Genomic DNA, 51,684 nt, shown 5'->3' on the forward strand with positions numbered 1-51,684 from the left:
TCGACGGCCTGGTGCAGGCCCTCGGACCAGCGCCGCCCGGCGAGCGTGCGGCCGGTGAACTCGTCGACGATGATCACGTCGTCACCCTTGACGATGTAGTCGACGTTGCGCTTGTAGATCGCGTGCGCCCGCAGCGCCGAGGTCAGGTGCGAGAGCAGCATGATGTTGTGCGAATCGTAGAGCGACTCGCCTTCCTCGAGCAGCCCGGCCTGGATCAGCAGTTCCTCGGCCTTGTCGAAGCCCTGCTCGGTGAGGAAGACCTGCTTGTTCTTCTCGTCGACGGTGAAGTCGCCGCGCTCCTCGTCGGTCAGCGGCGGCTCGTCGTCCTTGGGCTCCTCGCGCGCCTGGCGCTTGAGCTCGGGGATCAGGCCGTTGATGGTGTGGTAGGTCGCCGAGGAATCGGCCGCGGGACCGGAGATGATCAGCGGGGTGCGCGCCTCGTCGATCAGGATCGAGTCGACCTCGTCGACGATCGCGTAGACCGGATCGCGCTGCATGATCTGCTCGGACGAGAACGCCATGTTGTCGCGCAGGTAATCGAAGCCGAGCTCGTTGTTGGTGGCGTAGGTGACGTCGCACTGGTAGGCATCGCGTTTGGCGCGCGCGTCCATCCCCGGCACCACCGTGCCCACGGTCAGGCCCAGCGCGGTGTAGACGCGCCCCATCCACTCGGCGTCACGCTTGGCGAGGTAGTCGTTGACGGTGACGACGTGCACGCCCTTCTTGGTGATCGCGTTGAGATAGACGGCGAGCGTCGCGACCAGGGTTTTGCCCTCGCCGGTCTTCATCTCGGCCACCTTGCCCTCGTGCAGGACCATGCCGCCGATCAGCTGGACGTCGAAGTGCCGCATGCCCATCACGCGGCGGCTCATCTCCCGGCAGACCGCGAAGGCCTCGGGCAGCAGCGAATCGAGGCTTTCACCGTCGGACCAGCGCTGGTGGAATTCCTCGGTGCGTCCCTTCAGCTCCTCGTCGGACAGGGCCTGCGTCGCCTCCTCGAGGGCGTTGATCTCCGTGACGCGTTTCCTGAGCTTCTTGACCTGGCGGTCATTGCGCGTACCGAAAACCTTGGCTGCAAACGATGCAATCATGTCCTATCCCGTGTTTCGACAAACCGCGCCGAGCCGGCGCGCGAAAAGTGAGGAACCGCCGGGGTCGGCAGGGCCGGATGGCCGGCCGTAAACGTGGCCGGTGGGCGGTCGGTCCGACGAGAAAAATCACCGGACCGAGACCGCGCGCAGAACCCGAACGATTCCTTGGCAAATGCGCTGAATCTTACGGCAGATGCGTGGATAATGATAGGCGGCGGGCCGTTGCTGGCGCCCGTCACAACCCCGTCACGAAGGCCGCGCGATGAATCTCGAACGCTACCGCCTGAACAACCCCGCCCTGGCCGGCATTCTCGACCGCGTCGTGCTGATCCGGGCCTACCAGGCCATCATCGACGGCCTGGTCTCCGGGCGCTCGGGTCAGGCGGTGCAGGTCATCAACGTCGATGAACACACCCTGACGCTGGGCGTGGGCAGTGCCGCGATGGCAAGCCGGATGCGTTTCGAGGCCCCCGACCTGTTGGCCCGCCTGCATCGCGCGCTCGACGCGCATCCCGGCGCCCCCCGGCCGGCCTCGATCCGGGTGCGCGTGACCCCGGCCAACGCCCCGACGCGACGTGAACGCCCCCGGGTCGAGCGCGAGCCGTCACGCACCGGCAGCCAGGCCCTGGACGTGCTTGCCTCGGTGCACGAAGGCGAGGAGCTCGCCCGCGCGCTGCAGCGTCTGTCCCGCGCCATCAACCCCGACGACGCGAACCACTGACCCGCCGAACGACGGGGCCGAAAAGCCGGAGCCTGGCGACCCCGTCGAAACGACTCAATCGCGTCGACAGTCGGCGCTCAGCAGGATCACCCCGCCGCACGGCAACCACGCCGGCCAGCGTCGCTCCAGCCAGCGGGCGAAGCGACCACCGCCCGGCAGGACGATCGCGGTTTGCACGCGTATGCGCGCAACCGGCAAGCCCTCGAACAGTCGCCGGGCGTCGGCCGGTGTGTACCAGCGTGCCCCGGCGTAACCGCCACGACCGCCATCCCGGCCCTTCTGCCACCAGAGCAGGCTGTTGCGGTTGAGCACCCCGATGACCACCCGGCGGCGCGCGACACGGACCATCTCGGCCACCGCCGCGGCGTCCTCGTCGATGAAGTCGAGCACCGTAATCGCCGTAACCAGGTCGACGGCCTTGTCGGCATGCGGCAGGGCCCGGGCATCGGCGCGCTCGTAGCAGGCACCCGTTCGATCCTGGTCACGGGCATACGCCAACCAGTCGGCATCGATGTCCGCGCCGACCACCAACCCGTCGATCGACGCGCCCAGCGCCCGGGTGAAGAAACCGGTGCCGCAACCGACGTCGAGCAACGACTCCCCCGACCGGGGCGAGAGACAACCCCGGATCAGGGCCGTCTCGCGCTCACCGATCCACTGCCCGTGACCGGATCGATACCACTGGTCGTAGTCGGCGGCATTCACGGCACACCCCCTCCGGTCGCGACGGCAGCCAGTCGATCAGATGGCCTGGCGATCGAATGCCGAGGGATTGAGTCGTTGCGGCAATCGCCCGTTGCGTACCAGCCCCTCGATCCGGGTGAATACCTCGGCGCGCCCGAAGGGCTTTTTCATGAAGTCGTCCGACCCGAGCCGGTCGAGCACCATGCGGGCCATCGACTGCTCGTCGCCACTGATCATGATCACGGGCACGTCCGCGGTCGCCGGGTCCTGGCGCAGTCGGCGCAGGGCGGCAAAGCCGTTCATGCCGGGCAATAGGATGTCGAGGAAGATCAGGTCGGGCGGGTACTGGCGGGCGAGTTTCAGGCCGGTCTCGGCATCGCCGGCGGCGATCGGCTCGAACTCGTTCTGGCTGAGCATCCGGCTGAGTATCTTGACCACGGTCTTGGAGTCATCGATGACCAGGATGCGCAGACCGCGCGAGGCCTCGTAACGACGACCGCGACGACGGTCCGCAGACTTGGTACGCAGCCCCAGCAGGCTGCCCAGGCGAGGCATGTAGCCCATGGCACTTCTCCTTGTGGTTGGTTGCTACCGCCGGTCTTCCCGACCGGCGAGCGTTCGACGATCCTGTCGATACAAATCGCGAGGTAGTTTTACCCAAGCGGCCGCCCCTGTCCACCGGGCGACTGCCTCCGGTCGGGGCAAAAAAGAAGACCCGGCATCAGCCGGGTCTCGTCGGTCGCGCTTCACGCCCTGATTTGCGTGGCCCTGGTTTGCGTCGCGCTGGTTTCGGCTATCGGGGCCTCACTCGGCGATCTGTGCCGCCGGGCGGGAGAACGACACCGGGGGCGGCTCCTCGTTCTCGAAGGTGACCACCTCGTAGGCCGACTCCCGGGCTAGCAGCGCGCGCAGCAGCTGGTTGTTCAGCGCATGGCCCGACTTGTGGCCGGTGAAGCTGCCGATCACGCTGCAGCCGAGCAGGTAGAGGTCGCCGATGGCGTCGAGGATCTTGTGCTTGACGAACTCGTCGCCGTAACGCAGGCCGTCCTCGTTGAGGATGTGCTCCTCGCCGACCACGATGGCGTTGTCGACCGAGCCGCCCAGCGCCAGGTTGCGCGAGCGCATCATCTCGAGATCGCTCATGAAACCGAAGGTCCGCGCCCGGGCGACTTCCTTGACGAAGCTGGTCGAGGAGAAGTCGATTTCCGCCAGGCGGGCGGACTTGTCCAGCACCGGGTGATTGAAGTCGATCGACATGGCCACGCGGAACCCCTCGTGCGGGTCGAAGCGCACCCAGCGATCACCGTCGACCACCTCCACCGGCTCGAGGATGCGGATGAAGCGCTTATGGGCATCCTGCTCCTCGATGCCCGCCGATTGGATCAGGAAGACGAACGGGCTGGCGCTGCCGTCCATGATCGGCATTTCCGGGCCGTCGATCTCGACCACGCAGTTGTCGATCCCCAGACCGGCCAGCGCCGACATCAGGTGCTCGACGGTGGAAATCTTGACGCCATCCTTGACCAGCGTCGTCGACAGCTGGGTTTCACCGACATTGAAGGCGTGACCCGGGATCGTCGCATCGTTGCCGAGATCGACCCGGTGAAAGACGATGCCGCTGTCCACGGGCGCCGGGCGCAGCGTCAGGCGAACCTGCTCGCCGGTGTGCAGACCGATCCCCGTGGCGCGGATGGTGTTTCGAAGTGTGCGTTGCTGAACCAAGATCGTGAGAACCCAAGCCGGTAAATCGGATAATTATCGCACGCTTGTGATGGGATAAAAACCGTGCGGGTCATGGCGTGACCAGCGATCCGACGAGGGCGCAAAAAAGAACCCCGGCATGGCCGGGGTCTCGGTTACGTCACGCACCCGTCGACGGGTCTGACTGTCAAGCGAGCAACCGGTTCAATCGACTGACGAAGTCGGCCGAATCGGCCAGCTTGCCGCCCTCGGCGAGCATCGCCTGCCCGTAAAGCACGTGCGCGATGTCGGCGAAGCGCGCCTCGTCGGACTCACCCTCGGCCTGCTGGAGCAGCCGGTGGTCGGGGTTGATCTCGAGGATCGGCTTGGTCTCGGGCATCGCTTGCCCGGCCTGCTCGAGGATGCGCTGCAGGTGCAGGCTGACGTCGCCCTCGTCGGTGACCAGGCACGCCGGGGAGTCGACCAGGCGACGCGAGCGGCGCACGTCCTTCACTTCCTCGCCCAGGGTGTCCTTGAGTCGCTTGATCAGGGCCTCGTGCTCCTGCTTCTCCTCCTCGGACTCGTCCTCGTCTTCCTCGTCGACGTCGATCTTCGCCTTGGTGACCGACTTGAGGCTCTTGCCGTCGAACTCGGTCAGGTGCGCCATCACCCACTCGTCGACCCGGTCGGAGAGCAGCAACACCTCGATGCCCTTCTTGCGGAAGATCTCCAGGTGCGGCGAGGCCAGCGCGGCCTGGTAGGAGTCGGCGATGATGTAGTAGATCTCGTCCTGGTCCTCGGGCATGCGCTCGATGTAGTCGGCCAGCGAGACCGTCTCCGCGTCACTCGCACCCTCGTCCTGCCCCTTGGTGGAGGCAAAGCGCAGCAGGCCGGCGATCTTCTCCTTGTTGGCAACGTCCTCGCCGACGCCTTCCTTGAGCACGCGGCCGAAGGTCTGCCAGAAGTCGGCGTACTTCTCGGGCTCATTCTTGGCCATCTTCTCGAGCAGCGAGAGCACGCGCTTGACCGAACCGGAACGGATGGTGTCGAGCACGCGGTTGGACTGCAGGATCTCGCGCGAGACGTTCAGCGGCAGGTCGGCCGAGTCGATCACACCGCGCACGAAACGCAGGTAGCGCGGCATCAGCTTGTCGGCGTCGTCCATGATGAACACGCGCTTGACGTACAGCTTGACGCCATGGCTCTGCTCGGGCTCGAACAGGTCGAACGGCGCGCGCTTGGGGACGTAAAGCAAGGAGGTGTATTCGACCTTGCCCTCGACCTGGTTGTGCGCCCAGGCGAGCGGCGGCTCCCAGTCGTGGGAGACGTGCTTGTAGAACTCGGTGTACTCCTCGTCCGTGATCTCGCTCTTCGGCCGGGTCCAGAGCGCATTGGCGTCGTTGACCGTCTCCCAGCGCCCCGGGATCTCGGTCTCGTTGCCGTCCTCGTCCGTGTCGGTCTTGGGTGGCACCCACATCTGCACCGGGAAGTTGATGTGATCCGAGTACTTGCGGATCACCGAGCGCAGGCGGAAGTCGTCGGCGAATTCCTGCTGGTCCTCGCGCAGGTGCAGCACGATGCGGGTGCCCCGCTCGGGCTTGTCGACCGTCTCGATGGTGTATTCGCCCTCGCCGGTGGAGGTCCAGCGCACGCCGTGCTCGGCACCGACGCCGGCGCGGCGGGTGATCAGCTCGACGTGGTCGGCGACGATGAAGGCCGAGTAGAAGCCCACGCCGAACTGGCCGATCTGGTTTGCATCCTTCTGCTTGTCCGCCTCGAGCTGCTCGAGGAAGGCCTTGGTGCCCGAGTGGGCGATGGTGCCGATGTGCTCGACCACTTCCTCGTGGTTCATGCCGATGCCGTTGTCATCGATGGTGACGGTCTTCTTCTCGGCATCGAAGGAGACCCGCACGCGCAGGTCCTTGTCGTCCTCGTAGAGGCCGTCATCGGCCAACGCCTCGAAACGCAGCTTGTCGCAGGCATCCGAGGCATTCGAGATCAGCTCGCGGAGAAAGACCTCGGGATTGGAGTACAGCGAGTGGATCATCAGACGAAGCAGCTGCTTCACCTCGGTCTGGAAGGCATGCGTCTGGGCTTGACTCATGGAAGCGGTTCTCCGTGTTGTCGCTCGGTTTCGAATACGGCGGACGGTCGCACCAGGCGGTCGCCGTCAACGCGGTGGAGATAGGGACGTCGGGCGGGATTTCAAGGCCATCGCGGTGACCCACTCGGACGAACGCAGCTCAGTAGACGATCCGCATGGGCAGACCGCAGGCATCGCGCGGCGGGTCGCTCGGCAGGCAGGCGCCCGCACCGGCCGCGTGTCGACGCGCACTCCAGAGCACGGCAAAGGCATCGAGCATGTCGTCCTCCTTCACCCGGGTGCCGGCCAGCTGGGTCACGGCCGAGTCGATCGCCGGCGAGCCGAAGGCCTCGGCGATCAATGCCCGACGGCGATAGATGCCTTCGATACGGTGCTTGGAAGCCGGCAGCGGTTCGCCCCGGTTCATGGCGAGGAAGGAAAGCTCGGGGTGCACCTCGACCACACGCTCGCGCCAGGCGAGGTCACGGCTCAACAGCTCGTCGAGTTCGCGAACCTTCGCGAAGAGGTTCCAGGCCTGCGCGGACACGCCCTTTCCACCCGATTGCCGGGAGAGCGAAGAGGCCTCGGCGTGCGTGGTGGCCGCCAGGGCCGGGCGCAACGGGGCGGGAAAGACCGATGAGCCCCTCGCGCCGAGCAATCCCCTCGCCTCTCGGTCGCATGCGCGCGGCTCGTCGTCCGACAAGCCGATCGGCATGTCGATGCCCACCCGGCGCAAGTCGGCAAACTTGCCCAGCAGGTCATCGAGGCGCGGGGCGACCAGCGCACGCACCGTTGACGTGGAGCCCCTTTCATCGACCTGCTCCTCTACCTGGGCGATTGCCACCCACCCGCCGGGGCAACCGTCGATCCCGACGATCCACTGCTCACTCATGGCTTCTCCGGTCGACGCAGGCCGCTTTTACCACGCCTGAAAAAGCGAAACCCCCGTCACCGATGGTGCGGGGGTTTCTGGTCAGCCCTGGGGCTGGGTCGGCCGAAACGGTCAGCCCAGACGCTCGCGGATACGAGCGGCCTTGCCGGTACGACCACGCAGGTAGTACAGCTTGGCGCGACGGACGTCGCCGCGACGCTTGACCGTGATCGAGGCGATCTGCGGGCTGTAGGTCTGGAAGACACGCTCCAGGCCCTCGCCGTAGGAGATCTTGCGCAGGGTGAACGAGGAGTTCAGGCCGCGGTTGCGCTTGGCAATCACGACACCCTCGAACGCCTGCAGACGCTCACGGTCACCCTCGGTTACCCGAACGTCGACGGAAACCGTGTCGCCGGGGCCGAACTCCGGCACCTCGCGGGTCATTTGATCGGCTTCGATTTTCTTGATGATCTCGCTCATTTTCCGCCACCTGTTATCAATCGCGTGTCTGTTGGCCGGGGTCGTCATCGCTGCCCGCGAGCCAGTGTCTTTCCAGTGCCGCCCGCTCGTTGTCGGTCGGCCCGTGTTGCAAAAATAGGTCCGGTCGTCGCCGGGCCGTGGTCATCAGGGCCTGCTCGGTCCGCCACTCGGCGATCCGCCGGTGATCGCCACTCGAGAGCACCGCCGGCACCCCGCGGCCCTCCCATTCCGGCGGCCGCGTGTAGTGCGGGTGATCCAGCCGGTCGGCCTCGAACGAGTCCTCGACCACCGACTGCGCGTCCCCGACCACGTCGGGCAGGCGCCGGGCGATCGCATCGACCACCACCATTGCCGCCAGCTCGCCCCCGGAGAGCACCAGGTCGCCGAGGGAATACTCGACGTCCACCCGGGAATCAAGTATCCGCTGGTCGAAGCCCTCGTAGCGGCCACAGACCAGCACCAATGGCTGCTCCCTCTCGGCCCAGTCGGCGATCACGTGCCGATCGAGCCGCTGCCCCTGAGGCGAGAGCGCCACGACCAGCGGCCGCGCCGCGTCGGTCTCGGCCACCGCCGCGTCGATCGCCCCACTGATCGGGCCGGGCTGCAACAGCATGCCCGGCCCGCCGCCGAACGGGCGATCGTCGACCCGACGGTTGCGATCGGTCGACCAATCGCGCGGGTTGTAACCCGCCACGGTCAGCCTTTCCTTCTCGATCGCGGAGCGGACCATGCCGCAGCGGTTCCCCGCGTCCACCAGTTCGGGGAACAGGGTCACCACCGAAATCCGCATCAGAAGTCGGGGTCCCAGTCGACCTCGATCCGACGCTCGTCGAGGTCAACCGCGCGGATGACCTCGTCGGGGAGGAAGGGAATCAATCGTTCCCGATCCCCCTGGACGACCAGCACGTCGTTCGCGCCGGTCTCCATCATGTCCTTCACCTCACCCAGCACCTGGCCGGAGAGGTGCACCACCTCGCAACCGATCAGGTCGCGCCAGTAGTACTCGTTCGGGCCGGCCGGCGGCAGCGCCTCCCGGTCGACCACCACCTCGGCCCGCCCGAGCGACTCGACCGCCGTGCGGTCGTCGAACCCGGCGATCTTGACGGTCACGCCCTTGGGGTGGACCGTCAGCTTCTCGAACTGCGCCGGGCGTGTCTCGCCGCGCTCGGTGCGCAGGGTGACGTCACGGTACCGCTTGATGTTCTCGATCGGTCGAGTGAACACCTGCAGCCATACCCAGCCCTTGATCCCGTAGGGACGACCGAGCTGAGCGATGACGACCGGATCGACCGGTTCCGTCGACGCCGTCACCGCTTACTCGGCGGCAGCAGTCGCCTGCTTCTTGCTCTGGCGGACCAGGGAGGCAACGCGCTCGCTGGTCTGCGCACCGCGCTCCTGCCAGAAGGCCAGGCGGTCGAGGTCCAGGCGCAGACGCTCTTCCTGACCACGGGCGACCGGGTTGAAGAACCCGAGACGCTCGACGTACGAGCCGCTGTCACGCGCGTTGCGCTTGTCGGTGACGACGACGTGGTAGAAGGGCTTCTTTTTGGCACCAGTACGAGCCAGACGAATCTTGACCATAACGCTTAACGATTCCTGTTGGAGTAGTGACTGCCAGACTGCGTCGACGACGACGCCGGCCAGCCATCTGACCGATCTCGCAGCCTCGGCAATTCACCGAGGGAAATTCAAGTGGCGCGATTTTACGGATTTTTGCGCAGAAATAAAGACCTGCGACCCACCGATTTTTCGGCGGGCGGGTCGAAACGAGGCCGGGACCGACGCTCAGGCGTCGTACGGGTCCCGCAACACGATGGTTTCCTCGCGGTCCGGCCCGGTCGAGATCAGGTCGACCGGCACCCCGGTCAGCTCCTCGATGCGGCGGATGTAGGCGCGCGCCTCGGCCGGCAGACCGTCGAGGTCCTTCACGCCGACGGTGGTCTGCGACCAGCCGGGCATCGACTCGTAGATCGGCACGCAGCGGGAGTAGGTGTCGGCGGAGAACGGCGCGCTCTCGATGCGCTGCCCCTCGATCTCATAGCCGATGCAGATCCGCACCTCTTCCATGCCGTCGAGCACGTCGAGCTTGGTCAGGCACAGGCCCGACAGGCTGTTGATCTGCACCGCCCGGCGCAGCGCCACGGCATCGAACCAGCCGCAGCGACGCGCCCGACCGGTGGTCGAGCCGAACTCGTGGCCACGCTTGGCCAGCCGCTCGCCGATCTCGTCCTCGAGCTCGGTCGGGAACGGCCCGCCGCCCACGCGCGTGGTGTAGGCCTTGGTGATGCCGAGCACGTAGTCGAGCTCCAGCGGCCCGACCCCGCTGCCGGTGGAAGCGCCGCCGGCGGTGGTGTTCGAGGAGGTGACGTACGGGTAGGTGCCGTGATCGATGTCCAGCAAGGTGCCCTGGGCGCCCTCGAACATCAGGTTGCGGCCCTCGCTCCGCATCTGCGCAAGCGTACCCGGCACGTCGCCGACCATCGGCGCGAGGATCTCGGCCTGGGCCAGCAGGCGATCGAGCGTCTGCTGGAAGTCGATCGCCTCGGCGCCGAAGTACTGGCGCAGCACGAAGTTGTGGTAATCGAGCACCTCGCCCAGCTTCGCGGCCAGGCGCTCGCGGTGGAAGATGTCCTCGAGGCGGATGCCGCGCCGCGCCACCTTGTCCTCGTAGGCCGGACCGATGCCGCGGCCGGTGGTGCCGATCTTCTGCTCGCCGCGGGCGTGTTCGCGCGCCTTATCGAGCGCGACGTGATGCGGCAGGATCAGCGGGCAGGCCTCGGAAAGCATCAGGCGGTCGGATGCCGGCACGCCGCGCGACTCGAGCTGCTCGATCTCCTCGATCAGCGCGTCGGGAGCCAGCACCACGCCATTACCGATCAGGCACTTGACGCCTTCGCGCAGGATGCCCGAGGGAATCAGGTGCAGGACGGTCTTCTCGCCGTCGATCACCAGGGTGTGACCGGCGTTGTGCCCGCCCTGAAAGCGCACGACCGCACCGACGTTCTCCGTCAGCAGGTCGACGACCTTGCCCTTGCCCTCGTCGCCCCACTGGGACCCGAGGACGACCACACTCTTACCCATGGTCCTATTCACCCGTTAGCTGCCAAGTTTGTGTTTGTCCGTCATCGACGGCGACCAGCTGCGCGGCGCCGTCGGGAATCGATTTCGTCGTGATCACGCGGTAGCCCTTGCCGCGCAGGTCGGCCACCGCCCGGTCGAGGGCCGCGTCGTTGAGGCGCGCCGGTGCGTAGACCGTCGGGCCCGCCGGCGCCTCGTCGTCGTCCTCGCCCAAGAGGTCACGCAGGTCGAGCGAGAAGCCCAGCGCCGGACGCGAACGGCCGAACACCTGGCCGATGTCGTCGTAGCGACCGCCGCGGGCGATCTCGCGCCCCATGCGCGGCGAGTAGGCGGCGTAGACCAGCCCGGTCTGGTAGTGATAGCCGTGCAGTTCGGACAGGTCGACCAACACCTCGCCGTCGACACGGGTATCGATCGCCTCGGCCACGGTGGCCAGGCGATCCAACGCGGCCCGCCCCTCGGCATCCAGCAGCCCGTTCAGGCGCTGTCCGGCCGACGCGAGCGTGGCCTGCCAGGGGCCGTGCAGGTCGCAGAGTGCCTCGATCGCCTCGACGAGCGATGCCTCCAGCGACCAGCCGGCGAGCGTCTGGCGAATCTCGGGGACGGCCTTGCGGGTCAGCGCGTCACGCAGCTGATCCTCGCGCGCCTCGTCGAGGCCCGCGGCGCGCACCAGCGCTCGGAAGACGCCCACGTGCCCGAGATCCAGCGTCATCTGCCGGCAGCCGCCGACCGCCAGCGCCTCGGTCATCAGCGAGATGACCTCGACGTCCGCCTCCGGGCCGTCGCTGCCGAACAGCTCGGCACCCACCTGCATCGGCGCGCGCGAGCCGCCCAGCCCGTCGGTCTTGGCGCGGATCACCGTGCCGATGTAGCACAGCCGCCGCTCGTCGACCGACGGCAGGCTGTGGGCATCCATCCGCGCGACCTGCGGGGTCATGTCGGCACGCACGCCGAGCTGGCGACCGGACAGGCCGTCGGTGACCTTGAGCGTCTCGAGGTCGAGGTCCTCGCCGGTGCCGACCAACAGGGTGTCGATGAACTCCACCATCGGCGGAACGACCAGCTCGTACCCCCAGCGATCGAAGGTTTCGAGCATCCGGGTGCGAACGCGCTCAATGCGGCGTGCCTGCGCGGGCAGGACCTCGTCGATGCCGGCCGGCAGAATCCAGGGGGACTGATTGCTCATTGCTGTTGCAGGGTGTCGAGTGTGTCGTGGACGAAGGGCCGAGGCGGGACACGGCACGGGGCAAAACCCGCGTATTGTAAACGCGGCACACAAAAAACCCCAGCCCGGGCTGGGGTTCTTCTATCGGGACGGGGTGCGGACTACCCCCAGACCCAGAGCGCAAGCCCGAGCAGGAGGATCACCAAGGCGATGATCCGCATGCGCGAATCCGGGGTCAGGGCGATCTGCGCGACCGCCTGCCGGTAGGTCCGCGGGCTGATGAACGGCAGCAGCGCCTCGATGATCAGCACCAGGCCGAGCACCCGCAGCAGGTCGTCCATCATGGCCGCTTACCGCGCCGGCAGCGCGGCGTCGCCCGACTCGCCCGTGCCGTTCGGCGACTCGAAGTAGCGGAAGAACGGGCTGTCCGGGCTGAGCACGAAGGTGTCGCTGCCGTTGGCAAAGACCTTCTGGTAGGCCTGGATGCTGCGGTAGAAGGCGAAGAATTCCTCGTCCTGGCCGAACGACTCGGCGTAGATGCGCGCCGCCTCGGCATCGCCCTCGCCTCGGATCTCGTCGGCCTCGCGCTCGGCCTCCGAGATGATCACCACGCGCTGGCGATCGGCATCGGAGGTGATGCGCTTGGCCTGCTCCTCACCGCGCGAGCGGATCGCCTTGGCCACCGTCGAGCGCTCCTTCTCCATCCGCGAGTAGACCGACTCGCGCACTTCCTGCGGCAGCTCGATGCGCATGATCCGCACGTCGACGATCTCCAGACCCAGCCCGGAGATGTCCTCGTTGGTGGTCTCGATCACGTTGCGCATGAACAGGTCGCGATCCCCGGACACCACCTCGGCGATGGTCCGGCTGGAGATCTGGCTCTTCATGCTGTCCTTGACGATCTGGTTCAGACGGCTCTCGGCCACCGACTCCTGACCGCGGGTCGCCCGGTAGAAGTCGGCCGGGTTCGTGATGCGCCACTTGATGTAGTAGTCGACGATCAGGTTCTTCTTCTCGCTGGTCAAGAACCGCTCCGGCGGCGTGGACAGCGACAGGATGCGCGTGTCGAACAGGCGCACCGAGTTCACGAACGGCAGCTTGAAGTGCAGGCCGGGCTCGAAGTCGGTCTCGACGATTTCACCCAGGCGGAACTTCACGCCCTCCTGGTATTCGGCCACCTGGAAGGTCGCGGTCGCGTAGAGGAACACGATCACGACGATGATCGGCAGCAGCAGGCGCGTCACCCAGTTCATTCGGACCCCCTGGTACGCAGACCGGAACGGTTGTTGTTGGAACTGCCCGAATTACCTTCGAACGAGGTGCTCGTCGAGAGCGACGGCACCGCCAGCGGCGCGCCACCGCGCAGGTCGGAATCCTGCATGACGTTGCCCTTGGTACCGGACGGCAGGTTCAGGATGTTGTTGGCGTTGTCCGGGTCGACCACGATCTTGTTGCCCTTGGCGTAGATCTCGCCGAGCGTGTCGATGTAGATCCGCTCGCGGATGATCGACGGGGCGATCCGGTAGGACGCCAGCAGCGCATCGAATCGCGCGGCCTCACCCTGGGCCTGGTTGATGACGCGGGACTGGTAGCCCTTTGCCTGCTCGAGGATCTGGGCGGCGTCACCACGGGCGCGCGGCACCACCTGGTTGGCGTAGGCCAGCGCCTCGTTGATGTAACGCTGCTCGTCTTCGCGGGCGCGGATGGCGTCCTCGAAGGCCGGCTGGACCGGCTCGGGCGGCTGGACGTCCTGCAGGTTGACCGAGCGGACGTTCAGGCCGGTCTGGTAGGACTCGAGCAACTCCTGCATGCGGGTGCGCACCGCGTCGACGATCTCGACCCGGCCGTCGGTCAGCACGTAGTCCATGCGGCTCGAGCCGATGACCTCGCGGATCGCGCTCTGCATGACGTCCTGCAGCGTGCCGTTGGGATCGCGGACGTTGAACAGGAACTCGACCGGATCACGCACGGTGAACTGGCTGGAGAGATCGACGTCGACGATGTTCTCGTCGTTCGTCAGCACCGTCATGCTGAGCTCGCGGTCGCGGTATTCGTCGACGTTGACGGTGATCACGTCCGAGATCGGGTACGGCGGATGCCAGTGCGGCCCCGGACCGGCGGTGCTGGTGTACTTGCCGAAGGTCAGCACGACGCCGCGCTGGCCTTCGTCGACGATGTAGATACCGGAGATCAGCCAACCGATCAGCACGATGCCGATGATCGCCAGGATCCCCTTGGACCCACCGGCATTGCCCATGCCGCCACCGCCGCCGAAGCGGTCCTTCAGGCGTCCGAGGGCATCGTCGATGTTGGGCGGCTTACCGCCCCGGCCGCGGGGATTCGACCAGGGATCTTTACCGCCACCCGGCTCGTTCCAGGCCATGGGCTTCTCCAGTGATTGCCGCCGGCGAATCCGGCGGGCAGTGGGTATGCGTGAGGTTTCGTGACATCCACCCCGCCCGACGGGCGGAAAGCAGCGCCAAAGTGTAGTGGCCGTGGCCGGACGTGGCAACCGCCGTCAGTGTCCGGGCTCGCGGTCGGCCAGGACCACCTCGAAGGGCTCGGGCGGCGCCGGCTCGGGGGCATCGAGCACCATGTCGGCCAGTGCCGGTTCCTTTTTGAGCAACTGCCCCCAGCGCGCCACCGGCAGATTGATCTCCAGGTGCCAGCCATCCTCGTCGACCGATTCCTCGAGCACGGCGCCCTCCCCCTGCAGCTGGGCGTAGAGGCGGCCGTCGGCCATGGGGATGAACAGCCGTCGCGTGACGCTGCTCGGCTCGAGTCGCTCGGCCAGGGCCTCGCGCAGCTCGTCGAGCCCGAGCGATTCCTTGGCCGACACCCAGACGCGGCTGGGCAGGCCGGCGGCATCGCGATCGACCCGCACGGCATCGTCTTCGAGCTGATCGATCTTGTTCATGACGGTCAGGCGCGGCATCTTGCCCGCGCCGATCTCCTCGAGCACGACCTCGACGTCCTCGATCTGCCGATCGCGCTCCGGCGAGGCGGCATCGACCACGTGCAGGAGCAGGTCGGCCTCCAGCGTCTCCTCGAGGGTGGAACGAAACGCGGAGACCAGCTCGTGCGGCAGGTGACGGATGAAGCCGACCGTGTCGGCGAACACCACCGTCAGTTGCGGGTTCATCTCCACCCGGCGCAGCGTGGTGTCGAGCGTGGCAAACAACTGGTCGGCGGCGAAGGACTCGGCCACGGTCAGGGCGTTGAACAGGGTGGACTTGCCGGCGTTGGTGTAGCCGACCAGGGCCACGGTGGGCACGTCCGACTGCTGACGCCCCTTACGCCCCTCGGCCCGCTGGCGACGCACCCGCGCGATACGCTCCTTGAGCTGCTTGATGCGTCCGCCGAGCAGGCGGCGGTCCATCTCGAGCTGGGTTTCGCCCGGCCCGCGCAGACCGATCGACCCGCCGCGCTGGCGCTCGAGGTGGGTCCAGCCCCGCACCAAACGCGTGGCCAGGTGGTTCAACTGGGCCAGTTCGACCTGCAGCTTGCCCTCGTGCGAGCGGGCGCGCTGGGCGAAGATGTCGAGGATCAGGCCGGTCCGGTCGAGCACGCGGCACTTGACCAGCCGCTCCAGGTTGCGCTCCTGGGAGGGCGAGAGCTGGGCGTTGACGATCACCAGTTCGGCCTCGTGCGCGGCGACCAGCTCGGCCAGCTCTTCGGCCTTGCCCTTGCCGATGAACAGGCGCGGGTCCGGGGTCTGACGGTTGACCGTGCTCTCGGCGAGGATCTCGGCGCCGGCCGAACTGACCAGCTCGCGGAACTCGGTCAGGTCCTCGTTGGAATCCACCGCGCGCTGCTCGACGTGCAGCAACACGGCCCGTTCACCGCCCTGGTGGCGCTCGAAGAACTCCATCGGGGTTATTCGTCGCCCCCGCCGTCGCGGCCCTCGCCCTTGGGCTCGGCATCGATGTTCACCGGCCGGGTCGGCACGATGGTGCTGATCGCGTGCTTGTAGACCAGCTGGGAGACGTTGTTCTTCAGCAGCACGACGAAGTTGTCGAACGAGTCGATCTGGCCCTGCAGCTTGATGCCGTTGCGCAGGTAGATGGATACCGGAATGTGCTCACGACGCAGGGTATTGAGAAACGGTTCTTGCAGTGACTGGCTTTTGGCCATGGTGATTCCTCTTGTTGGTTATCCGGCCTCTTGGGCCGGTCGGCCGTTCTCGGCGGCCTGTGCCCCGGTGTAACGGCTGCCGCGACGAGCGGGCAATGGCCGGAACAATGGGGATACCTGTCGGCAATTCAATCAATGAGAAGTGTAGGGGGAATTATCCACCGGTGACAGACCGGCCGGTCCAGGGGCGCGCCGCCACGTCTCGCGCCCCCTTCAAGATGCCTTCCCGGCGATAAAGTTCATTATGCGCGATTCGACCCGATCGACCGCCTGGGCGTCCACCGCCTCCCAGTGCGGGGCCGAGCGCAACCAGGTGCGCTGGCGCTTGGCCAACTGGCGCGTGGCCGTGATCGCCCGGTCGCGCATCTGGTCGAAATCCCATTCGCCGGCCAGGTGCGCCCAGGCCTGCCGGTAGCCGACTGCGCGCATCGAGGGCATCCCGGGGTGCAGGTCACCCCGGGCATACAGGGCCTCGACCTCGGCGAGAAAACCGGCCTCGAGCATGGCATCGAAGCGCTCGGCCACCGCCCGGCGGGTGTGCGCGGTGCTCGGCGGCCACAGCGCCACCGCCAGCAGCCGCTCGTCGGCCAACGGCGAGACCGGCGGGTGTTCCTGCTGCCAGTCGCTCAGGCTCTTGCCGGTGGCACGAAAGACCTCCAGCGCCCGGCCGATGCGCTGCGGGTCGGTCGCGTGGATGCGCGCGGCGGCCACCGGGTCGACCTCGGCCAATTGTTGGTGCATGGCCGGCCAGCCGCTGGCCGCCGCCTCCTCGGCCACCGCCGCGCGGACGGCCGGATCGGTCGGCGGCAGCCGGGAAATGCCCTGCAGCAGCGCCTGAAAATACATCATCGTCCCGCCCACCAGCAGGGGCACTCGCCCCGCATCCCGGGCCGTGGCAATCGCGACCACGGCATCGCGACAGAACTGCTCGACGCTGTACGTCTCGGCCGGATCGCGGATATCCACCAACGCATGCGGGTAGCGCGCGAGCAACTCGGCGTCCGGCTTGGCGGTGCCGATGTCCATGTCGCGATAGATCATCACCGAGTCGACCGAGATGATCGACACGGGAAGCCGGTCGGCCAGACGCATGGCCAGCGCGGTCTTGCCCGAGGCGGTCGGCCCGGCGATGGCCACGATCGGCAGCACGTTCGCGTCCACCGTCACTGCCCCCGCATGAACCAGCGATCGAGCTCCTCGATCGTCAGTCGACGCCAGGTCGGCCGACCGTGGTTGCACTGGTCACTACGCTCGGTGCGCTCCATGTCGCGCAGCAGGGTATTCATCTCGGGGACCGTCAGACGACGATTGGCCCGCACCGAGCCGTGACAGGCCATGGTGGAAAGGATCTCGTCGATGCGGTCGCCCACCACCGCGCGCGGCACATCGTCGCCGGCCAGCGGCACGCGCCGCATTTCGGCGAGCATCTCGCGCACCAGCGTTTCGATGTCCGCCTCGCGCAGCATCACCGGCACCTCGCGCACCCGGACCCGCTCGGGCCCGACCCGATCGAGCACCACCCCGGCGGCGGCAAAGGCCTCCTGCCAGGTCTCGAAGGCCTCCGCCTCGGCGGGTGAAACCGCGATATCCACCGGCAAGAGCAACGGGGCGACCGACAGCGCCCGCTCGCGCCAACCCTGCTTGAGCCTTTCGTAGGTGACCCGCTCGGCGGCGGCATGGGCGTCCACGATCACCAGCCCGTCGCGGTTGCGCGCCAGGATGTAGATCTCGCCCAGGTGGGCGATGGCATACCCCAACGGGGGGATTTCGGCATCCTCCGGCAACGGCTCGGCGACCCGGCCGCCCTCGCCCTCACCGGCCCGCGCCTGTTCGAGCAGGGAGAAGTAACCCTGTGCCGAGCGCCCGCCCGTCGCCAGGCCGGCCACCCCATCAGCGGCAAAGGACGCCCCGGCGCCGGAGCGCGGCGCACCACCGACCACCGGCATGGCGGGCGCCATCGCCTCGCCCGCTTCAGCAACGCCCGGAGAGGCCGCACCACCCGGGGTCGCCAGCGCCCGATGCACGGACTGGAACAGGAAGTCGTGCACCCCGCGGGCATCGCGAAAGCGCACCTCCGCCTTGGTCGGATGCACGTTGACGTCCACCGTCGCCGGATCGAGGCGCAGCGAGAGCACGTAGGCCGGGTGGCGCGCGTGGTGCAATACGTCGCTGTAGGCGCGACGGATCGCGTGGGCGACCAGCCGATCGCGCACCACCCGGCCGTTGACGAAGAACAGCTGCTGATCGGTCGAGGCGCGGGCGTACTGGGGGCTGGCGACCAGTCCCTGCAGGGCAAACCCCGAGGCCGCGGCATCGATCTCGCGCGCCTCGTCGAGAAAGCCGCGCCCGAGCACCGCGGCAATGCGCTGCTCGATCGAATCGAGGTCGACCGCCGGCAGATCGAACACCAGCCGGTCGTTGTGACTCAGGCGAAAGGCGACCTCGGGGTTGGCGAGCGCGAGCTTGCGCAGCAGCTGGTCGACGTGGCCGAACTCGGTCCGTTCGGTACGCAGGAACTTGCGGCGCGCGGGCACGTTGAAGAAGAGATCGCGCACGTCGACCAAGGTGCCGGGCTTCGCCGGCGTGGGGCGGGGCTCGTCGAACACGCCGGGGGCGAGCTCCCAGCCATGTTCGTCCGCGGCGGTGCGCGAAACCAGCCGCAGGCGGGAAATCGACTGGATGCTGGCCAGCGCCTCGCCGCGAAAGCCGAAGCTGGCCACCGCCTCGAGGTCATCGAGATCGCGGATCTTGCTGGTCGCGTGGGGCGAGATCGCCAGGGGGAGTTGTTCGGGGGGCATGCCGTGGCCGTTGTCGCGCACGGACAGCTGCTTGACCCCGCCGGCGGCGACCTGCACCTCGATTCGGTCGGCACCGGCATCGAGGGCGTTTTCCACCAGTTCCTTGATCACGCTGGCCGGCCGCTCGACCACCTCGCCGGCGGCGATCTGGTTGACCAGGGACTGTGGCAGTTGGCGGATCTCGGCCATGGGACTCCGGGCAAAGCCGCCATTGTCACCCCGTGTCTCAGCTCGAGACAAGGAGCAGACCGGCCCGACCTCAGAGCATCGCGTAGCGGGTGCCTTGTGGGGCGTGCGCCGTGTAGTAGCTGTTCACGCCCTCGAGGATCGACTGGGCGATCTGGCGCTGGTAGCTCGACGAGCGCAGGCGCTGCTCTTCCTGCGGATTGCTGATGAAGGCGCTCTCCACCAGGATCGAGGGGATATCCGGCGACTTGAGCACGGCAAACCCGGCCTGCTGCACGTCGTGCTTGTGCAGCTTGGCGATGTTGCCGATGCGCTGGAGCACCCGGTCGGCGAAGTCGAGACTCGATTCCAGCGTCTTGGTCTGGGCCAGGTCGAGCAGTACCGAGGCGACGTCTTCGTCGTGACCGGACAGCGACGCCCCGCCGACGAAGTCCGCGCTGTTCTCCTTGGCCGCCAGCCAGCGGGCGGCCTCGGAACTGGCCCCGTTCTGGCTCAGGCAGTAGACCGAGGCCCCCTTCGCCGAGGCGAGACGGAAGGCATCGGCGTGCACGGAAATAAACAGGTCCGCCTCGTGGCGACGGGCGATCTCGGTGCGTTGGCGCAGCGGGATGAAACGGTCGTCGTCACGGGTCATCACCGGGGTCAGGCCCGGCGTGGCCGCGATCAGGTCGCGCAGCTGCAGGCCGATGTTGAGCACGATGTCCTTTTCCCGCGTGCCACGGCGGCCGATGGCGCCGGGGTCCTTGCCGCCGTGGCCGGGATCGATCGCCACGACCAGGTCGCGGAACGCGCCCGACCCGGACTGCAACGTGGACTCCTGGCGGGGGACGTCCGGGCGCTCGGCGATCACGGTATCCGCGCCGCCGCCGTGAGGCAGGTCGACCACCAGTCGGTGCGACCCGCCACCCGTGGGCGGCAGGATGATGATCTGCGGGCGGGCCCGTTTCTTGAGATCGAACACGAGGCGCAGGTCGTGGCCGTTGCGTACGCCCACGCGCAGCCCCTTGACCACCGGCGAGTCCGGCGTCGACGGCAGGGAGACATCCTTCAGCCGGGTCGAATGGATGTCGATGACCGCGCGTGCCGGGTTGTCCAGCAGCAACGTATCGAAGTCGACCGGGTTGGAAATGGCGAAGACGTAGCGGGTAAAGCCCTCGTGGCGGCCCGCCTCGACGCGGGAAACCTCGGCGGCCCGACCGGCCAGCGCCGGACCGGCCAGGGGAAGGCCGAACGCCGCCGCGCCGGTGCCAAGCGCCATGCGCAGGAAGCGGCGGCGGTCGGCAGCAAGCAAGGCAAGCGCGTCACGGGCAGATTGGGATGAGTTGTTCATGCTCCACCTCTGGCAACACAGCCCCAAGAACGTGTCGTGCAACACGGTTCCTACAGTGTGCGCCAAAAGGGATTTTTTTCAACAATTGCAAGAAGATAGCGCGTACTTCTTAACCCGATACGAGGAGCGCGCTTACCAAATATGGCACCCGGGCCAGGCGATAAGCACAAGATGATGTGCTTTTGGCTGGCGTTGAAAAAACACCACACCCGGCGATAACGCCGACTCAATCGGCCGCAAGTCGCGCCAGCCAGGCCTCGCCCAGCGGGGTCGCCGCCCGGCAGACAAGATCACGTCGGTCCGGACGACTCGCCTCACCCGACAGCGATAGCTCGAGGTCCGCCTCGAGCTCGCCGGCAGCCTGACTGAGCCACTCGACCAGGAACAGCGCCTGGTCCGCCTCGTCGCGCACGCCGAGGTAGTCGAGCTCCTCGGGGTCGGCCAGCCGGTAGAGATCGAGATGCAGCACGCGGTCGGGTCCCCCCGGCGGCGCGGTCACGTCGTAGGGCTCGACCAGCGTGTAGGTGGGGCTGCGAATGGTGCCGCTCACCCCCAGCGCACGCAGGAACGCCCGGGCGAAGGTGGACTTGCCCGCGCCCAGCTCGCCGCGCAGTGACAACAGGCCCGCCGCGGGCGCCACCGCGGCCAGGCGCGCGGCAAATGCCTCGACCGCCGCTTGATCGAGCGCGTGGTGGCGTTGCTCGGCCATGGACGCCGTCATTGTCCGCCCTGCCCCGGTGGCGCGCCATTCGCGCAGCGGGCCCGGCGCCAGCCCGACCCGGGCGACACGATGCGCCCCTGCTCGCCCGAGCGGCCGTTGAGGCGGTCGCGGATTGCGCCGAACAGGTCACTGGCGGCCATGCCCCACTCGCCGTGCGCCTCGGCCTCGACCTCGCCCGCTTCGGCGTGCAGGCAGACCGCGAGCTCCATCGCGGCAAACCGCGACAGCCCCATGCCCAGCAGGGCACCGAGCAGGCCGGCCAGCACGTCGCCGGTGCCCGCCGTCGCCAACGCGGCACTGCCCCGTTGGCACACCGCAAGGCGATCGCCATCGGCCAGCACGCTGCCGGCCCCCTTCAGCACCACCGCGCAACCGAGTCGCTCGGCAATCGAACGCGCTGCCCCGAGGCGGTCGGTGTTGATGGCGGCGGTATCGCACTCGAGCAGCATGGCCGCCTCGCCCGGGTGCGGCGTGATCACCGCCCCCCGGTCACGCAACGAATTCGGTCCCAACAGGCGCAGGGCATCGGCATCCACCACCAGCGGCAAGGGGCAGTCGCGCAGCGCACGCCAGACGGTCATCGCCCAGCCGTCACGCCCCAGCCCGGGCCCGGGCCCGACCACGATGCTGGTCGCCATCGAGGCCAGGCGCAGCAGGTCATGGGCGCTGTCGACGCCATGCACGATCAACTCGGGCCGGCCGATGTTGAGCGTGGCGGCATGATCGGGATGGGTGGCGACGATCACCTTGCCGGCCCCGGCACACAGGGCCGCCTCGGCGGCCAACCGGGCGGCGCCGGGCATGCCGCGGTTGCCGGCGGCGACCAGCACGGTGCCGAAACGCCCCTTGTGCCCATCGGCCGAGCGCCGGGCGAGGTGAACGCCACCCGCCAGCAGGTCGAGCGGGATCTCGTCGGCCGGCTCGGGGGCGTGACCGAGATCGGCCAGTACCCGCGCGCCACAGACTGCCACGGCCGGGCCGGTGCTCAGGCCACGCTTGATGCCAAGGAAGGTCACCGTGCAGTCGGCCGCCAGGGTTCGCGGATCGACCGCGCCACGGTCGGCATCGACACCCGAGGGCAGATCGACGGCCAGCAGGCCCGGACGCTCGTCCCGCGAGTCGGTCACGGCCGCCACGCGCTCGAGGAAATCGGCCGGCGCGCCCTCGATGGCCCGATCGAGACCGATCCCGAACAGGGCGTCGACGACCACGTCGGCCGCGCGCAGCGCCTCGTCGATGGCGGTCGGTTCGGTCCGCACCTCGATGCCGGGGACGGCCGTCGAGAGCGCCGACCAGGCATGCGCTGCACTGCCGTGAAAGCCTGGTTGCTGCCAGCCGAGCAGATCGACCATCAGGCCGGCCTCTCGCGCCAGCCGGGCGATCACCAGCCCATCGCCGCCGTTCTGCCCCGGCCCGACCAGCACGGCCAGGTGCCGGGCGGCCGGCCAGCGGCCGCGCAGCTCGGCAAACGCCGCGCCACCGGCACGCTCCATCAGGCCATAGGCATCCACCCCGCCGGCGAACAGGGCCCGTTCATGCGCCTGGATGGCCGCCACCGACCAGGCACGCGTCAGGCCCGGGGCGGCGTCGGGACGAATGATCCGAGGGGTGGCAGTCACGTGACGTTCCGTCCCGATCAGCCGAGGATGTCCGGGCGCGGCAGGAAACCGAGGGCATCGAAGGCGCGCTGCAGGGTCGGCCGGGCACGCTCGGCGGCGCGCTCGGCGCCCTTGGCGAGGATGGCATCCAGCCCGGCCTCGTCGGCACGGATCTCGCGGTAGCGCGCGGTGATCGGCTCGAGGTGGGCGATCACCGCCTCGCCGGTCTCGACCTTGAGCTTGCCGTAGCCCTCGCCGGCCAGGCGGCTCTCGATCGACTCGATCGACTCGTCGCCGAAGATCGACAAGAGCGTCATCAGGTTGGACACGCCCGGCTTGTTCTCGGGGTCGAAGCGAATCTCCATGTCCGAGTCGGTCACCGCCTTCTTGAACTTCTTGAGGATCTTCTTCGGCTCGTCGAGCAGGGCCACGTAACTGGCCTCGCTGGGATCGGACTTCGACATCTTCGCGGTCGGGTCCTGCAGCGACATCACGCGCGCGCCCGCCTTGGGGATGAACGGCTCGGGCACGGTGAAGATGTCGCCGTAGAGCTTGTTGAAGCGCATGGCGAGATCGCGGGTCAGTTCGAGGTGCTGCTTCTGGTCGGCGCCGACCGGCACGTGGGTGGCCTGGTAGAGCAGGATGTCGGCGGCCATCAGCACGGGGTAGTCGAACAGGCCGGCGTTGATGTTGGCCTGGTGGCGCTGCGACTTGTCCTTGAACTGGGTCATGCGCTCGAGCTCGCCCATGTAAGTGTAGCAGTTGAGCACCCAGCCGAGCTCGGCATGGGCCGGCACGTGCGACTGGACGAACAGCGTGCTCTTGTCCGGATCCAGCCCGCAGGCGAGATACAGGGCCAAAAAGTCGTAGCAGCGCGAGCGGAACTCGGCCGGGTCCTGGCGCACGGTGATCGCGTGCAGGTCGACCAGCATGAACAGCGCATCGTGCGTGTCCTGCATGTTGACCCAGTTGCGGATCGCGCCGACGTAGTGGCTGATCAGCAGTTGCCCGGAAGGCTGGATGCCGGAGAGCACCACCGGCGGCTTGTCGTTCTTGGACATAGATTGCGGGTTCTTCAGGCTGATGAACGGATGGATTGAGCCGGGTCGCTTCGGTACGCCACGGATCGGCACGAGGCGCCCTCCCGGGCAAGGCGGCTCATCATAGCAAAGGCCGCGGCAGGTCATCCCGGCCCGCTCCTGCTATACAGGAAGGGAAGCCACCGGGGGTTCCCAGACAATGCCGGCGATTCTCTTCGACATGGACGGCGTGCTCTACGTCGGCGACCGCCCCATCGACGGGGCGGTCGAGACGCTGGCGTGGTGCCGTCGACAGGCCATCCCGTTCCGTTTCGTCACCAACACCACCTCTCGACCCCGCACGGCCCTGGTCGACAAGCTCGAGTCGATGGGCATCGAGGCCCGGGCAGACGAGATCATCACGCCACCGGTCGCCGCCCGTCAGTGGCTGTCACGACACGTCGACGGGCCGGTCGGCCTGTTCGTCCCCGAGGCCACCCGGGCGGAGTTCGCCGATTGCATCCCCGCCTCTCCCCACGACCAGCGCGTTGCGGCCATCGTGCTGGGCGATCTGGGCGAGGGATGGGACTTCGCCACCTACAATCGCGCCTTCCGCTGGCTCAAGCAAAATCCGGACGCGCCACTGGTCGCGCTCGGCCTGACCCGATTCTGGGAGGCCGAGGACGGCCCACGTCTCGACGTCGGCCCGTTCGTGCGCGGGCTCGAGTACGCCATCGGACGCGAGGCGATCGTGCTGGGCAAGCCCAGCGCGGCGTTCTTCCAACGGGCCGTAGAGCAACTGGGGGTGCCCGCCGAACAGACCCTGATGATCGGTGACGACATCGTCGGCGACATCGGCGGCGCCCAAGGCGCCGGCCTGCGGGCACTCCTGGTCCGCACCGGCAAGTTTCGCCCGACGGATCTCGACGGCGATATCTCGGCCGACGGGGTGATCGGGTCGATCGCCGACCTGCCGACCTGGTGGGAGCACAAGTCGCCACCATGAGCGCCGACCAGGGCCTGCTGTTCGCGATCCTGGGGCTGACCCTGGCGGGATTTGCCTGGGGACGGTTGCGCTACGACGTGGTCGCGATACTTGCCCTGCTGGCAACCGGACTGACTGGACTGGTGCCACCCGAGTCCCTGTTCAGCGGGCTGTCCCACCCGGCGGTGATCACCGTGGCGGCGGTGCTGATCCTCAGCCGCGCGCTGATCAACGCCGGGGTGATCGACGTGCTCGCCCGCCGGCTGACCCGGGTGGGCGACCGCCCGATGGTCCAGGTGATCACCCTGACCGGGGTGGTGGCGCTGAGCTCGGGGTTCATCAACAACGTCGGCGCGCTGGCGCTGTTCATGCCGGTGGCCGTCTGGATGGCCCGGCATGCCGGCCGTTCGCCGTCGTTCCTGCTCATGCCGCTGGCCTTCGGCTCGCTGCTCGGCGGCACACTCACCCTGATCGGCACGCCCCCGAACATCATCATCGCCGCCTACCGGACCGACACCGACTCGCCGGCCTTCGGCATGTTCGATTTCCTGCCGGTGGGGTTGGCCATCACGCTCGCGGGCATCGCCTTCATCGCCCTGGTCGGCTGGCGACTGACACCCTGTCGCAGCCAGTCGGCCGAGAACGGCGAGCTGTTCGAGATCGAGAACTACCTGACGGAAGTGCGGGTGCCGGAATCGAGCAGCTATGCCGGGCGCAGCGTGCACGAGCTGATCGACTCGGTCGCCGACGAGACCGACGTGATGGTCACCGCCCTGCTGCGAGAGGACGAGCGCCGACGGATGCCCTCGACCTACGAGGTGCTCCGGCCCGGCGACATCCTGCTGATCGAGGCCGATTCCGACGGTCTCAAGGCGTTGATCGACGTCACCGGGGTGGAACTGGCTGCCGGCGAAACCGCCGAGAGCGAGGAAGAAACCGACAAGACCGCCGGCGAGCTGACCCTGGCCGAGGCGATCGTCGCGCCCAACTCGAGGCTGGTCGGGAACTCGGCGGGGGCACTCGACCTGCGAGAGCGCTACGGGGTGAACGTGCTGGCCGTCGCCCGACAGGGCAGGCGATTGAAACAGCGCATCAGTCACATCCGCTTTCTGCCCGGCGACATCCTGCTGCTGCAGGGGCGCGAGGAGAGCCTGCCCGGCGCGATGAGCCGACTCGGCTGCCTGCCGCTGGCCGCGCGCGGACTCAATATCGCCCGTCCTCGTCGCGTCGCGCTGGGCGCCAGCATTTTCGTCGCCGGCCTCGCCCTCGTCGCCTTCGACCTGTTGCCGGTGGCCATGGCGCTGGTCGGCACCGCCGTGGCGATGGTGATCGCCGGGCTCCTGCCCTCCGACGATGCCTATCGCGCCATCGACATGCCGGTGATCGTGCTGCTCGCCGCCATGCTGCCGGTCGGCCAGGCGCTGGAAACCACGGGCGGCTCGGCCCTGATCGCCGAGACCCTGCTGGTCGCCGCCGACCACCTGCCCGCGTTCGCCACCCTGGCGCTGCTGATGACGGCGGTCATGCTGCTGTCCAACCTGGTCAACAACGCGGCAGCGGCCGTGCTCGCCGCCCCGATCGGCATCCAGATCGCGCAGGGCATGAACGCCTCGCCCGACCCGTTTCTCATGGCGGTGGCCATCGGCGCCTCCTGCGCCTTCCTCACGCCGATCGGCCATCAGTCAAACACGCTGGTCATGGCGCCGGGCGGCTACCGGTTCGGCGATTACTGGCACATGGGCCTGCCGCTGTCGCTGCTGGTCGTCGTGGTGGCCGTGCCCGTGATCCTGTGGGTCTGGCCGATGACCGGGTGACGGGCCGAACCGGCGTCGGTCGGGTAGAATCCTCGGCCGGCCACCGGCGTGATGACCGACGTCGGCACTCACTGCGAGGAGACGCTTGCCAACCCGGCAAGGTTCTTTTATCCTACGCGGCCTTTGAATTGACCCGCCCGCGTGCCGGCCGCCGAACAGGCTCCGATCCCCTTGGCACGCGCGCAAACAAGACGAGTCGCTCAGGAGACAATCATGGCCCGAGTTTGCCAAGTAACCGGGAAGCGCCCGGCGGTCGGTAACAACGTATCGCACGCGAACAACAAGACCCGGCGTCGGTTCCTGCCCAACCTGCACAAGAAGCGGTTCTGGGTAGAGAGCGAGCAGCGCTTTGTCAGCCTGCGTGTTTCCAGCCACGGCCTGCGCACGATCGACAAGGTCGGCATCGAGACGGTCATCGCCGAGATGCGTGCCCGCGGCGAGAAGGTCTGAAACACCGCTTACCACCCTATTTCGACAGGTAACACGACATGCGCGACAAAATCCGACTGGTATCCACCGCTGGCACCGGCCACTTCTACACGACCGACAAGAACAAGCGGAACATGCCGGAAAAGATGGAAATCAAGAAGTACGATCCGGTAGTACGCAAGCACGTCATCTACAAGGAAGCCAAGATCAAGTAAGGGCGCCTCGCCGTCCCCGGACGGCGGGCCTCTGCTGATCGGCCCTTGACGGACCCCGCGAGGACACCTCGCGGGGTTTCTTCGTGTCATGCCGGAACTCCCCGAAGTCGAGACCACCCGACGCGGCATCGAGCCGCATGTCGTCGGGCAGCGCATCGAAGGCGTCACCGTCCGCGACGCCCGCCTGCGCTGGCCGGTGCGCGCGGACCTCGCCGACTTCCTGCACGGTCGCCCCGTCGAGTCGGTCGAGCGCCGCGCCAAGTACCTGCTGCTGCGCCTGGACCGCGGGGATCGGGTGCTGATCCACCTGGGCATGTCCGGCAGCCTGCGACTCGACGACCCGACCAACCCGCCGCGCAAGCACGACCACGTCGAGTGGCGCCTGGGCAACGGCCGTGCGCTGCGCCTGCACGACCCCAGGCGTTTCGGTGCCGTACTGACCGACCACGTGGACGACCCGCATCGGCGCCTGCGCAACCTCGGCCCCGAACCGCTCGATCCCGACTTCGGCGGCGCCTACCTCGCCAGCCGGTTCGCCGGCCGACGCGTGGCCGTCAAGCAGGCGATCATGAATGCCGAAATCGTGGTGGGCGTGGGCAATATCTACGCCTCGGAGGCCCTGTTCCTGGCGGGCATCCACCCCGGGATGCCGGCAGGCCAGCTTGCCCCGGATGCCTGCGACGCCCTGGCCGCGGCCATCCGCCAGGTACTTGCCGCAGCCATCGAGCAGGGCGGCACGACCCTGCGCGACTTCCTCGCCCCGTCGGGCACGCCCGGCTACTTCCGCCAGACACTCAACGTGTACGAACGCACCGACCAGCCTTGCCGCCGCTGCGGGACGCCGGTCGAACGCGTGGTCATGGGGCAGCGCTCGACGTGGTTCTGTCCGGCGTGTCAGCCGGAAGACTGAAGAGGTCGGAGCTCAGACCGATGTTCGCGAGGCCCAAAGAGGCCTCAATCATGTCGTCTGACCTCTCATTTCTTCTCTCCGACTTCTCTCCCTATTCCGGCTCGATCTCGAGCAATTCGCGCACAATCGCGTCCACTTCCTCGGTATCCCAGATGATCCCGGCATTGACCGAGTAGTGGATGCGCCCGTCGGCGGCGACCAGGAACGAACTCGGGAAGGCGAAGGCGTCGTACTTGGCCGCGACCGCGCCGTCCGGGTCGACCGGCACGGGGAAGGAGACGTCGAAGTCCTGCATGAATTCGCGCAGGTGCTCGGGCGACTGCTTGAAGGCGATGGCGTAGATCTTGAGCCGATCCGGGTAGCGGCTCGCCAGGCGTTCCATCGAGGGGATCTCCTCGACACAGGCCGGGCACCAAGTGGCCCAGAAATTGACGATCTGCACGCCGTCGAAATCCGGGTCCAGCCGCTGGGGATTGCCCTCGAGGTCGGTAAGCTCGAATGCCGGCGCCTCCTGCGGCTCGACCGGTTGCAGGCCGGTCTGGCGATCCACGGGCGTGGTGCGTTCGGGGTCGATCGGGCGCACCTCGGTCGGGTGCGCCGCGGCGGCGAGCAGCGGGATCGCCCGCAGGATGTCGTCGGGCAGTGACTGCACCGCGCGCGCCTCGGCCGGATCGTCCATCACGCGATCCAGGTGCTCGAGGGTCTCGGGCTGCGGCTCGTCGAGGTGCATGTGGTAGTAGTCACGCACCTCGGGCACCACCTGGACGAACAGGTCGCTGCCGGCGGCGAGAAAACGCTCGCGCAGGTCGAGCAGGCGGTGGCGGTACACGCCGCGCTCCGGCTGGAGCAGCATCACCGGCAGGTTGGTGGCATCGATGATCGAGAACAGCTCGGGCTCTTCGCCCGCGACCGGCGCGCCCCGGTACAGGCTGGGGAAGATCAGCACGCCCCCGGCCAGCGCCTCCGGGTCGTCGCTGCGCTCCTGCCACCAGCGCATCCCGCGCAGGGTCGGCACCGCCATCCGGTCGGCGGCCACCACCACGGTGGGACGCCCCGCCTCGACGGCCCGTTGGATCAGCGACCCCACCGGCTCGCCGTCGATGTTGCGCACGTTGAGGTCCGAGCGCGGCAGGAACAGCGAATCCATCACGTCGACCATCCAGACCGTCGCCCCGCGACGCGCCAGGGCGAGCGCCACGCTCTCCGGGCCGGGCAGGTCGCCGTACTGATTGACCACCCAGAGCACCAGCGGCCCGTCCTCGGGCGCGCCCTGTGGCGGCTCGATCACCCGGACGTCCAGCTGATCGCCGCCCTCGCCCAGGGGAATCGCCAACTCGGCCCGGGCCGGCCCCACCAACATCACCAACAGGACCGCCAGCAACCCTTGATGCCACGCCATGCGAACGCCCCACTTCATCGCTGTCCTCCGGGTCACCGCGCGCATCGCATCGCGCGCCGCGCTCTCGTACAATAGCCAACGGCCCGAAAACCCACCGGGCCGCAAATCCTTAGCATGCTAGCAGTTGAACGCCCATGACACACTCGGCCCCCGCCGTTTTCGAAACGCAAATCGACGCCCTGGAACTGATCCACCGCGGCAAGGTGCGCGATCTCTACCGCATCGACGACGAGCGGATGCTGATCGTCACCACCGACCGGGTCTCGGCCTTCGACGTGATCCTGCCCACCCCGATCCCCGACAAGGGTCGGGTACTGACCGAGATCTCGCGCTTCTGGTTCGAGAAGAGCCGCGACCTCGTGCCCAATCACCTCTGCGAAGCGCAGGATCTCGCCGCCATCGTTCCGGACGAGGCACAGCGCGCCCAACTCGTCGGCCGCAGCGTGATCGTGCGCAACCTCAAGGCCCTGCCGATCGAGGCGGTGGTGCGCGGCTACCTGATCGGCTCGGGCTACAAGGACTACCAGGCAACCGGCGCGGTCTGCGGTATCAAGCTACCCGAGGGGCTGCAACTGGCCGACAAGCTGCCCGAGCCCATCTACACCCCGGCCACCAAGGCCGACGTGGGCGACCACGACGAGAACATTGATTTCGCCGAGACCGAGCGCCTGATCGGCCCCGAGATGGCCGCCCAGGTGCGCGATACCGCCATGCGCCTCTACCGCCTGGCCGCGGACTACGCCGCCAAGCGGGGCATCATCATCGCCGACACCAAGTTCGAGTTCGGCCTCGACGAACACGGCACGCTGCACCTGATCGACGAGGCGCTCACCCCGGACTCCTCGCGCTTCTGGCCGGCCGACGAGTACCGCCCGGGCATCAGCCCGCCGTCGTTCGACAAGCAGTTCATCCGCGACTGGCTCGAGACCCTCGACTGGGACAAGACCGCCCCCGGACCGGCCATCCCCGACGAGATCATCGCCCAGACCCGCGAACGCTACCTGACCGCCTACCGCCGCCTGACCGGCGAGGACCTGCCGGGCCTCGCATGAGCACGCGCGACCCGGATCCACGCGGCTGGGTGGTGCTGGCCACCGATACCGGGGTCGGCAAGACCGTGGTGTCCTGCGCGCTTGCGCGCCTGCTGATCGACCACGGCCTGCTGCCACGCGTGCGCAAACCCGTGGAAACCGGCTGCGAGCTCCACGACGGGGAACGACAACCGGCCGACGGCATCGCCCTGCGCGAGGCCGCCGGCAACCGCGAAGCGCTCGAGGCCGTCTGCCCGATCCGCTACCTCACCCCGGTCGCCGCCCCGGAGGCGGCCCGTCGGGAAGGCGAAACCCTGCAGTTCAAGCGCGACCTGGCCCCGATCCTCGACCGGACCCAGGCCGGCCTTGCGCACGACGAACGCCTGATCATCGAAAGCGCCGGCGGCCTGCTCTCACCGCTGGCCGACGATGCGCTGAACGTGCGCCTGGCCGAGTACACCGACCTGCCGGCCCTCCTGGTCACCCCCGACCGGCTGGGCACGCTTTCCTCCACGCTCACGGCGGTCGAATCCCTCCACCAGCGCGACATCCCCGTCGCCGCGATCGTCCTCAACCGGCGTCCCGAGGACCCCACCGGCCCGGACTGCCCGGACAACGCAAGCGCCTTGCGCGAGTGGTTGCCCCGCCTCGTCCCCACCCCGCCGCCGGTGATCTCCTTCCACGACCCCCAGCGCCCTGACGCCCTGCTTCCCCTGCTCGACCGCTGACCCGATCCCCGTTCGTCAGGTCCGGGCTGAAACCACCCCCACCCTCCTCATCGACACCACACGCTTGGCATAAGCCAGGCTTATGTTGCATAGTGCTTACCTAATAAGTAAATTTAATCCGGACATAACTCGGGATCGAGTACGCCATTGTTCGCGCCAGGAAGGCGATCGATCGAGGGGGAGAACAAATGACCAGACGACTCATCAGGGGCGCGACACTCGCCCTGGCGACAGGCGGCGCCGTTGCGGCCCTGCCACTGCACGCCGAAACCACAACCGCCACCGACCCCAGGGGGCTGATGGCCGCCCAGACCTGCGCCGGCTGTCACGGCACCAAGGGGTACATCGAGGACTCGGCCTACGTGCCGCTGGCCGGCATGCCGCGCGAGCGGTTCATCACGGCCATGGAGTCGTTCGCCGACGGCTCGCGCCCCTCGACCCTGATGGGGCCGCTCGCACGCGCCTTCACCGACGAGGAAATCGCGGCCATGGCCGACTACTTCGAAGCCCAGCCGAAAGAGCGCGCCCGAGCGATTGACCCGGCAAGTGACCAGACAACGGGTCAGGCCCTCGACCCGGAGGAGAACTGAGCCATGAATCGCCGTGACTTTCTCAAGATCCTCGGTGCCGGCACCGCCGCCACCTCCTCTCTCGCCGCCCCGTTGGCCCGTGCCGAACGCGCGCCGCGCGTTGTCATCGTCGGCGGCGGTGTGGGTGGGGCAACCACCGCCAAGTACCTCAAGCTCTACGCCCCGCATGTCAACGTGACCATCATCGAGCCCAAGCGCGAATACCAGCGTCCATATGGCTCCTCCGAGGTGATCACCGGCCAGATCGAGCTCGAGGACATCGTGATCTCCTACGACGACCTCAAGACCCGCCACGGCATCGAGTTCGTCCACGACACCGTGGAAGCGATCGACTTTGAGGCCAAGCAGGTCCGGACCGCCGGTGGCCAGCGCCTCGGCTATGACCGCCTGGTCGTCTCGCCCGGCGTGTCGTTCGACTTCGAGGCCATCGACGGGCTGACCGCCGAGCTCGCCGAGACGCGCCTGCCGCATGCCTGGGATGCCGGCGACCAGTTGCTGGTGCTCAAGGAGCAACTCGAGTCCCTGCCCGAGAACCCCACCGTGGTGATCGGGCCGCCGCCCAACCCGTACCGCTGCCCGCCGGGGCCCTACGAGCGCGCCGGCCTGATCGCGCAATGGCTGCTCGACCGCGGCGACACCCAGGCACGCGTGGTGATCCTCGACCCGAAGAACGGCTTCACCACCGACTACACCATGCTGCACGCCTGGAACGACCTCTACGACTTCAACATCCCGGAACCGGCCCGCTCGAAGTACAGCGACGAGGAATGGGCGCAACTGACCGTCCACGACAATCCCGGGCCGATCGAATGGGTGATGGGCGACATGGGTGGGCGCATCCTGTCGGTGGATGCCGAGACCATGACCGTCGAGGCCGAGGCCGGCACCTTCCAGGCCGACCTGATCAACATCATCCCGCCGCTGAAGGCCGGGCGGATCGCGATCGACCAGGACCTGGCCGACGACTCGGGCTGGTGCCCGGTCGACCAGCGCACCTTCGAGTCGACCCGACACGCCGACGTGCACGTGATCGGTGACGCCTGCATTGCCGGGGCCATGCCGAAATCCGGCTACGCGGCCAACAGCCAGGCCAAGGTGCTAGCCATCCAGCTCAAGGCCCTGCTGGCCGGCAACGAGCCAGTCGAACCGGTGTTCCAGAACACCTGTTACGCGCTGGCCGGCAACACCGAGGTGGGCATGTTCGTCGCCGACGTCTTCCGCATGGACGGCGACACCATCGCCCGCGTCGACGAGCAGCGCTACCTGCCCTTCGATGCCACCGAGGCGGAATACCGCCTGGCCGCGCTCTACCAGCACAACTGGATGAAGGCCTTCACCGAGGACTGCTTCTCATGAACCGGCCCAACGTTCACAGGAGGATCCCGACATGGATCTGATCGGACTCTTTCCCACCTGGTACGAGCCGGCGATCGGCTCGGGCTGGGTGATCGGCTTGATCGCCACCATCCACGTCCTGTTCTCGCACACGGCCGTGGGGGCCGCGATCCTGTTCGCGGTTCTCGCCTGGATCGGCGCACGGGACAACCGGCCGGAACTGATCGACTTCATCCGCAAGTACGGCCTGTTCCTGCTGGTCTTCTCCTACATCCTCGGCTCGATCACGGGCCCCGGCATCTGGTACTCGACCACGGTGGGTAGCCCGCGCGGTATCTCGGCGCTGATCCACAACTTCGTCTGGAAATGGGCGACCGAGTGGGTGTTCTTCGTGATCGAGGTGATCGGCGTCTACATGCTGGTGTATCTCGCCGGCAAGCTAGAGCGCCGCACCTACATGAAGGTCGCCGTGATCTTCGGCCTGACCTCCTACACCACCATGCTGGCGATCGTCGGCATCCTCTCGTTCATGATGATGCCGGGCCGGCCGGAGCAGTGGTTCGCCGAGGGCGGCTACCTCTACGGTTTCTACGGGCCCAACACCTTCGCCCAGCTGATGATCCGCACCGCCTTCATGTTCACCATGACGGCCGTGGTCGGCGGCATCGTCGCCGCCGGGCTCAAGGACGAGGTCTTCAAGCGCTGGCTGCTCAAGCGCCTGGCCATCGTCGGCGGGCTCTCGGCGATCGTCGGCATGTCGCTGTACCCGTGGTACCTCGGCACGCTGCCGAGCATCGCCCACCTGGTGATGGAGAACCGCCTGCCGGATTACTTCACCCCGTCGATCCTGATCGTGCTGGGCGCGATGCTGGCCTACTTCGCCATGACCTTCTTCCGCCCGAAGCTGGTCACCGCCACGGTCGCCGGTTTCGCCACGCTCTCGATCCTGGTCCTCGGCCTGTGGCCCGGGGAAACCGTGCGCGAGTCGGTACGCAAGCCCTACATCGCCGGTCAGTACCTGTACTCCAACCAGGTCATCGGCCATGACGTGCCGGGGATGGGCGTGAAATCCGAGATCCCCACGCTGGAGAAGGTGGGCTTCACCCACGCCCACGTCTTCTGGCCGGACTCGCAGAAGGAGATCACCCGCGAGAACACCATGGAGGTGGGCCGCAACCTCGCGATCACCGCCTGCAGCAACTGTCACTCGCTGTCCGACACCGGCATCCGCCCGCTGAAGAACTACTTCCCGAAACAGGCGGACGTCGAGGGCATCCGGACCTACCTACTCGGGGCGCTGGCGACCGGCAACACCATGTACATGCCGCAGATCCCGCTCCAGGACGACGAGGCCGAGGCACTGGCCGTCTTTATCGCCAGCCTCAACGACCCCGAGGCCGCCAAGGCCTACCTCGATGGCGAGACCACCGCCCTGCTCGACACTTCCAGCCGTGAGGAGGACCAGTAATGGATACCGCCATGCTCTACGCCCTGCGCGACCCGCTGGGCATCCCGGCCCACCCCCTGCTCTTCCTGATCCTCGGGGTAGCCACCTGGGCGCTGCACATCGCCGCGGTGCACGTGCTGCTCGGCTCGTCGGTGCTGGCGATCCGCGGGGCACTGTCGAAAGACGACCACTGGCGCCGGCTGGCCGACGCGATGGTCAACACCGCCAAGGTGGCGGTCTCGGTCGCCATCGTGATCGGCGTCGCACCATTGCTGTTCGTCCAGGTGATCTACGACCCGTTCTGGTACACCTCCAACGTCCTCTCGGCGTGGTGGGTGATCGGGTTCATCTTCATCCTGATCGTCGCGACGCTCGCGCTGTTCATCTTCTACGCCCTGAACCACGGCCTGCGCACCCACAAGACCCGCTGCCCGGGCTCGATGATCCTCGCGGTGCTGCTGTTCCTGGTGGTCGGCTTCATCATGCACGCCCTCTCGGTGCAGATGCTCGAACCGGATCAGTGGAAGGAGTGGTACGCCCCGAACGGCGTGATCGACGCCTCCGGTCGGTCGATCCATGCCTTCGACCCGTGGCGATTCGGCTTTTTCATCGCCCTGTCGATCCCGGTCATCGGCATCTGGCTGTTCGGCTACCGCCGTTACCTGCAGGGCCGCCACGAGGCGGGCACGGGCTACCTCGACTTCCTCAAGCGCATGGGTACCCGCCTGGGCGCGGTCGGCACGCTGGTGGCGCTGGTGCTGCTGGTCGGCTGGATGCGCGGCCTGCCCGAGGACATCGCCGGGTTCGCCACCGGCATCTGGCCGATCGCCGCGGCCGCCGCGCTGATCGTCGCCGCGGCCTTCCCGGTGCTGCTGGGCCGGCGACTCGACCGAGGGCTGTGGGGCTACACGCCGATCCTCGTCGCCACCGTCGCCATGATCGTGATCGCCACCATGCGCGAGGCGGTGCGCTGGGTGACGCTGTCCGGCGTCCACGGCTACAACCCGCTGGATTACAAGATCACGATGGACTGGTACTCCACCGGCCTGTTCTTCCTCACCTTCGGGGTCCTCGGCGGCGCGGTGGTCACCTACCTGCTGACCGTCGCCTGGCAGGCCGGCCAGACGGAAGGCACCTACACGCCGTCACGCGCCGTCAACCGCATCGGCACCGCCGGCATCGTCCTGCTGCTGCTGTGGATCGCCCAGTACTTCGGTTTCGGTCTCTGGACCGCCTACGCCTGAGAAGGAGTCACGAGATGACACGCAATCATCCCATTCGATGGGCCAACGCTGCCCTCGCCGGCGCCGTTCTCCTCGGTGTGGCGGTATCCGGCGCGCAGGCGGCCGAGGCGTCGAAAGACGTCGTCAAATGGTCGCCGGCGAGCTGGCACCAGGCCATGCGCGCGATGCCCACCGGCGACGCGGCACGCGGCAAGGACCTGCACGACCAGCGCTTCTGCGCCTCCTGCCACGGCGAGCACGGCGAATCGCTGACCGGCAACTGGCCGCATCTCGCCGGCCAACGCGCCGAGTACACCTACAAGCAGCTGGTCGACTACGCCGAGCACCGCCGCCGCGAGGACAACCGCGCGCAAATCATGACCGTGGTCAGCGAGAGGCTGAGCAAACAGGACATGGCCGACCTGGCCGCGTTCTACGAGCAGCAGGGCCTGCCGGACCGGGCCAAGCCCAAGGCCGCCCACCCCGCACACGACCTGGTCAGCGTCGGCGATCCCAGCCGCCTGATCACGCCCTGCGCGGCCTGCCACGGCAGCAACGGCTCGGGCGGCATCAACGAGTCGCCCAGCCTGCGCGGCCAGCCACGCGACTACTTCGTCCGCACCATGGAGCTGTTCCGGGACGGCGCGCGTCACAACGACGTCGCCAAGGGCATGGCCCAGTTCGCCACGCCGCTGACCGACGAGGAGATCGCCGCCCTGGCGGACTACTACGCCGTGGATTGATCGACCCCCATCGCCAACCGAACAGGCCGCGCCCGGGGTGAACCGGTTGCGGCCTTTTTCATGCCGCTGATAAAGCGCGCGTCGGGATTGCGGCCAGACCGAACGCTATCCCGTCGGCACAAGAAAGGCCGCGCTTGCGCGCGGCCCGATGACCCGCCCTGACGATCGCGGGGCGACCCGCGGGCGGCGCGTCAGCGCACCACCAGCAGCGGCACATTGGCCTTCATGATCATCTTGGTGGTGGTACTGCCCAGCACGAGGTAGCGGATCGGGCTGTGACCGTAGGCGCCCATGGCCAGCAGATCGATGTTCTTCTCCTCGATGTACATGGAGACTGCCTCGTCGACCTTGCCCTGGCGGATGGCGACCTGCGTGGAAAAGCCGGCCTTCTGCAGCCGGGTATTGGCCGCCTGGATCTTGTCCCAGTTGGCCTGCTTCTCCTCGCCCACCATCAGGAGGTGCACCGGCAGGCCCTGCAGCAGCGGGGTATTCGCCGCCATCTCGACGAGCTTGTAGGCCGTCGGGCTGCCGTCGTAGGCGATCAGGAAGCTCTCGGGGCGCTTGAAGGCGAGCGGCGTGACCAGGGTGGGCTTGTGGATCATCGACAGGATGCCGGCGAGATGGCTGCCGACATGCATGGCCACCGCGTCGCCGTCCTTGCCCTGCTTGCCGAGCACCAGCATCTGCATGGCGTCCTCGAGCTCGAGGATCACCTCGGTGATGTCGCCGTTTCTCAGCAGTTCGGCCGGCTCGTCGAAGCCCCGGTCACGCGCCCGGGAAAGCACGTCGGCCAGCAGGGCCCGGCCGCGCTCGCGCTCGAGCTTGCCGCGCTTTTCCTCCAGCTCGACCATCTCCTCGAGCAGCTTCTCGCGCCCGCCGAGGGTCATGTTGCCGGAGAGATCGGTCTTGGCCGGGGCGTGTGGGTTGCTGATCGCGTGCAGGAAGGTCAGCGGGGCGGCCAGTGCCTGCGCCGCCCAGACGGCGTAGTCGGTGACCGCCTCGGAGGAACGCGAGCCGTCGATGCACGCGAGTACCTGGTCCTTGTTGTCGCTCATGTTCTCGGTTCCCATGTCAGTGCCCCATCAGCTTCTCGGCCGCGTCCGGGTCGTTGTGCACGCCGTGCCGGTCGACGATCGTGGCGGTGGCCTGGTTCATGCCGATCACCTCCACCTCGATGCCTTCCCGGCGGAAGTCGACCACCACCTTGTCCAGCGCGCGCACGGCCGTGATGTCCCAGAAGTGCGCCTTCGAGAGGTCGATGCTCACCTTATCCACGTCGTCCTTGAAATCAAACGACTCGAGGAATTTCTCGGTCGAGGCGAAGAACACCTGGCCGATCACCTCGTAGGTGCGGTGGCGCGGGTCGTTCGGGTCCTCGGACAGGCGCGAGGAGACGTGCATGAACTGGCCGACCTTGTTGGCGAAGAACATCGCCGCCAGCAGCACGCCGGTCAGCACCCCGTAGGCGAGGTTGTGGGTAGCCACGGTGACGATCACGGTCATCACCATCACCACGTTGGTGCTCATCGGGTGCTTCTTGAGATCGCGGATCGAGCCCCAGCTGAACGTGCCGATCGAGACCATGATCATCACGGCGACCAATGCGGCCATCGGGATCATGGTGAGCACCGGCGAGAGGAACACCACCAGGATCAGCAGGAACAGGCCGGCGACGAAGGTCGACAGGCGCCCGCGACCACCGGACTTGATGTTGATCACCGACTGGCCAACCATCGCACAGCCAGCCATGCCGCCCATCGAACCGGAGACGATGTTGGCGATGCCCTGGCCCTTGCACTCGCGCGCCTTGCTGGTCTTGGTGTCGGTGAGCGTATCGAGCAGGTTCTGCGTCATCAGCGACTCGAGCAGGCCGACCACCGCAATCGCCGCCGAGTACGGCAGGATGATCATCAGCGTCTCGAGGTTGAGCGGGATGTCGGGCAGGAAGAACACCGGCAGCGTGTCCGGCATCTCGCCCATGTCGCCCACGGTGCGCACGTCGAGGTTCATGAACCAGGCGATGACGGTCAGCACCACGATGGTGACCAGCGGTGAGGGGATCGCGGTGGTCAGCTTGGGCAGCCCGTAGATGATCACCAGACCCGCCGCGGTCAGCGCGTAGACGTGCCAGGTGACGTTGGTCAGCTCGGGCAGCTGGGCCATGAAGATCAGGATGGCCAGCGCGTTGACGAAGCCGGTCATCACAGAGTTGGAGATGAACCGCATCAACCGATCGAGCCGGATGTAGCCGGCCGCGATCTGCAGACCCCCGGCGAGTATCGAGGCGGCGAGCAGGTACTCGAGCCCGTGGTCCTTGACCAGGGTGATCATCAGCAGCGCCGTGGCCGCGGTGGCCGCCGAGATCATCCCGGGTCGGCCGCCGGTGAAGGCGATCACCACGGCGATGGCGAACGAGGCGTACAGGCCCACCTTGGGGTCGACGCCGGCGATGATCGAGAAGGCGATCGCCTCCGGAATCAGCGCCAGGGCCACCACCAGCCCGGAGAGCAGGTCTCCCCGGATATTGGAAAACCATTCCTGCTTGATGCGGTACCAGTTCATCGTGACTCTCTGTCCAGCGGATTCGTTTTCGGCAGGCCCGCCGGCCGCCGGACCCGCCACGATCGCCTTGTGCGATGACGACACGATGTCTCGCCCCGCCATCCGGCGAGGAAACACGCCGCCCGGCAACGCGGGCAGCCAGCGCCGTTACCCCGGCGCAATCGAGTTCGATAAGGACGAGTCGGACGAACGGCGGGAACGCCCTCGCGATGGGCCTCGCGGCGGGCTCAGAGGGCGGCGCAGTCCTGCAGACAAGGCCGCGACTCTATCAGATCAGCGGGTTGGCTTCACCCGGCGGCCAAGGCGAACGGTCACCGTCCGGGTCAGAAGCGACGCACCAGCTCCCAGTTGATCGAGTAGGCATCGTAGCGGCCCGTGGTCTGGGATCGGTCGCTGTAGGAGGCGCTCAGGCGGCTGTACCAGTCGCGGTAGATGCCGTTGATCAGTTCCACGGAGACGTCGGTGCCAAACTCGTAATCCGACAGGCTGTCGTCGGTGTGCCAGCCCGGGCTGACGGTGACGTTCAGCCCGTCGTCGTCGGAGAACTTCCAGTAACCGACCACCGTGAGCGCAAAGCGACGGTAGTTCGACGGGTCGTAGTAGCCGTTGTCGAGATCACGGTCGTAGTCCTGCCAGTGAGCCGAGACACCCAGATCGAGGTTGAGACGCTCGGTGCGCAACATGGCCCGGTAGGGATTGACGAACAGCTCGTTGCGGCGGTTGCCGTCGTTGAGCCGACCGTGGGCGACCTCGGCATTGACGAAGTGACGCAACGTCGGCTGCCAGTGGATGCGGGCGCGGTGATCCCGCATGGCGAGCCCCAGCGAGGCGGACTTGGGCGAGATGTCCCAGACGCGACGGGTCGCCGAGAGGTCCACCCACAGGTTGTCCAGCGGGCGCAGGTCGGCATACAGGCCGTAGAGGCCCACGTCGCCACCGCCCCCGTCGATGCTGGCCACCCCGGCGTCCGCGCCGATCTCCAGCAGCGGGCTGAATCGATGGCGTGCCCCCACCCAGGCCTGCTCGATGTCGACCGAGGTGTCGCCCTCCACGCCGACGAACGGGCTGCCGGCCTTCGCGCGGATATCACGGTGCTCGGCCCGACCGTAGAGGTAGGTTTCCGGGGTCAGCGACCAACGCCCCTTGATCGCCAGGCGGCGCAGGCTGATGTCATCGGCGTCGTCCCGGAAGCCGGCCTCGATACCGACATTCGAGCGCAGGAAGGCGTGCGTGCTGCGAATCGCGTCGCGCGTGTCCTTCGACTCCGGGCGCAGGCGCTTGAGCGGCTCCAGCGCCGCGATCGCCTCGCTGTGGCGAGGCTCGCCACGCAGGATCAGCATGCGCGTGTAGAGGTGCTCGTAATCGTTGGGATTCGCGGCGAGCAGCTCGTCGTTGAGCTCTCGTGCCTCGGTCGGGCGATGCGCCCAGGCCAGCAGGCGCGCGCGCCGGGCGGCCCAGTCGTCGTCCTCCCCGTGCACGTCGTGGTACTGATTGAGTGCCTCGGCGGCAACCGCGTAGTTGCCGCGCCAGGTCTCCACCGTGGCGTAGTCGAGCAGGGCCTCGGGGTCGTCCGGGTGGGCGGCGAGGTAGTCTCGATACAACGCGACCGATTCGTCGAGCTCACCCATCCCGCCAAGCGCGCGGGCATAGGCCTTGAGATCGGCGGCGTCGCCGGTGATGGCATGGACCCGTCCGGAGATCTCGGCCACCGCGGCCGTGTCACCGGCCCAGTTGGCCTGCCGCGCGCAGGTGCGCAGGATGGCGACATCCTCGGGCGCGAGATCGGCGGCGGCAAGGCAGTGCTCGAGCGCCGCTGCCGGCCGGTCGGCCTGTGCCCAGGCCGCGCTGGCCGCGAGACGCATATCGGGCTCGTCCGGCTCGACGGCCACGGCTTGATCGAGTGCCTCGGCGGCCGAGACCGGCTGGCCGTCACGGGCCAGCACGTCGGACAGGCGGCGCCAGAGATCGACGCGCTCGGGATCGGCCTCGAGCGCGCGACGATAAATCTCCGCGGCTGCCCCCCAGTCCTCGCGCATCTCGGCGCTGACGGCCGCATCGGGTATCGACTGGGACCAGGCCGGCGTCGGACCGAGGACCACGGACGTCAACAGGGCCGCGGCCAACGTGGTGGTTGCCAGGCGTCCTGCCGGCCCGGCATGCCGGCCGGCCAACCGTGCGCCCACCGTTCCGGGGCGGCAGGGAAAACGTGTCATTTGCGCCATTTTCTGTTCCCCGTAATCCAGAGATCCGTGGCGAAGCGCCCGATCGTGACCAGGTCGTACAGGAGGCTCGCGTAGCGGATCGGGGTCATCAGGATGCCCTGGATGAATGCCTTCACCCGCCGTCCCTTCGAGATGGCGGTGAGGATGCCCACCGCAATGGCCATCTCGGCGATTAGGGTGACGATCAGCGGCTCCCAGAGCTGCAGGATGATCATCACCAGCAACGCGGTCGGGAAGGCGATCTTCTCGAAGGCTGCCAGGAAGGGAATCCAGCCGGCCGGGCGACCCTCGCGTTGGGTGTGAGCCACGCCGAACGGCTGACGATATGCCTCGCGAATCTGGCGGCGGGCCACCAGCTCCTTCATGGCCGGATCGTGCTTCTCGCGGTAACGGTGTCGCAGGCGTCGCAACAGCTTGAACGGGCTGCCCAGCAGGCCGTCGAAGTAGTAGCAACTCTGCAGGAAGGACGACGACCACATGTAGATCTGCCGCGGCAGGTTGCGCATTTCCGGCTCGAGCGAGTGGGCCGTGACGTCCTGGAGCTGGACGTTGCGATAGCCCTCGTTCATCAGCGCGAAACCGATGAAGATGTCCTCGGAGTTGGTCAGGTCGTCGCCCAGCACCGGCTCGTACTTGTCGAACAGATCCTTGATGTACTTGCGGCGGTAGGCGACCGCGCAGCCCACCGGGTTGGTGATGCTGCCGAAGAACTCCATCTGGCCGACGTAGACGAACCGCTGCAGGAACGTGTAGAGCTGCTGGCGATACAGGGCGGTGAGATTGCGATTCACCCGGTGCCACCAGCCACCCTGCGGCTGGTGCAGGTCAACCTCGTCGTGCGCCTCGAGAAACGCGTGGATCGCCGGCTCGTCGATCCGACGGCGGCGGTCCTTCTCGCGCGTGGGCAGGATCACCCCGCAGGCGCTGGCGATGCCCGCGCCCTTGTAGAGCTCCTCGACGGTACGCGCGATGTAGTCGTCGGCGTCGAGATAGGTGTCGGCGTCGAGGATGAACTCGACGTCGGCATCGTACTCGCGCGACTGGCGCTTGATGGTGGGCGTCTTGCCGATCGGGTGGTCGCGCTTGATCACGGTCAGCGGCATGCCGTGATGATCGGCGAAGGCGCGGGCGTACTCGATCGTCCGGTCCTTGCTGCCGTCGTCGACCAGGATGATGTTGCGCGGCTGCTTGGTCTGTCGGCGCACCGATTCGAGGGCGAGCACCACATTGGCCTGTTCGTTCAACGCCGGTATGACCACGTCGACGACCGCCTCGTGCCAGTCCTCGGCCGGGTTGGGGTCGATCTTGTCCGGTCCGCGCAGCAGCCCGATGATGCTCAGGACCGCGCTCGGACTCAAAACGAAGTAGGGGGTGGTTGCCATGCGCCCTCCTCAGGAGCCGTTAGCCTGCCGGACCCGGTCGATCAGATCGTCCAGGGTGGCATCCAGTGTCCATTTCGGACGGTAGTCGATCAGCCCGTGCAGTCGGGTCAGGTCGGGGCAGCGATGCGGAATGTCCACGTATTCCTGCCCGTAGGCCTGTTCGTAGGGCAGGCGCTCGATCGTCGAGCTCGAACCGGCCCGCTCGATCACCCGGCTGGCCAGGGCATTGATGGACAACTCATGGTCGCCGCCGACGTTGACGATCAGACCCTCGGTATTCGCCTTCGCCGCCAGCTCGTCGAGCATCACGACGGTGTCACGCACGTCGGTGAAGGCACGGCTCTGCTCGCCGTCGCCGAATACGGTCAACGGCTGGCCGGCCACGGCCTGCCCGACGAAGCGCGGCACCACCATGCCGTAGCGACCCGTCTGGCGCGGGCCGACGGTGTTGAACAGGCGCACCACGGTGACCGGGATGCCCTTGACGCGGGCGTAGGAGAGGGCGAACGCCTCGTCGGCCAGCTTGCTGATGGCGTAGTTCCACCGCGGCGGCGCCTCCGGCTGGATGATCAGATCCATGTCCTCGGCCAGCCGCGCATCGAGACGGGGACCGTAGACCTCGGAACTCGAGGCCACCAGCACCTGCGGCTTCCAGCCACAATGATCGACGGCACGTAGCAGGCGCTCGCAACCGGCGATATTGGTCGCCATCACGCCGATGGGCTGTTCGAGTACGCGGAACACGCCGACGACGGCCGCCATGTGATAGATGCGATCGGCCCAGCCCACCGCCTCCGGCAGCTCGGACCAGGTGACGATGTCGGCGTGGGTAAAGCGGAATTCGGCGGAATCGAGGTGCTGGGCCAGGTTGTCGCGCGACCCGGTACTGAGGTTGTCGACGACATGCACCCGATCACCCCGAGCGAGGTGATGATCGACCAGGTGCGAGCCGATGAATCCGGCACCGCCAGTGATCAGAACGTGCATTCCGGGCCTCCATTCGTCCCCGATTGCCGGGGGGCGCGCGGACAGCGAACCCTGCCATCCGGTTAGCCGAAGTATAGCCGAGCGGGCCAGCGCCACATGTCGTTTTTGCACCACACGGTCATACGCCGGCGGGCTGCCTGACGCCGTTGATTCGCCCTGCTATCTTCACCACACAGACTGCCTGACCGGCACTCGCGGGACAAACCCGTCATGGCCTAGTCGCCCCCCCACGGCTTGCTGGCCATACCGACGCAGGCCAACCTCAACCTGGAGGACCGTCCGATGAGCGAACCGACCGTCAACCGCCCTGCCCTGGCGCTGTGGATGATCGCCAGCCTGGCCGTGGCTGCCCTGCTGCTGTGGCTCGGCGTGGGCCTGCACCCGCCGGGGGCCGAGAGCGCACGCACCCTGCCGGCCTCGCCGCTGACCGGCGCGATGGGTTTTGCGTTTCTGCTCGCCTGGGCGGCGTTTGCCTACGCCGCGTCGATCACGACCCCGCACCGGGGCGCGGAGCACGCCGGCCTGGGGGCCTCGCTGCTCCTGCCGCTGGCCGTCGTGGTACTGCTGGGCGCCGAACAGTCCCTGTTCGCCCTCCTGCTGGCCGCGGTCTGGCTGGCGACATTGATCTGGACGGCCTGGACCCTGGCCCGGCGCGAGGCGTTGGCCGGCCTGATGATGCTGCCGGTGATCGGCAGCGCGATCGCAAGCCTGCTCTTGTCGGTCACGCTCTGGGTCCTGCCCTGACCGGCGGCGATTGCGGACGCCGTCAATACCGCCGCAGCCCCCGACGGGCCCGCCGAAACGACCAAGGCCGCCGAATCACGTCTCGGCGGCCTTGTTAATGAAATGCGGCACGGCATTCGTGCAGCGTTTCCTTACTGGGGTGACCCGGCAACTCAATCCTCGCGCCAATGCAGGTCGAGCCAGCAGCGTGGCAGCGGCTCCCCGGACGGGAATTCCAGGTCCTCCTTCTCGAAGGATTCCTCGTCCTGCATTTCCTCGCCGGCGTGCTGTCGCCCCATCACGCTCGGCAACGCCGGGTCGGCGAGGGTTTCCAGATCGATGATCTCGATCATGTCGTCGTTGTCCTTGCGCTTGAGAAACATGCGCCAATCTCCTTGGTCGGGACGTTGTCGAAAAAAGACGTTGTCGGGCCACCTGCCCCGGTCGGAATCAGAGTCGCTCCGGCAGGGCCGCGCGAATGTCCTCCGGCGACCGAGCGGAAAAATCCTTGGCCTGGTCGGCCACCAGCGCGGCCTGCAGGCCCTTGCTCATCTCCCCGCGCAACAGGCCGAGAAAGTCGGGCGCAGCCATCAGGTAGAAACGCTCCATCCGCCCCTGCTGCAGCGCCTGGTCGAGTTCGGTCATCACCTCGCGGGCAAAGCGCTTGGCCTCCACGTCCCGGACGCTGTTGGCCGGTTCGTAGGCATGCAGCGCATCGCCCTTGCGGTCGGTGGTCGAGCCCGGCCGGTCGCTCTCGAGGTCCGCGTCCGACAGCCGGGCGGCGGAATTGGACAGCGAGACCAACTCCTCGAGCGCCCCCCTTGGAACCGGCTGACTGGAGGGGTGCACCTCGTTACCACGATAGGCCCCTTGATTGTCGCGGACGGCGAGAAAACGCGCCCGTGCCTCATCGGCAACCACTACCCAGGTACTCATCGGCCCGACCTCCTTGATTTGTCGTGTTGACCTACCCCGAGTGTATACGCAGAACCCGCCCCCTGCCGCGCGATCGACGGCCCCGATTCATCCACCCCGGCCCGGTTGCCGATGCCCGGGTCAACAACGAAAAAACCCCGCCACGAGGCGGGGTTGTCGGTCCATGCGGCAATGCGGGACTCAGTAGAGCTGCGCCGGGTTGACCGAGGTGGCCCCGTCGTCCACGTACATGCCGTACTCCTTCATCGAGCCGTCGTAGAGCGCGGCCTGCTCGTTGCCCATGATCTCGCTGGCGACGAACCACAGACCGGAGGCCAGGTTGCCGGAGTTGCAGTAGGCGATCGCGGCACCCTCGGCGTCGATCTGCTTGAAGTCCATGATCGAACGATAGCTCGATTCCGGCAGGAAGTTGGCCGCGGCGCCATCGGCGCGCACCAGCACGTCGGTGGGCACGTTCTTGGCGCCGGGCAGGTGGCCGGGCACGGTCTTGGACTTGCTGAACACGCCCAGGTACTGGTTCGGCGGACGGGCATCCAGCAGCTGGACCTTGCCGTTGGAATCGACCGCCTCGCGAACCTCGGCGTAGGTCGCCAGGATCTCGTCACGCTCGTCGGTCGCCACCCAGTCGCCGGCCTCGACTTTCTCCGGCTGCCCGGTCTCGGCATCGAAGCCCGCGGCCAGCCAGTTCGCCAGGCCACCGTCGAGCAGGGCCATGTCGTCATGACCGAAGTACTTCATCTGCCAGTACAGGCGGGTGGCCTTGGTGTAGTCCGAGCCGGACAGGCCCAGCGGCACGATCACCACGGTGTCGTCCTGGTCCACGCCCAGTGCCTGTACGAAGGCTTCGAAGTCGGCCTTCTCGGGAATCAGCTTGCCGACCTTCTTGCCGTTCTCCATGCGCTCGACGCGCACCTTGCCCCAGTCGACGAACCGGGCACCCGGCACGTGACCGGACACGACGGACACGACCTTCTTGCCCTTGACGGTCTCGTATTTCGGCGCCATCGCGAACGCCTTCTCGGACCCGGCAATCTGCAGAACGGTGACCTGATCGAGGTTGTCATTCAGCCACTGCGGGTCGACCACCGGACCCGGCACGTCCAGTGCCCAGGCCCCTTGCGCGACGGCCAGCGCGGCCGCCCCGGCGGGAACAGCGAGAAACCGCTTGAAATTCATATGACTCAACTCCTTCTTCGTGCATCAAAAAGCGGCGCCAGCCGACGCCGGAAAAGCCGCCCTCAACCGGGCGGGGAAACCAGTTGCGATTGCATCCGATCGGCTCGCCGCGACCAGTCGACCAGTACGGCCTCCATGTCCAGCGGGCATTCGCTCAGGACGTGCCGATCACGATCGTCGAGCACCTCCGGGTCGGGCCACCGCCCCGACTCGTCCGTCAGGGCGCGGTCCCGTGCCGCCAACAGGTCCTGGATCTGCGGCATCACCAACGCGACCAGCGCACTCAGCCACCGCCCGACCAGCCACGACGGCCGCGCCCGATTGATCTCGAACTCGGTCGGCAATCGGTCGAGCAACGACTCGGCGGGTTGCACCGCCTCGCCCGTCACCCAGCCATTGGTGGTGAACAGGCGCTGCGGCCGCCCTTGGCGGTCCATCGAGACGGCGACCACGTGGGCGAAGTCCGGCTCGCCGTCGACGGCCATGAACAGGTGGAAGTGACCGTGCTCGTTCGCGGCCCACTCGGCCGGGTCATGCGCGTGGTAGTAGAAGCGCGCGCCGCTGACGGGGTCGCGCGCATCGTCGTCGGGAAAATGGGCCCAGTAGTCGAAACCGTCATCCGGGTGATCCCGGAACAGCTCGGTGAGAACGGTCTGGTGATCGGCGGCAAGCGCCGCCTGGATCGAGCGCCACTCATCGCTCGCCGCCAGGCCGGCCTCGAGCCAGTCCTCAGGCAGTGGCTGGGCAGGCGTCACGGGCGTCAAGCCGATTCAGACCGCGCGATGGGACAGGTCACTGACCGCCCGGGGCACAGGGGTTGCCCCCGCGGGTCGACGGGGCGCAGGGATTGCCACCACGAGCCGACGGGGCACAGGGGTTACCACCACGCGCCGACGGGGCGCAGGGATTACCACCACGGGCCGACGGGGCACAGGGGTTGCCACCGCGAGCCGACGGGGCGCAGGGATTACCACCACGGGTCTGGGCCGCGGCCGACATCGGCAGCATGGTGGTCGCGGCGAGCGACGCACCGACGGTGAGTGCCATGGCCGGCATGGAAAGCTTGAGTGCTCGACGGGCACGCGCCTGTCGGGCCAGTTTCTTGGAATCCATCTGATTCAATCTCCTCTGACTAAAGCGGCCGGCCCTAGGCCGGCGCGCAACATCACGCCATTTCGTCGATTCAGTCGGTCTCGCCGCGGCGACCAGCGCTGGCCTCACGCCCCAGATCGTGACCGAGCTCGTCGCTCTCACCGGGGTCGCGACCCTCGGTGATGTCCTCGGCGGAGTAGACGCCGTGGCTACGCTGCTCGAGCGCGCGGCCGACAAGGAAACCACCCGCCAGCATCAAGAGCATCGCGGCGACCACCAGCCAGGGCGAGACGCCCAGCCACTCCGGTACGGTACGCGCTTCCAGCGCCGTCCCACCGACGACCGCCTGGATGAAGTCACTGTCGTAGACGCCGGCGAATGCCCAGACACCGACGATCATGCCGAGCATGAACACCAGGCCATCGATCCGACCACTGCCAAATCCGACCACCGAGGTGCCGGGACAGTAACCGCCGATGGCAAACCCGGCGCCGATCAGCACGGCACCCAGCACGGTGCCCCAGAGATACATCTCGGCCACGTAGAACCCTTGCGAACCGAAGGTGTTGTTCACCTGCAGCAGCAGGATGCCGATCGCGGCGACGATGATCGCCGTGAACATGACCTTGAAGACCGACCAGTCGGTCAGGCGGAACTGGGCGGTGAGCTTGCAGGGGGAGCCGAAGCCGGCCTGCTCGAGCACGAAGCCGAACAGCAGGCCGGTGGCCAGTGCGGTACCCGCGGTGCCGTAATCCATTACCAGACCCTCCGCATCAACAGGCTGATCACGATCCCGACCACGAAGAACACGATCAGGAAGACGAAACCGGCCACGCCCAGCATGGCGGTGTTGGAGAGGCCGACGCCGCTGGTGCAACCGGCGGCCAGGCGCGAACCGAAACCGGCCAGCAGCCCGCCGCCCAGGGCGAGCAGCAGACGCGGTGCCACGCCGATCCGGCCCGAACCGCGGTCGACCTTGACGCGAAACCGCCCCGAGGAGACCGAAGCGAGGATGGCACCGATCAGGGTGCCGATGGCGGCCACCACGATCCACGCCGCCAGCGGGTTGCCCTGGGCCATGCCGCCGAGATAGGCGTTCTCGCGGGTGGCCTCGGGGGCCACCTGCAGACCGATCTCGGTGGCCACGCGGGCGAAGGCACCGGACGAACCCATGCCGTTGCCCACCAGCACGAAGGTGAGCAAGACGACCAGGCCGAGCACGATGCCGGCGATGAAGGGGGGCCATAACGGCCGGACTTGGCAAGACATTCCCTGCTGGACCTCCTGGAATCAGCTAATGCAAAAAAATCCATTCAGGCCCGCGCGTCCCGCGGGCCGGTCGACAATCGTTGTCGGGCGGCAGGCTTCCCGCCTGGCATACCGCCGGGGCGACTCGCTAGAACGCGGCCGCTTCGGCCTCGAGAAACGCCAACGAGGCGTACTTGCCGATGTTCTCGTCGAAGCCGTTGGTGACCGGGGCATAGTGCTGCACCCGCTCGTCCTCGAGCGCGTAGGCCTTCGCCTCGCTCGGCGCGACCATGTCGGCCACCGCCTTCTCGGCCGCCTCGTAGATCCCCCGGAAGAAGATCCGGTTGTGCTCGATCAGGTCGTTGGCCGGGAAGCCGTGTGCCGGGATCCAGTAGGCGCCCGGCACGTTCTGCTCGAGGGCGTCGAAGGCCTTGAAGGTGCCGAGGAAACTGCCGTCGTCCATGAACGCGATGCGGTTGTTCATGGCGATATCGCCGACGTGGACGATCTTCTTCTCCACCAGCTCGAGGCTGATGTCCGACGGCGTGTGCGCGGTGCCGTAGAAATGCACGCGCACGGTGAGATCGCCGAAATCGATCTCGTCGCCGTGACCGACCACCTTGTTGGGCGGGGTGACCACGGTGCCCTCGATGGCGTTGCCGGTGGAGCGCTCCATCAGGCTCACCCAGAACTCGCCCTGGTTGGTGCGAATCGCCGAGGCGGTCTTTTCGTGCGCGTAGATCGGCACGTCCGGGTTCTCGTTGACGAAGGCGTGGTTACCCAGCCAGTGATCGCCGTGGTAATGGGTATTGAAGACCGCCGCGATCGGCTTGTCGGTGAACTTGCGGATCTGGCGCAGGGCCATCCGGCCGATCTGAAGCGAGGCGCCGCTGTCGATCACCACCACGCCCTTCTCGGTGATGGCGAAGGTGACGTTGCTCATCATCCCCTGGTTTTCCTCGGAGGGGAAACCCCAGGGCGAAACGATCACGTAGACGTTGTCGGTGATCTCGGTGGCCGGGATATCGGGCATCGGCGGCCCTTCGATCACCAGCTCCTCCTCGGCGAACACACGCGAGGACCAAGCCAGGGGCGCGGCCGCCACGCCGGCGGTGACCCCGATGTTGCGCAAGAAACGACGGCGCGATGCCAGGAATTGCTCTTTGAATTCCATTGCCTTCTCCTCCAGTGTGCCCGCTTTCGTCGTCGGGGGATCCACGCCGGACCACCCGTTCGATACGGGCGATCCGCGGACGAGCAGGCCGCGTTTATTAGCTGTTTCTAAATAATGATCGCCGTGCCCCGAAATTTCAACGTCCCGGCGATCGACTTTGTTGATCCGACGTCAAGTTTGCTTCTGTCCATGGTGTCGGGCAACTACACTATGATGCCTCATTGATTGACGATAACCGCGATTTCATGTCCTGCGCCCATCACGACCAGTGCATCGACGATGCCCTCGCCCGCGCCGAGGCGATCTGCGCGCGCTCCGGCGCCCGCCTGACCCCCATCCGGCGCGACGTCCTGCGCGAGGTCTGGTCGAGCCACGAGGCGACCAAGGCCTACGACCTGATCGAGCGCCTTTCGCGGCACGGCGAGCAGGTCAAGCCGCCCACCGTCTACCGGGCGCTCGACTTCCTGCTCGAACAGGGCCTGATCCATCGCATCGAGAGCCTCAACGCCTTCGTCGGCTGCGAGCACCCGCAGGAACCCCACCAGGCCATCCTGATGATCTGCGAGCGCTGCGGTGACATCCGCGAGGAAGACAACGCCGCGGTGCACGCCGCCCTCGATGACCTCGCCAGGCAGACGGGCTTCGCGCCCCGCTCGGCGGTGATCGAACTGCGCGGCCTGTGCCGCGCCTGCCAGACCGCTCATTGAAGCCCGAGCGTCCCACCCGACCCCCTTCAGCCAGTGATAGGCCCCGCATGAGCCCAGCGCCCAACGCCAAGACCATCGACGCCCTGCGCCGCGACCAGATCATCGACTGCGAACTGCTCGGCCAGCGCCTGACCTTTCACTCGACCTGGGGGCTTTTCTCCCCGCGCGAGATCGACGCCGGCACCCGCCTGCTGCTCGAGCACACCCCGGTCCCGCCGGCCGGCAGCATCATCGTCGACCTGGGCTGCGGCTACGGACCGATCGGCGCGACCATGGCCAAGGCCTGCCCGGACGGCCGGGTGATCCTGCTGGACAAGGACTTCGTCGCGGTCGACTACGCCCAGGGCAACCTCGGGCGCAACCGGCTGGCGAACGCCGAGGCGCGGTTGTCCAACGGCCTCTCGGCGGTGGATGGCGAGGGCTTCGACCGGCTCTACTCGAACGTGCCGGCCAAGGTGGGCAAGGAGATGTGGCAGATCATGCTGTTCGACACCTGGCGGGGCCTCAACCGGGGCGGCGAGGTCTGGTTCGTGTCGATCAACGGGCTGCGCGAGTACTTCAAGCGCACGATGAAGGAACAGTTCGGCAACTACGAGAAGGTCAAGCAGGGCAAGACCTACACCGTGCATCGCGCCGTGAAGGAATAGCCCCAGGGGAAACTCTGCACGATTCGATGGCATCTCTGGCTCGCGGATTTGCTCGCAATCGAGGCGCCGGACCGAAGACGGGCTCGTTGCCCGTCGAGGGACGGCAACGACGAGTGCGGGCAAATCCGCGAGCCCCATCCGGGCGGGCCTCCAAGGGTGCATCTGTGGCGTCGCGGGGTTCGTCCGTGAACCCCGCCCTTCGGGCCGGCTCGCGCCGGCCGGATCGGCGTCGTGCCGATCCGGTCCAGCCCTTGGTAAAGGGCGACGGCCCTTCACGGCGGACGGCGCCTTGCATCTGGCCCCTTGGAGGTCCCGCAGAGACGTCATCGAATCGTGCAGA

53 protein-coding genes (1 of these 53 running past the window's edge) are annotated in these 51,684 nt (G+C 67.4%); 16 read left to right on the top strand and 37 right to left on the bottom strand.

The features are described from left to right. On the bottom strand, window positions 1–1,091 hold the 5' portion of the coding sequence (gene secA / locus FAZ79_RS03000) for a preprotein translocase subunit SecA (RefSeq protein WP_136866450.1). Its footprint begins 1,708 nt before the window's first position; 1,091 of the gene's 2,799 nt are visible here — the first part of the coding sequence; the start codon lies at window positions 1,089–1,091; the stop codon falls past the left edge of the window. A 262-nt stretch (window positions 1,092–1,353) separates the two neighbouring features. On the opposite strand from secA, the gene FAZ79_RS03005 reads away from it, so the two are divergent. Then, window positions 1,354–1,812 carry a DciA family protein gene (locus FAZ79_RS03005; RefSeq protein WP_136866452.1) on the top strand — a complete coding sequence of 153 codons (459 nt, stop codon included), beginning with the start codon at window positions 1,354–1,356 and terminating at the stop codon, window positions 1,810–1,812. 54 nt (window positions 1,813–1,866) lie between these two features. Here FAZ79_RS03005 and FAZ79_RS03010 read toward each other — a convergent pair whose 3' ends face one another. The 22 genes from FAZ79_RS03010 to trpS all read right to left on the bottom strand — a co-directional run bounded on the left by FAZ79_RS03010 (window position 1,867) and on the right by trpS (window position 23,681). Beyond that, entirely contained in the window at window positions 1,867–2,517 is a 651-nt protein-coding gene (locus FAZ79_RS03010) for a methyltransferase domain-containing protein (protein WP_136866454.1), read from the bottom strand. A gap of 36 nt (window positions 2,518–2,553) precedes the next feature. Next, window positions 2,554–3,060 (bottom strand): response regulator, encoded by a 507-nt coding sequence (locus FAZ79_RS03015; protein WP_136866455.1) that lies wholly within the window; start codon window positions 3,058–3,060, stop codon window positions 2,554–2,556. Window positions 3,061–3,300: 240 nt separating this feature from the next. Then, entirely contained in the window at window positions 3,301–4,218 is a 918-nt protein-coding gene (lpxC, locus tag FAZ79_RS03020) for a UDP-3-O-acyl-N-acetylglucosamine deacetylase (RefSeq protein WP_136866457.1), read from the bottom strand. A 166-nt stretch (window positions 4,219–4,384) separates the two neighbouring features. Next, complete coding sequence (gene htpG / locus FAZ79_RS03025) at window positions 4,385–6,280, bottom strand: molecular chaperone HtpG (protein WP_136866459.1); 1,896 nt, start codon at window positions 6,278–6,280, stop codon at window positions 4,385–4,387. Between the two features lie 139 nt (window positions 6,281–6,419). After that, window positions 6,420–7,151, bottom strand: a complete 732-nt coding sequence (locus tag FAZ79_RS03030; RefSeq protein ID WP_136866461.1) for a DUF429 domain-containing protein — start codon at window positions 7,149–7,151, stop codon at window positions 6,420–6,422. Between the two features lie 111 nt (window positions 7,152–7,262). Further along, window positions 7,263–7,610: a 50S ribosomal protein L19 gene (rplS, locus tag FAZ79_RS03035; protein WP_136866463.1), complete on the bottom strand. Its 348-nt coding sequence runs from the start codon at window positions 7,608–7,610 to the stop codon at window positions 7,263–7,265. A 16-nt stretch (window positions 7,611–7,626) separates the two neighbouring features. Beyond that, entirely contained in the window at window positions 7,627–8,400 is a 774-nt protein-coding gene (gene trmD, locus FAZ79_RS03040; protein ID WP_136866465.1) for a tRNA (guanosine(37)-N1)-methyltransferase TrmD, read from the bottom strand. Further along, window positions 8,400–8,921, bottom strand: coding sequence for a ribosome maturation factor RimM (gene rimM / locus FAZ79_RS03045; protein ID WP_136866467.1), 522 nt, complete (start codon window positions 8,919–8,921; stop codon window positions 8,400–8,402). The genes trmD and rimM overlap by 1 nt, the downstream gene beginning before the upstream one ends. Before the next feature lie 3 nt (window positions 8,922–8,924). Then, window positions 8,925–9,191 carry a 30S ribosomal protein S16 gene (gene rpsP / locus FAZ79_RS03050; protein WP_125197731.1) on the bottom strand — a complete coding sequence of 89 codons (267 nt, stop codon included), beginning with the start codon at window positions 9,189–9,191 and terminating at the stop codon, window positions 8,925–8,927. 204 nt (window positions 9,192–9,395) lie between these two features. Next, complete coding sequence (locus tag FAZ79_RS03055; RefSeq protein ID WP_136866469.1) at window positions 9,396–10,691, bottom strand: adenylosuccinate synthase; 1,296 nt, start codon at window positions 10,689–10,691, stop codon at window positions 9,396–9,398. A gap of 4 nt (window positions 10,692–10,695) precedes the next feature. After that, complete coding sequence (locus FAZ79_RS03060; RefSeq protein WP_136866470.1) at window positions 10,696–11,874, bottom strand: ATP phosphoribosyltransferase regulatory subunit; 1,179 nt, start codon at window positions 11,872–11,874, stop codon at window positions 10,696–10,698. Between the two features lie 140 nt (window positions 11,875–12,014). Continuing rightward, window positions 12,015–12,197, bottom strand: coding sequence for a DUF2065 domain-containing protein (locus FAZ79_RS03065; protein ID WP_136866473.1), 183 nt, complete (start codon window positions 12,195–12,197; stop codon window positions 12,015–12,017). A 6-nt stretch (window positions 12,198–12,203) separates the two neighbouring features. Then, a complete protein-coding gene (gene hflC / locus FAZ79_RS03070) occupies window positions 12,204–13,106 on the bottom strand; it encodes a protease modulator HflC (RefSeq protein WP_136866476.1) in 903 nt (300 codons plus the stop codon). Continuing rightward, a complete protein-coding gene (hflK, locus tag FAZ79_RS03075) occupies window positions 13,103–14,236 on the bottom strand; it encodes an FtsH protease activity modulator HflK (protein WP_136866479.1) in 1,134 nt (377 codons plus the stop codon). The genes hflC and hflK overlap by 4 nt, the downstream gene beginning before the upstream one ends. Before the next feature lie 135 nt (window positions 14,237–14,371). Next, window positions 14,372–15,724 carry a ribosome rescue GTPase HflX gene (hflX, locus tag FAZ79_RS03080; RefSeq protein ID WP_136866482.1) on the bottom strand — a complete coding sequence of 451 codons (1,353 nt, stop codon included), beginning with the start codon at window positions 15,722–15,724 and terminating at the stop codon, window positions 14,372–14,374. A gap of 5 nt (window positions 15,725–15,729) precedes the next feature. After that, on the bottom strand, window positions 15,730–15,987 hold the full coding sequence (gene hfq, locus FAZ79_RS03085; RefSeq protein WP_136866485.1) for an RNA chaperone Hfq: 258 nt from the start codon (window positions 15,985–15,987) through the stop codon (window positions 15,730–15,732). A 213-nt stretch (window positions 15,988–16,200) separates the two neighbouring features. Continuing rightward, window positions 16,201–17,148, bottom strand: a complete 948-nt coding sequence (gene miaA / locus FAZ79_RS03090) for a tRNA (adenosine(37)-N6)-dimethylallyltransferase MiaA (RefSeq protein ID WP_282097227.1) — start codon at window positions 17,146–17,148, stop codon at window positions 16,201–16,203. Between the two features lie 2 nt (window positions 17,149–17,150). Continuing rightward, on the bottom strand, window positions 17,151–18,974 hold the full coding sequence (gene mutL, locus FAZ79_RS03095; RefSeq protein ID WP_136866487.1) for a DNA mismatch repair endonuclease MutL: 1,824 nt from the start codon (window positions 18,972–18,974) through the stop codon (window positions 17,151–17,153). Between the two features lie 70 nt (window positions 18,975–19,044). Beyond that, the gene (locus tag FAZ79_RS03100; protein WP_136866489.1) at window positions 19,045–20,301 is read right to left on the bottom strand and encodes an N-acetylmuramoyl-L-alanine amidase; all 1,257 of its coding nucleotides are present in this window, start codon (window positions 20,299–20,301) and stop codon (window positions 19,045–19,047) included. A 226-nt stretch (window positions 20,302–20,527) separates the two neighbouring features. Beyond that, window positions 20,528–21,010, bottom strand: a complete 483-nt coding sequence (gene tsaE, locus FAZ79_RS03105; RefSeq protein ID WP_136866491.1) for a tRNA (adenosine(37)-N6)-threonylcarbamoyltransferase complex ATPase subunit type 1 TsaE — start codon at window positions 21,008–21,010, stop codon at window positions 20,528–20,530. 8 nt (window positions 21,011–21,018) lie between these two features. Next, window positions 21,019–22,641, bottom strand: coding sequence for an NAD(P)H-hydrate dehydratase (locus FAZ79_RS03110; RefSeq protein ID WP_247709477.1), 1,623 nt, complete (start codon window positions 22,639–22,641; stop codon window positions 21,019–21,021). 17 nt (window positions 22,642–22,658) lie between these two features. Further along, window positions 22,659–23,681, bottom strand: a complete 1,023-nt coding sequence (gene trpS, locus FAZ79_RS03115) for a tryptophan--tRNA ligase (protein WP_136866495.1) — start codon at window positions 23,679–23,681, stop codon at window positions 22,659–22,661. A 178-nt stretch (window positions 23,682–23,859) separates the two neighbouring features. Between trpS and FAZ79_RS03120 the strand changes: the two genes are divergently transcribed. The 5 genes from FAZ79_RS03120 to mutM all read left to right on the top strand — a co-directional run bounded on the left by FAZ79_RS03120 (window position 23,860) and on the right by mutM (window position 27,992). Beyond that, a complete protein-coding gene (locus FAZ79_RS03120; protein WP_136866497.1) occupies window positions 23,860–24,645 on the top strand; it encodes a TIGR01458 family HAD-type hydrolase in 786 nt (261 codons plus the stop codon). Then, window positions 24,642–26,438 (top strand): SLC13 family permease, encoded by a 1,797-nt coding sequence (locus FAZ79_RS03125; protein ID WP_136866499.1) that lies wholly within the window; start codon window positions 24,642–24,644, stop codon window positions 26,436–26,438. The genes FAZ79_RS03120 and FAZ79_RS03125 overlap by 4 nt, the downstream gene beginning before the upstream one ends. Window positions 26,439–26,651: 213 nt before the next feature. After that, window positions 26,652–26,888, top strand: coding sequence for a 50S ribosomal protein L28 (rpmB, locus tag FAZ79_RS03130; protein WP_125197716.1), 237 nt, complete (start codon window positions 26,652–26,654; stop codon window positions 26,886–26,888). Window positions 26,889–26,926: 38 nt separating this feature from the next. Further along, window positions 26,927–27,082 carry a 50S ribosomal protein L33 gene (rpmG, locus tag FAZ79_RS03135; protein WP_136866501.1) on the top strand — a complete coding sequence of 52 codons (156 nt, stop codon included), beginning with the start codon at window positions 26,927–26,929 and terminating at the stop codon, window positions 27,080–27,082. 88 nt (window positions 27,083–27,170) lie between these two features. After that, a complete protein-coding gene (gene mutM, locus FAZ79_RS03140; protein ID WP_136866503.1) occupies window positions 27,171–27,992 on the top strand; it encodes a bifunctional DNA-formamidopyrimidine glycosylase/DNA-(apurinic or apyrimidinic site) lyase in 822 nt (273 codons plus the stop codon). Between the two features lie 91 nt (window positions 27,993–28,083). Here the strand turns inward: mutM and FAZ79_RS03145 are convergent, their stop codons facing one another. After that, entirely contained in the window at window positions 28,084–29,391 is a 1,308-nt protein-coding gene (locus FAZ79_RS03145; RefSeq protein ID WP_136866506.1) for a TlpA disulfide reductase family protein, read from the bottom strand. Window positions 29,392–29,525: 134 nt separating this feature from the next. Between FAZ79_RS03145 and FAZ79_RS03150 the strand changes: the two genes are divergently transcribed. The 7 genes from FAZ79_RS03150 to FAZ79_RS03180 all read left to right on the top strand — a co-directional run bounded on the left by FAZ79_RS03150 (window position 29,526) and on the right by FAZ79_RS03180 (window position 36,488). After that, window positions 29,526–30,443, top strand: a complete 918-nt coding sequence (locus FAZ79_RS03150; RefSeq protein ID WP_136866508.1) for a phosphoribosylaminoimidazolesuccinocarboxamide synthase — start codon at window positions 29,526–29,528, stop codon at window positions 30,441–30,443. Further along, window positions 30,440–31,150 carry a dethiobiotin synthase gene (bioD, locus tag FAZ79_RS03155; protein WP_136866510.1) on the top strand — a complete coding sequence of 237 codons (711 nt, stop codon included), beginning with the start codon at window positions 30,440–30,442 and terminating at the stop codon, window positions 31,148–31,150. The genes FAZ79_RS03150 and bioD overlap by 4 nt, the downstream gene beginning before the upstream one ends. A gap of 188 nt (window positions 31,151–31,338) precedes the next feature. After that, on the top strand, window positions 31,339–31,740 hold the full coding sequence (locus FAZ79_RS03160) for a cytochrome C (protein ID WP_211238783.1): 402 nt from the start codon (window positions 31,339–31,341) through the stop codon (window positions 31,738–31,740). 3 nt (window positions 31,741–31,743) lie between these two features. Beyond that, window positions 31,744–33,096 (top strand): FCSD flavin-binding domain-containing protein, encoded by a 1,353-nt coding sequence (locus tag FAZ79_RS03165; RefSeq protein ID WP_136866512.1) that lies wholly within the window; start codon window positions 31,744–31,746, stop codon window positions 33,094–33,096. Between the two features lie 31 nt (window positions 33,097–33,127). After that, entirely contained in the window at window positions 33,128–34,543 is a 1,416-nt protein-coding gene (locus FAZ79_RS03170; protein WP_211238784.1) for a cytochrome c, read from the top strand. Further along, window positions 34,543–35,766 (top strand): hypothetical protein, encoded by a 1,224-nt coding sequence (locus tag FAZ79_RS03175; RefSeq protein WP_136866514.1) that lies wholly within the window; start codon window positions 34,543–34,545, stop codon window positions 35,764–35,766. Before FAZ79_RS03170 ends, FAZ79_RS03175 begins: the two co-directional genes overlap by 1 nt. Before the next feature lie 14 nt (window positions 35,767–35,780). Beyond that, window positions 35,781–36,488 (top strand): c-type cytochrome, encoded by a 708-nt coding sequence (locus FAZ79_RS03180; protein ID WP_136866516.1) that lies wholly within the window; start codon window positions 35,781–35,783, stop codon window positions 36,486–36,488. A 191-nt stretch (window positions 36,489–36,679) separates the two neighbouring features. Here the strand turns inward: FAZ79_RS03180 and FAZ79_RS03185 are convergent, their stop codons facing one another. The 5 genes from FAZ79_RS03185 to FAZ79_RS03205 form a co-directional block, all read right to left on the bottom strand. Beyond that, on the bottom strand, window positions 36,680–37,543 hold the full coding sequence (locus tag FAZ79_RS03185; protein ID WP_136866518.1) for a universal stress protein: 864 nt from the start codon (window positions 37,541–37,543) through the stop codon (window positions 36,680–36,682). 16 nt (window positions 37,544–37,559) lie between these two features. Continuing rightward, window positions 37,560–39,050, bottom strand: coding sequence for a SulP family inorganic anion transporter (locus FAZ79_RS03190; RefSeq protein WP_136866520.1), 1,491 nt, complete (start codon window positions 39,048–39,050; stop codon window positions 37,560–37,562). A 323-nt stretch (window positions 39,051–39,373) separates the two neighbouring features. Beyond that, complete coding sequence (locus FAZ79_RS03195; RefSeq protein WP_136866523.1) at window positions 39,374–41,272, bottom strand: tetratricopeptide repeat protein; 1,899 nt, start codon at window positions 41,270–41,272, stop codon at window positions 39,374–39,376. Beyond that, on the bottom strand, window positions 41,260–42,654 hold the full coding sequence (locus FAZ79_RS03200) for a glycosyltransferase (protein ID WP_136866526.1): 1,395 nt from the start codon (window positions 42,652–42,654) through the stop codon (window positions 41,260–41,262). Before FAZ79_RS03200 ends, FAZ79_RS03195 begins: the two co-directional genes overlap by 13 nt. A gap of 9 nt (window positions 42,655–42,663) precedes the next feature. Beyond that, window positions 42,664–43,641, bottom strand: a complete 978-nt coding sequence (locus FAZ79_RS03205; protein ID WP_136866529.1) for an NAD-dependent epimerase/dehydratase family protein — start codon at window positions 43,639–43,641, stop codon at window positions 42,664–42,666. Between the two features lie 282 nt (window positions 43,642–43,923). On the opposite strand from FAZ79_RS03205, the gene FAZ79_RS03210 reads away from it, so the two are divergent. Beyond that, on the top strand, window positions 43,924–44,385 hold the full coding sequence (locus FAZ79_RS03210) for a hypothetical protein (protein ID WP_136866532.1): 462 nt from the start codon (window positions 43,924–43,926) through the stop codon (window positions 44,383–44,385). Window positions 44,386–44,537: 152 nt separating this feature from the next. Here FAZ79_RS03210 and FAZ79_RS03215 read toward each other — a convergent pair whose 3' ends face one another. The 8 genes from FAZ79_RS03215 to FAZ79_RS03250 form a co-directional block, all read right to left on the bottom strand. After that, the gene (locus FAZ79_RS03215; protein WP_136866534.1) at window positions 44,538–44,747 is read right to left on the bottom strand and encodes an acetyltransferase; all 210 of its coding nucleotides are present in this window, start codon (window positions 44,745–44,747) and stop codon (window positions 44,538–44,540) included. Window positions 44,748–44,814: 67 nt separating this feature from the next. Beyond that, window positions 44,815–45,300 carry a host attachment protein gene (locus tag FAZ79_RS03220; RefSeq protein ID WP_136866537.1) on the bottom strand — a complete coding sequence of 162 codons (486 nt, stop codon included), beginning with the start codon at window positions 45,298–45,300 and terminating at the stop codon, window positions 44,815–44,817. Window positions 45,301–45,480: 180 nt separating this feature from the next. After that, window positions 45,481–46,476, bottom strand: a complete 996-nt coding sequence (locus FAZ79_RS03225; RefSeq protein WP_136866538.1) for a rhodanese-like domain-containing protein — start codon at window positions 46,474–46,476, stop codon at window positions 45,481–45,483. Window positions 46,477–46,538: 62 nt separating this feature from the next. Then, complete coding sequence (locus FAZ79_RS03230; protein WP_136866539.1) at window positions 46,539–47,231, bottom strand: hypothetical protein; 693 nt, start codon at window positions 47,229–47,231, stop codon at window positions 46,539–46,541. A gap of 37 nt (window positions 47,232–47,268) precedes the next feature. After that, window positions 47,269–47,589 carry a hypothetical protein gene (locus FAZ79_RS03235; protein WP_136866540.1) on the bottom strand — a complete coding sequence of 107 codons (321 nt, stop codon included), beginning with the start codon at window positions 47,587–47,589 and terminating at the stop codon, window positions 47,269–47,271. Between the two features lie 70 nt (window positions 47,590–47,659). Beyond that, window positions 47,660–48,325 carry a DUF6691 family protein gene (locus tag FAZ79_RS03240; RefSeq protein WP_136866541.1) on the bottom strand — a complete coding sequence of 222 codons (666 nt, stop codon included), beginning with the start codon at window positions 48,323–48,325 and terminating at the stop codon, window positions 47,660–47,662. Then, a complete protein-coding gene (locus FAZ79_RS03245; protein WP_136866542.1) occupies window positions 48,325–48,837 on the bottom strand; it encodes a YeeE/YedE thiosulfate transporter family protein in 513 nt (170 codons plus the stop codon). The genes FAZ79_RS03240 and FAZ79_RS03245 overlap by 1 nt, the downstream gene beginning before the upstream one ends. A gap of 127 nt (window positions 48,838–48,964) precedes the next feature. Then, on the bottom strand, window positions 48,965–49,990 hold the full coding sequence (locus tag FAZ79_RS03250) for an MBL fold metallo-hydrolase (RefSeq protein ID WP_136866543.1): 1,026 nt from the start codon (window positions 49,988–49,990) through the stop codon (window positions 48,965–48,967). A gap of 245 nt (window positions 49,991–50,235) precedes the next feature. On the opposite strand from FAZ79_RS03250, the gene FAZ79_RS03255 reads away from it, so the two are divergent. Both FAZ79_RS03255 and FAZ79_RS03260 read left to right on the top strand, forming a co-directional pair. Beyond that, complete coding sequence (locus FAZ79_RS03255) at window positions 50,236–50,697, top strand: transcriptional repressor (protein ID WP_136866555.1); 462 nt, start codon at window positions 50,236–50,238, stop codon at window positions 50,695–50,697. Between the two features lie 47 nt (window positions 50,698–50,744). Continuing rightward, window positions 50,745–51,344, top strand: a complete 600-nt coding sequence (locus FAZ79_RS03260; RefSeq protein WP_136866544.1) for a methyltransferase — start codon at window positions 50,745–50,747, stop codon at window positions 51,342–51,344. The last annotated feature ends 340 nt before the right edge of the window (window positions 51,345–51,684 follow it).

This window comes from Guyparkeria sp. SB14A (assembly GCF_005096345.1).
Taxonomy (GTDB): Bacteria; Pseudomonadota; Gammaproteobacteria; order Halothiobacillales; family Halothiobacillaceae; genus Guyparkeria; species Guyparkeria hydrothermalis.

Bases quoted from the DNA above. Each gene is read 5' to 3' on its own strand.
- FAZ79_RS03005 (WP_136866452.1), top strand. From the start codon at position 1,354: ATGAATCTCGAACGCTACCGCCTGAACAACCCCGCCCTGGCCGGCATT.
- FAZ79_RS03015 (WP_136866455.1), bottom strand. From the start codon at position 3,060: ATGGGCTACATGCCTCGCCTGGGCAGCCTGCTGGGGCTGCGTACCAAG.
- htpG (WP_136866459.1), bottom strand. From the start codon at position 6,280: ATGAGTCAAGCCCAGACGCATGCCTTCCAGACCGAGGTGAAGCAGCTG.
- FAZ79_RS03030 (WP_136866461.1), bottom strand. From the start codon at position 7,151: ATGAGTGAGCAGTGGATCGTCGGGATCGACGGTTGCCCCGGCGGGTGG.
- rplS (WP_136866463.1), bottom strand. From the start codon at position 7,610: ATGAGCGAGATCATCAAGAAAATCGAAGCCGATCAAATGACCCGCGAG.
- trmD (WP_136866465.1), bottom strand. From the start codon at position 8,400: ATGCGGATTTCGGTGGTGACCCTGTTCCCCGAACTGGTGGACGCGGGG.
- rpsP (WP_125197731.1), bottom strand. From the start codon at position 9,191: ATGGTCAAGATTCGTCTGGCTCGTACTGGTGCCAAAAAGAAGCCCTTC.
- FAZ79_RS03055 (WP_136866469.1), bottom strand. From the start codon at position 10,691: ATGGGTAAGAGTGTGGTCGTCCTCGGGTCCCAGTGGGGCGACGAGGGC.
- FAZ79_RS03060 (WP_136866470.1), bottom strand. From the start codon at position 11,874: ATGAGCAATCAGTCCCCCTGGATTCTGCCGGCCGGCATCGACGAGGTC.
- FAZ79_RS03065 (WP_136866473.1), bottom strand. From the start codon at position 12,197: ATGATGGACGACCTGCTGCGGGTGCTCGGCCTGGTGCTGATCATCGAG.
- hflC (WP_136866476.1), bottom strand. From the start codon at position 13,106: ATGAACTGGGTGACGCGCCTGCTGCTGCCGATCATCGTCGTGATCGTG.
- hflK (WP_136866479.1), bottom strand. From the start codon at position 14,236: ATGGCCTGGAACGAGCCGGGTGGCGGTAAAGATCCCTGGTCGAATCCC.
- hflX (WP_136866482.1), bottom strand. From the start codon at position 15,724: ATGGAGTTCTTCGAGCGCCACCAGGGCGGTGAACGGGCCGTGTTGCTG.
- hfq (WP_136866485.1), bottom strand. From the start codon at position 15,987: ATGGCCAAAAGCCAGTCACTGCAAGAACCGTTTCTCAATACCCTGCGT.
- mutL (WP_136866487.1), bottom strand. From the start codon at position 18,974: ATGGCCGAGATCCGCCAACTGCCACAGTCCCTGGTCAACCAGATCGCC.
- FAZ79_RS03100 (WP_136866489.1), bottom strand. From the start codon at position 20,301: ATGAACAACTCATCCCAATCTGCCCGTGACGCGCTTGCCTTGCTTGCT.
- tsaE (WP_136866491.1), bottom strand. From the start codon at position 21,010: ATGGCCGAGCAACGCCACCACGCGCTCGATCAAGCGGCGGTCGAGGCA.
- trpS (WP_136866495.1), bottom strand. From the start codon at position 23,681: ATGTCCAAGAACGACAAGCCGCCGGTGGTGCTCTCCGGCATCCAGCCT.
- FAZ79_RS03120 (WP_136866497.1), top strand. From the start codon at position 23,860: ATGCCGGCGATTCTCTTCGACATGGACGGCGTGCTCTACGTCGGCGAC.
- FAZ79_RS03125 (WP_136866499.1), top strand. From the start codon at position 24,642: ATGAGCGCCGACCAGGGCCTGCTGTTCGCGATCCTGGGGCTGACCCTG.
- rpmB (WP_125197716.1), top strand. From the start codon at position 26,652: ATGGCCCGAGTTTGCCAAGTAACCGGGAAGCGCCCGGCGGTCGGTAAC.
- rpmG (WP_136866501.1), top strand. From the start codon at position 26,927: ATGCGCGACAAAATCCGACTGGTATCCACCGCTGGCACCGGCCACTTC.
- mutM (WP_136866503.1), top strand. From the start codon at position 27,171: ATGCCGGAACTCCCCGAAGTCGAGACCACCCGACGCGGCATCGAGCCG.
- FAZ79_RS03145 (WP_136866506.1), bottom strand. From the start codon at position 29,391: ATGGCGTGGCATCAAGGGTTGCTGGCGGTCCTGTTGGTGATGTTGGTG.
- FAZ79_RS03150 (WP_136866508.1), top strand. From the start codon at position 29,526: ATGACACACTCGGCCCCCGCCGTTTTCGAAACGCAAATCGACGCCCTG.
- bioD (WP_136866510.1), top strand. From the start codon at position 30,440: ATGAGCACGCGCGACCCGGATCCACGCGGCTGGGTGGTGCTGGCCACC.
- FAZ79_RS03160 (WP_211238783.1), top strand. From the start codon at position 31,339: ATGACCAGACGACTCATCAGGGGCGCGACACTCGCCCTGGCGACAGGC.
- FAZ79_RS03165 (WP_136866512.1), top strand. From the start codon at position 31,744: ATGAATCGCCGTGACTTTCTCAAGATCCTCGGTGCCGGCACCGCCGCC.
- FAZ79_RS03170 (WP_211238784.1), top strand. From the start codon at position 33,128: ATGGATCTGATCGGACTCTTTCCCACCTGGTACGAGCCGGCGATCGGC.
- FAZ79_RS03175 (WP_136866514.1), top strand. From the start codon at position 34,543: ATGGATACCGCCATGCTCTACGCCCTGCGCGACCCGCTGGGCATCCCG.
- FAZ79_RS03180 (WP_136866516.1), top strand. From the start codon at position 35,781: ATGACACGCAATCATCCCATTCGATGGGCCAACGCTGCCCTCGCCGGC.
- FAZ79_RS03185 (WP_136866518.1), bottom strand. From the start codon at position 37,543: ATGAGCGACAACAAGGACCAGGTACTCGCGTGCATCGACGGCTCGCGT.
- FAZ79_RS03190 (WP_136866520.1), bottom strand. From the start codon at position 39,050: ATGAACTGGTACCGCATCAAGCAGGAATGGTTTTCCAATATCCGGGGA.
- FAZ79_RS03195 (WP_136866523.1), bottom strand. From the start codon at position 41,272: ATGGCGCAAATGACACGTTTTCCCTGCCGCCCCGGAACGGTGGGCGCA.
- FAZ79_RS03200 (WP_136866526.1), bottom strand. From the start codon at position 42,654: ATGGCAACCACCCCCTACTTCGTTTTGAGTCCGAGCGCGGTCCTGAGC.
- FAZ79_RS03205 (WP_136866529.1), bottom strand. From the start codon at position 43,641: ATGCACGTTCTGATCACTGGCGGTGCCGGATTCATCGGCTCGCACCTG.
- FAZ79_RS03210 (WP_136866532.1), top strand. From the start codon at position 43,924: ATGAGCGAACCGACCGTCAACCGCCCTGCCCTGGCGCTGTGGATGATC.
- FAZ79_RS03215 (WP_136866534.1), bottom strand. From the start codon at position 44,747: ATGTTTCTCAAGCGCAAGGACAACGACGACATGATCGAGATCATCGAT.
- FAZ79_RS03220 (WP_136866537.1), bottom strand. From the start codon at position 45,300: ATGAGTACCTGGGTAGTGGTTGCCGATGAGGCACGGGCGCGTTTTCTC.
- FAZ79_RS03225 (WP_136866538.1), bottom strand. From the start codon at position 46,476: ATGAATTTCAAGCGGTTTCTCGCTGTTCCCGCCGGGGCGGCCGCGCTG.
- FAZ79_RS03235 (WP_136866540.1), bottom strand. From the start codon at position 47,589: ATGGATTCCAAGAAACTGGCCCGACAGGCGCGTGCCCGTCGAGCACTC.
- FAZ79_RS03240 (WP_136866541.1), bottom strand. From the start codon at position 48,325: ATGGATTACGGCACCGCGGGTACCGCACTGGCCACCGGCCTGCTGTTC.
- FAZ79_RS03245 (WP_136866542.1), bottom strand. From the start codon at position 48,837: ATGTCTTGCCAAGTCCGGCCGTTATGGCCCCCCTTCATCGCCGGCATC.
- FAZ79_RS03250 (WP_136866543.1), bottom strand. From the start codon at position 49,990: ATGGAATTCAAAGAGCAATTCCTGGCATCGCGCCGTCGTTTCTTGCGC.
- FAZ79_RS03255 (WP_136866555.1), top strand. From the start codon at position 50,236: ATGTCCTGCGCCCATCACGACCAGTGCATCGACGATGCCCTCGCCCGC.
- FAZ79_RS03260 (WP_136866544.1), top strand. From the start codon at position 50,745: ATGAGCCCAGCGCCCAACGCCAAGACCATCGACGCCCTGCGCCGCGAC.